The organism is Phytohabitans sp. LZ39 (genome assembly GCF_059359075.1).
In genome coordinates, this window is the sequence record NZ_JCADBM010000027.1 from 1 (window position 1) to 57671 (window position 57671).

The 57671-nt window shown below is 71.2% G+C and carries 45 protein-coding genes and 2 pseudogenes; 22 read left to right on the forward strand and 25 right to left on the reverse strand.

Annotation, left to right across the window (positions count from 1 at the left end; genetic code table 11):
* Positions 1-145: 145 nt before the first annotated feature.
* The 5 genes from valS to AC5L36_RS37820 form a co-directional block, all read right to left on the reverse strand.
* A complete protein-coding gene (valS, locus tag AC5L36_RS37800) occupies positions 146-2659 on the reverse strand; it encodes a valine--tRNA ligase (protein WP_441223463.1) in 2514 nt (837 codons plus the stop codon).
* 947 nt (positions 2660-3606) lie between these two features.
* Positions 3607-5439, reverse strand: coding sequence for an ABC transporter ATP-binding protein (locus tag AC5L36_RS37805; RefSeq protein WP_441223464.1), 1833 nt, complete (start codon positions 5437-5439; stop codon positions 3607-3609).
* Entirely contained in the window at positions 5423-7105 is a 1683-nt protein-coding gene (locus AC5L36_RS37810; RefSeq protein ID WP_441223465.1) for an ABC transporter ATP-binding protein, read from the reverse strand. The genes AC5L36_RS37805 and AC5L36_RS37810 overlap by 17 nt, the downstream gene beginning before the upstream one ends.
* A 110-nt stretch (positions 7106-7215) precedes the next feature.
* Positions 7216-7716 (reverse strand): methylated-DNA--[protein]-cysteine S-methyltransferase, encoded by a 501-nt coding sequence (locus tag AC5L36_RS37815; RefSeq protein WP_441223466.1) that lies wholly within the window; start codon positions 7714-7716, stop codon positions 7216-7218.
* A complete protein-coding gene (locus tag AC5L36_RS37820; protein ID WP_441223467.1) occupies positions 7713-9161 on the reverse strand; it encodes a DNA-3-methyladenine glycosylase 2 family protein in 1449 nt (482 codons plus the stop codon). The genes AC5L36_RS37815 and AC5L36_RS37820 overlap by 4 nt, the downstream gene beginning before the upstream one ends.
* A gap of 97 nt (positions 9162-9258) precedes the next feature.
* Here AC5L36_RS37820 and ychF point away from each other — a divergent pair, with 97 nt between their 5' ends.
* Positions 9259-10344, forward strand: a complete 1086-nt coding sequence (ychF, locus tag AC5L36_RS37825) for a redox-regulated ATPase YchF (RefSeq protein WP_441223468.1) — start codon at positions 9259-9261, stop codon at positions 10342-10344.
* A gap of 6 nt (positions 10345-10350) precedes the next feature.
* Here ychF and AC5L36_RS37830 read toward each other — a convergent pair whose 3' ends face one another.
* Entirely contained in the window at positions 10351-10671 is a 321-nt protein-coding gene (locus tag AC5L36_RS37830) for a 4a-hydroxytetrahydrobiopterin dehydratase (RefSeq protein WP_441223602.1), read from the reverse strand.
* A gap of 203 nt (positions 10672-10874) precedes the next feature.
* Here AC5L36_RS37830 and AC5L36_RS37835 point away from each other — a divergent pair, with 203 nt between their 5' ends.
* On the forward strand, positions 10875-11258 hold the full coding sequence (locus AC5L36_RS37835; protein ID WP_441223604.1) for a (deoxy)nucleoside triphosphate pyrophosphohydrolase: 384 nt from the start codon (positions 10875-10877) through the stop codon (positions 11256-11258).
* Between the two features lie 33 nt (positions 11259-11291).
* On the opposite strand, the pseudogene AC5L36_RS37840 reads toward AC5L36_RS37835, so the two are convergent.
* From AC5L36_RS37840 to AC5L36_RS37880, 9 genes and pseudogenes are all read right to left on the reverse strand, one after another.
* Positions 11292-11474, reverse strand: a pseudogene (locus AC5L36_RS37840) (succinate dehydrogenase/fumarate reductase iron-sulfur subunit); the annotation flags it as partial.
* A gap of 65 nt (positions 11475-11539) precedes the next feature.
* Positions 11540-12296: pseudogene (locus tag AC5L36_RS37845) on the reverse strand (succinate dehydrogenase/fumarate reductase iron-sulfur subunit); the annotation flags it as partial.
* Positions 12296-14206, reverse strand: coding sequence for a fumarate reductase/succinate dehydrogenase flavoprotein subunit (locus AC5L36_RS37850; protein WP_441223469.1), 1911 nt, complete (start codon positions 14204-14206; stop codon positions 12296-12298). The pseudogene AC5L36_RS37845 and the gene AC5L36_RS37850, both read right to left, overlap by 1 nt.
* Before the next feature lie 11 nt (positions 14207-14217).
* Positions 14218-15021, reverse strand: a complete 804-nt coding sequence (gene sdhC, locus AC5L36_RS37855; protein ID WP_441223470.1) for a succinate dehydrogenase subunit SdhC — start codon at positions 15019-15021, stop codon at positions 14218-14220.
* Positions 15022-15156: 135 nt separating this feature from the next.
* On the reverse strand, positions 15157-15738 hold the full coding sequence (locus tag AC5L36_RS37860) for a hypothetical protein (protein ID WP_441223471.1): 582 nt from the start codon (positions 15736-15738) through the stop codon (positions 15157-15159).
* Positions 15739-15792: 54 nt separating this feature from the next.
* Complete coding sequence (locus AC5L36_RS37865; RefSeq protein ID WP_441223472.1) at positions 15793-17157, reverse strand: TldD/PmbA family protein; 1365 nt, start codon at positions 17155-17157, stop codon at positions 15793-15795.
* Positions 17157-18593, reverse strand: coding sequence for a TldD/PmbA family protein (locus AC5L36_RS37870; RefSeq protein WP_441223473.1), 1437 nt, complete (start codon positions 18591-18593; stop codon positions 17157-17159). The genes AC5L36_RS37865 and AC5L36_RS37870 overlap by 1 nt, the downstream gene beginning before the upstream one ends.
* Positions 18594-18615: 22 nt before the next feature.
* The gene (locus tag AC5L36_RS37875; protein WP_441223606.1) at positions 18616-19161 is read right to left on the reverse strand and encodes a Uma2 family endonuclease; all 546 of its coding nucleotides are present in this window, start codon (positions 19159-19161) and stop codon (positions 18616-18618) included.
* Between the two features lie 72 nt (positions 19162-19233).
* Positions 19234-20283, reverse strand: a complete 1050-nt coding sequence (locus AC5L36_RS37880; RefSeq protein WP_441223474.1) for a carcinine hydrolase/isopenicillin-N N-acyltransferase family protein — start codon at positions 20281-20283, stop codon at positions 19234-19236.
* 61 nt (positions 20284-20344) lie between these two features.
* Between AC5L36_RS37880 and AC5L36_RS37885 the strand changes: the two genes are divergently transcribed.
* From AC5L36_RS37885 to AC5L36_RS37905, 5 genes are all read left to right on the forward strand, one after another.
* Positions 20345-21379: an ABC transporter ATP-binding protein gene (locus AC5L36_RS37885; protein WP_441223475.1), complete on the forward strand. Its 1035-nt coding sequence runs from the start codon at positions 20345-20347 to the stop codon at positions 21377-21379.
* The gene (locus tag AC5L36_RS37890; RefSeq protein WP_441223476.1) at positions 21369-22319 is read left to right on the forward strand and encodes an ABC transporter ATP-binding protein; all 951 of its coding nucleotides are present in this window, start codon (positions 21369-21371) and stop codon (positions 22317-22319) included. Before AC5L36_RS37885 ends, AC5L36_RS37890 begins: the two co-directional genes overlap by 11 nt.
* Positions 22316-23299 (forward strand): ABC transporter permease, encoded by a 984-nt coding sequence (locus tag AC5L36_RS37895; protein ID WP_441223477.1) that lies wholly within the window; start codon positions 22316-22318, stop codon positions 23297-23299. The genes AC5L36_RS37890 and AC5L36_RS37895 overlap by 4 nt, the downstream gene beginning before the upstream one ends.
* Before the next feature lie 9 nt (positions 23300-23308).
* Positions 23309-24295 carry an ABC transporter permease gene (locus tag AC5L36_RS37900; RefSeq protein WP_441223478.1) on the forward strand — a complete coding sequence of 329 codons (987 nt, stop codon included), beginning with the start codon at positions 23309-23311 and terminating at the stop codon, positions 24293-24295.
* A gap of 65 nt (positions 24296-24360) precedes the next feature.
* Positions 24361-26085 carry an ABC transporter substrate-binding protein gene (locus AC5L36_RS37905; RefSeq protein WP_441223479.1) on the forward strand — a complete coding sequence of 575 codons (1725 nt, stop codon included), beginning with the start codon at positions 24361-24363 and terminating at the stop codon, positions 26083-26085.
* A gap of 732 nt (positions 26086-26817) precedes the next feature.
* On the opposite strand, the gene AC5L36_RS37910 is transcribed toward AC5L36_RS37905, so the two are convergent.
* Positions 26818-28932: a S9 family peptidase gene (locus AC5L36_RS37910; protein ID WP_441223480.1), complete on the reverse strand. Its 2115-nt coding sequence runs from the start codon at positions 28930-28932 to the stop codon at positions 26818-26820.
* A 143-nt stretch (positions 28933-29075) separates the two neighbouring features.
* On the opposite strand from AC5L36_RS37910, the gene mshB reads away from it, so the two are divergent.
* The 3 genes from mshB (at position 29076) to AC5L36_RS37925 (ending at position 30978) form a co-directional block, all read left to right on the forward strand.
* Entirely contained in the window at positions 29076-29921 is an 846-nt protein-coding gene (gene mshB / locus AC5L36_RS37915; RefSeq protein ID WP_441223608.1) for an N-acetyl-1-D-myo-inositol-2-amino-2-deoxy-alpha-D-glucopyranoside deacetylase, read from the forward strand.
* A 7-nt stretch (positions 29922-29928) separates the two neighbouring features.
* Positions 29929-30435: a hypothetical protein gene (locus AC5L36_RS37920; protein WP_441223481.1), complete on the forward strand. Its 507-nt coding sequence runs from the start codon at positions 29929-29931 to the stop codon at positions 30433-30435.
* Between the two features lie 78 nt (positions 30436-30513).
* On the forward strand, positions 30514-30978 hold the full coding sequence (locus AC5L36_RS37925; protein ID WP_441223482.1) for a hypothetical protein: 465 nt from the start codon (positions 30514-30516) through the stop codon (positions 30976-30978).
* On the opposite strand, the gene AC5L36_RS37930 is transcribed toward AC5L36_RS37925, so the two are convergent.
* Positions 30975-31928 carry a GNAT family N-acetyltransferase gene (locus AC5L36_RS37930; protein ID WP_441223483.1) on the reverse strand — a complete coding sequence of 318 codons (954 nt, stop codon included), beginning with the start codon at positions 31926-31928 and terminating at the stop codon, positions 30975-30977. The two genes, AC5L36_RS37925 and AC5L36_RS37930, sit on opposite strands and share 4 nt — an antisense overlap.
* A gap of 101 nt (positions 31929-32029) precedes the next feature.
* On the opposite strand from AC5L36_RS37930, the gene fdxA reads away from it, so the two are divergent.
* The 4 genes from fdxA (at position 32030) to AC5L36_RS37950 (ending at position 40185) form a co-directional block, all read left to right on the forward strand.
* The gene (gene fdxA / locus AC5L36_RS37935; RefSeq protein WP_441223484.1) at positions 32030-32356 is read left to right on the forward strand and encodes a ferredoxin; all 327 of its coding nucleotides are present in this window, start codon (positions 32030-32032) and stop codon (positions 32354-32356) included.
* Between the two features lie 2 nt (positions 32357-32358).
* Entirely contained in the window at positions 32359-33459 is a 1101-nt protein-coding gene (dapC, locus tag AC5L36_RS37940; RefSeq protein ID WP_441223485.1) for a succinyldiaminopimelate transaminase, read from the forward strand.
* Between the two features lie 177 nt (positions 33460-33636).
* Positions 33637-36726 carry a putative bifunctional diguanylate cyclase/phosphodiesterase gene (locus tag AC5L36_RS37945; RefSeq protein ID WP_441223486.1) on the forward strand — a complete coding sequence of 1030 codons (3090 nt, stop codon included), beginning with the start codon at positions 33637-33639 and terminating at the stop codon, positions 36724-36726.
* Between the two features lie 123 nt (positions 36727-36849).
* On the forward strand, positions 36850-40185 hold the full coding sequence (locus tag AC5L36_RS37950; protein ID WP_441223487.1) for a S8 family serine peptidase: 3336 nt from the start codon (positions 36850-36852) through the stop codon (positions 40183-40185).
* An 848-nt stretch (positions 40186-41033) separates the two neighbouring features.
* On the opposite strand, the gene dapD is transcribed toward AC5L36_RS37950, so the two are convergent.
* Entirely contained in the window at positions 41034-41963 is a 930-nt protein-coding gene (gene dapD, locus AC5L36_RS37955) for a 2,3,4,5-tetrahydropyridine-2,6-dicarboxylate N-succinyltransferase (protein ID WP_441223488.1), read from the reverse strand.
* A gap of 23 nt (positions 41964-41986) precedes the next feature.
* On the opposite strand from dapD, the gene dapE reads away from it, so the two are divergent.
* Positions 41987-43054: a succinyl-diaminopimelate desuccinylase gene (dapE, locus tag AC5L36_RS37960; RefSeq protein WP_441223489.1), complete on the forward strand. Its 1068-nt coding sequence runs from the start codon at positions 41987-41989 to the stop codon at positions 43052-43054.
* Here dapE and AC5L36_RS37965 read toward each other — a convergent pair.
* Positions 43051-43191, reverse strand: coding sequence for a hypothetical protein (locus AC5L36_RS37965; protein ID WP_441223490.1), 141 nt, complete (start codon positions 43189-43191; stop codon positions 43051-43053). The genes dapE and AC5L36_RS37965 overlap by 4 nt on opposite strands.
* 113 nt (positions 43192-43304) lie before the next feature.
* Here AC5L36_RS37965 and AC5L36_RS37970 point away from each other — a divergent pair, with 113 nt between their 5' ends.
* Together AC5L36_RS37970 and AC5L36_RS37975 are read left to right on the forward strand one after the other, a co-directional pair.
* Entirely contained in the window at positions 43305-44117 is an 813-nt protein-coding gene (locus AC5L36_RS37970; RefSeq protein ID WP_441223491.1) for an LOG family protein, read from the forward strand.
* Between the two features lies 1 nt (position 44118).
* Positions 44119-44664, forward strand: coding sequence for an LOG family protein (locus AC5L36_RS37975; protein WP_441223492.1), 546 nt, complete (start codon positions 44119-44121; stop codon positions 44662-44664).
* Positions 44665-44725: 61 nt separating this feature from the next.
* Here AC5L36_RS37975 and AC5L36_RS37980 read toward each other — a convergent pair whose 3' ends face one another.
* From AC5L36_RS37980 to AC5L36_RS38000, 5 genes are read right to left on the reverse strand one after another with little or no spacing between them, the layout of a single operon-like run.
* The gene (locus tag AC5L36_RS37980) at positions 44726-45874 is read right to left on the reverse strand and encodes an ATP-binding protein (protein ID WP_441223493.1); all 1149 of its coding nucleotides are present in this window, start codon (positions 45872-45874) and stop codon (positions 44726-44728) included.
* Positions 45861-46145, reverse strand: coding sequence for a hypothetical protein (locus AC5L36_RS37985; protein ID WP_441223494.1), 285 nt, complete (start codon positions 46143-46145; stop codon positions 45861-45863). Before AC5L36_RS37985 ends, AC5L36_RS37980 begins: the two co-directional genes overlap by 14 nt.
* A gap of 31 nt (positions 46146-46176) precedes the next feature.
* Complete coding sequence (locus AC5L36_RS37990) at positions 46177-46533, reverse strand: hypothetical protein (RefSeq protein WP_441223495.1); 357 nt, start codon at positions 46531-46533, stop codon at positions 46177-46179.
* A gap of 34 nt (positions 46534-46567) precedes the next feature.
* Complete coding sequence (locus AC5L36_RS37995) at positions 46568-46714, reverse strand: hypothetical protein (RefSeq protein ID WP_441223496.1); 147 nt, start codon at positions 46712-46714, stop codon at positions 46568-46570.
* A 6-nt stretch (positions 46715-46720) separates the two neighbouring features.
* Positions 46721-47134, reverse strand: coding sequence for a hypothetical protein (locus AC5L36_RS38000; RefSeq protein WP_441223497.1), 414 nt, complete (start codon positions 47132-47134; stop codon positions 46721-46723).
* Positions 47135-47398: 264 nt separating this feature from the next.
* Between AC5L36_RS38000 and AC5L36_RS38005 the strand changes: the two genes are divergently transcribed.
* The 3 genes from AC5L36_RS38005 to AC5L36_RS38015 are packed head-to-tail and all read left to right on the forward strand — an operon-like array spanning position 47399 to position 55187.
* Positions 47399-50650, forward strand: a complete 3252-nt coding sequence (locus AC5L36_RS38005) for an ATP-dependent helicase (RefSeq protein WP_441223609.1) — start codon at positions 47399-47401, stop codon at positions 50648-50650.
* Positions 50647-53961 (forward strand): ATP-dependent helicase, encoded by a 3315-nt coding sequence (locus AC5L36_RS38010; RefSeq protein WP_441223498.1) that lies wholly within the window; start codon positions 50647-50649, stop codon positions 53959-53961. Before AC5L36_RS38005 ends, AC5L36_RS38010 begins: the two co-directional genes overlap by 4 nt.
* Positions 53958-55187 (forward strand): winged helix DNA-binding domain-containing protein, encoded by a 1230-nt coding sequence (locus AC5L36_RS38015; RefSeq protein ID WP_441223499.1) that lies wholly within the window; start codon positions 53958-53960, stop codon positions 55185-55187. The genes AC5L36_RS38010 and AC5L36_RS38015 overlap by 4 nt, the downstream gene beginning before the upstream one ends.
* Positions 55188-55280: 93 nt before the next feature.
* Here AC5L36_RS38015 and AC5L36_RS38020 read toward each other — a convergent pair whose 3' ends face one another.
* Positions 55281-55685, reverse strand: a complete 405-nt coding sequence (locus tag AC5L36_RS38020; protein ID WP_441223500.1) for a pilus assembly protein CpaE — start codon at positions 55683-55685, stop codon at positions 55281-55283.
* A gap of 73 nt (positions 55686-55758) precedes the next feature.
* Here AC5L36_RS38020 and AC5L36_RS38025 point away from each other — a divergent pair, with 73 nt between their 5' ends.
* Both AC5L36_RS38025 and AC5L36_RS38030 read left to right on the forward strand, forming a co-directional pair.
* Positions 55759-56346 carry an ArsR/SmtB family transcription factor gene (locus AC5L36_RS38025; RefSeq protein WP_441223501.1) on the forward strand — a complete coding sequence of 196 codons (588 nt, stop codon included), beginning with the start codon at positions 55759-55761 and terminating at the stop codon, positions 56344-56346.
* On the forward strand, positions 56343-57635 hold the full coding sequence (locus AC5L36_RS38030; protein WP_441223502.1) for an MFS transporter: 1293 nt from the start codon (positions 56343-56345) through the stop codon (positions 57633-57635). Before AC5L36_RS38025 ends, AC5L36_RS38030 begins: the two co-directional genes overlap by 4 nt.
* Positions 57636-57671 lie beyond the last annotated feature (36 nt).

Consider the following 57671-nt stretch of genomic DNA (forward strand, 5'->3'; position numbering starts at 1 on the left):
GCAGCGCGGGTCGGGGATCTCGGCGAGCGCCAGCTCGCCGCCGACCCGCGCGGTCTCCGGCGGGAGCAGCGGTCCGCGGCTGACACGGACTCGGGCAAACTCCAGCTTGAAGCACACCACGACGGCGTCATCCTGATCCCTCGGGTCAGAACGCGCAGGCGATGACCAGCTCAGGTGTGCGGTCGGGTAGCAGGTCGAGCCGCTCGATCCGCCCCGCCGCCCGAAAGTCGCCCGCTACCCGCGCCAGCCGGTCGAGCTGCTCAGCCGGGCCGAGCGCCTCGGCCAGCGGCACGTCCGCTCGCATCGACAGCCGTCGCTCCGACTTGGCACGGCGCACCTGGGTCAGCGCGGCACTCGCCACCTTCAGCAGCTCGGGGTCGCCGTCCGCGGTCAGCTCGTAGCGGGACGGCCAGGGCGCGCGGTGCACCGAGCCGTACCGCCACCACGACCACACCTCCTCGGTCGCGTACGGCAGGAACGGCGCGAACAGCCGCAACTGCACCGACAGTGCGGTCGCGAGGGCGGCGCGGGCGGAGTCGGCACCCTCGCCCGACCCGTACGCCCGCTCCTTGACCAGCTCGATGTAGTCGTCGCAGAACGTCCAGAAGAACGCCTCGGTCGCCTGGAGTGCGCCGGTGTGGTCGTACTCGTCGAAGGCGGCCGTGGCCGTGTGCAGCGCCGCGGAGAGGCCGGCCAGCATCGAGGCGTCGAGCGGCTCGGTCACCGGCGCACGGAGTGCCTCCGCCGCCCCCAGCCCGAGGGCGAACTTGGACGCGTTGAGCAGTTTCGTCGCCAGCCGCCGGCCCACCTTGATCTGGCGTGGCTCGTAGGCGAGGTCGGTGCCGGGGCGCCCGTTGGCCGCCCAGTAGCGCACCGCGTCGGCGCCGTGCTCCTCCAGCAGGGCCATGGGGGTGACGACGTTGCCCTTGGACTTGGACATCTTCTTGCGGTCGGGGTCGAGGATCCAGCCGGACTGCACGGTGGTGTGCCACGGCAGCACGCCGTGCTCGAGGTGTGCGCGCACCACCGACGTGAAGAGCCAGGTGCGGATGATCTCCTGCCCCTGCGGCCGCAGATCCATCGGAAAGACCCGCCCGAACAGGTCGGGATCGGCCTCCCAGCCGCCGATGATCTGGGGTGAAAGCGAGGAAGTCGCCCAGGTGTCCATGACGTCCGGATCGCCAATGAAACCGCCCGGTCGTCCCCGGTCCTCGGCGGTGAATCCGGCCGGAATGTCCGAAGATGGGTCGATCGGTAGCAGCGCCTCGCTGGGTGTGAGAGGGTGTTCGTGGTCCGGCTCGCCAGCGTCGTCGAGCCGGTACCAGACGGGGATCGGCACCCCGAAAAAGCGCTGGCGGCTGATCAGCCAGTCGCCGTTGAGCCCGCCCACCCAGTGTTCGTACCGGTGGCGCATGTGCTCCGGCACCCACCGCAGCTCCCGCCCCCACGCGAGCAGCGCGTCCCGCAGACCGGGGTCGCGGCCGCCGTTGCGGATGTACCACTGGCGGGTGCCCACGATCTCCAGCGGCTGCTCGCCGTTTTCGTAGAACTTGACCGGGTGGGTGATCGGCCGCGGCTCGCCCACGAGGTCTTCGCCGAGCAGCTCGACGATCGCCTTGCGCGCGGCGTTGACGGTGAGCCCGGCGAGCGGCGCGTACACCCCGGCCGGCACCCCCGCCGGCGCCTCGGGCAGCAGCCGCCCGTCGCGCCCGATCACCACGCGGGTGTCGAGCTGGAGCTCCCGCCACCAGGTCACGTCGGCCAGGTCGCCGAACGTGCACACCATCGCGATGCCGGTGCCCTTGGCCGGGTCGGCGAGCGCGTGCGCGCGCACCGGCACCTCGACGCCGAACAGCGGCGTCCGCACCGTGCGCCCCACCAGCGCCGCGTATCGCTCGTCGGAGGGATGGCACACCAGCGCCACGCACGCCGGCAGCAGCTCGGGTCGAGTCGTCTCGACGTAGACCGGCTCGTCGCCGTGGAAGCGCAGCTTGTGGTACGCGCCAGGACGCTCGCGATCCTCGAGCTCCGCCTGGGCCACCGCCGTGCGGTAGCCCACATCCCACAGCGTCGGCGCGTCGGCGGTGTATGCCTCGCCCCGCGCCAGGTTGCGCAGAAACGCCCGCTGCGACACCAGCCGGGCCTGGCGCCCGATCGTCGTATAGGTCAGCGACCAGTCGACCGACAGCCCCAGCCGCCGCCACAGCTCCTCGAACGCCCGCTCGTCTTCCACGGTGAGCCGCTCACACAGCTCGATGAAGTTACGCCGCGAGATGCTTTCCGGCTTGCCGCTGGGCGTCCACTCCGGGTCGTACGGGAGCGAGGGGTCGCAGCGCACCTTGAAGACGTTTTGCACGCGGCGCTCGGTGGGCAGGCCGTTGTCGTCCCACCCCATCGGGTAGAAGACCATCTTGCCGCGCATCCGCTGGAAGCGCGCGATGAGATCGGTGTGCGTGTACGAGAAGACGTGCCCCATGTGCAGCTCGCCCGATACGGTCGGCGGAGGCGTGTCGATCGCGTATACGTCCGAGCGGTCCTTCGACCGGTCGAACGCGTACGTGCCCTCCTCCTGCCAGCGGCGCGCCCACTTCTCCTCCAGCCCGTCCAGCGTGGGACGGTCCGGGAGACCGGGGCGCGCGGTGCGCACCGTATCAGTCATGCGTTAGAGCCTACGGACGTCCGCGCGAGCCGGCACCGCGATATCCCGCCCGCCCTTCACACATCGAGATTTTGCCCGCGTCCGCGTCACCTGCGGACCGTATGCTCCCGCGGGCACCGCTGCGGCCGGCGGCTCGCAGAGCGAGCCGAAATCCCCGACCTCCGCTGCCAGGTTCGCGGGACAAACCCAAAGCGTGCACCACGCGTCCGTCCACAGTAGATCAGCCGGACTGCCTTCTCCCGGCAGCGTTCGCCGACATCCTCGACCGTCGCTGCGGGCGCCTTCGCGGATCGGTGCGACTGGCTTGCTGTGAACGCTGTCGAGCTGCTCGCACGAATGCGGCCAACGCGATCGTCGCGTCCGGTCGGCGGCGGGGTGGTGACAGTGGCCTTGCCGCTCATAGGGCCGTGGTGGTTACGGAGCCTCCGCGGTGGTCTAGTGACCACAAACCTCGGCCGGGCACCCCGCGCAGGACGGGCCGGCCTCGCCGGCCATCGTCTGTGACACAGCGTCAGCAGGCTCAGCCGAGAAACGTCGAGATCTAGGAGATTTAGGGTTGCTAAAGCGCCCTAACTCTCCAAGATCTCGGATCTGGGCCACGCGTCCGGCGGCGGCGTTTACTCAGAGCGACGAAACCCTGTTTCAAATCTCCCGCCGCCTGTTCGGCAACAGGCATTGCGGACAAACATCGCGGGCCGCGCGTCCGCCGGAGGCAAAGGGAGCGACCGCGACCAAACGAGGGTGAGCGCGACCAGCAGCGGACGGGTGAGGCCGCGGGAGCAACGGTCCGGACCACGACGGACATCGCGGTAGCTCAAATCTCCGTCTTTGATGGGGGTTTGCGGCCGCGGTGACTAATCCATCCCCGACATAGAGATGACGCTAGTGCGTGACCACAAACCTTGGCCGGCTTCGCCGGCACCCGGTGAAGGTTTGCGGTCACCGCACTAGACCAGGGAGTCTCGCCATTGGCGGTGTAGGTCGGCGTAGCGGCCGCCATCGGCGATCAGTGCCGTCGGTGGGCCGTCTTCGACGATGCGGCCGGCTTCGAGCACCAGTACGCGGTCGGCGATTTCCACTGTGGACAGGCGGTGGGCGATGACCAGCGCGGTGCGTTCGCGGAGGATGGTGCGGAGGGCGCGTTGGACGAGGCGTTCGCTGGGCACGTCGAGTGAGGATGTGGCCTCGTCGAGGATGAGGACGGTGGGGTCGGCGAGGAAGGCGCGGGCGAACGCGACAAGCTGCCGCTGCCCCGCCGAAAGCCGCCCGCCACGGCGGTGTACGTCCGTGTCGTACCCCATGGGGAGGGCTTCGATGAAGGCGTGCGCGCCGATCGCGCGTGCGGCGTCGGCGACCTCGGCGTCGGTGGCGTTGGGGCGGCCGAAGCGGATGTTGTCGGCGATGGTGCCGGAGAAGAGGTGGTTTTCCTGGGTGACCATGACGACGGCGTGGCGTAGGTCGGTGTCGGTGACGTCGCGCAGGTCTACGCCGTCGAGGGTTACGGTGCCGCCGACCGGGTCGTAGAAGCGGGCGACGAGCTTGGCGATGGTGGACTTGCCGGCCCCGGTGGCGCCGACGAGGGCGACGGTCTGGCCGGCCGGGATGTCGAGGTCGAGCGCGGGGAGGATGGGTTTGTCGGGGCGGTAGTGGAAGGCGACGGAGCAGAAGTTGACGGCGCCGCCGGCGTCGGCGGGCAGGGCCACCGGCTTTGCCGGTGCGGGCACCGAGGGCTTCTCGTCGAGTACCCCGGCGAGCTTTTCCAGTGCGGCGGTGGCCGACTGGAGCGCGTTGTAGAACTGGCTGAGCTCCTGCATGGGTTCGAAGAAGCGGCGCAGGTAGAGCAGGAACGCGGCGAGTACGCCGATTTCGGTGTGGCCCTGCATGACCTGCCAGCCGCCGTAGGTCAGGACGACGGCGATGGCGATGTTGCCGATCACCTTGATGCCGGGGGAGTAGACGGCGATGAGCCGGAAGGCGTGCAGGTTGGCCCGGCGGTAGTCGTCGTTGAGGTCTTCGAAGATCTGCTGGTTTCGCGGCTCGCGGCGGAAGGCCTGCACGGCGCGGATGCCGCCGAGCGACTCCACGAAGTGGACGATGACGAGCGCGACGGCTTCGCGGGTGCGGCGGTACGCGCGGGCGGAGGCGCGGGCGAACCAGCGGGAGAGGAAGAGCAGGAAGGGGAAGGCGAGCAGGGTCACGGCGGCCAGTGGGGCGTCGAGCCAGAGCAGGATGCCCGCGACGGAGAGGACGGAGAGGCCGGCGAGCACCAGGTCGTCGATGCCGCCGTCGACGAGCTCGGCGATGGAGTCCATGTCGCTGGTGAGGCGGGCGACGACGCGGCCGGAAGTGTAGCGCTCGTGGAAGTCGACGGACAGGCGCTGGAAGTGGTCGTAGACCCGCTGGCGCAGGTCGAGCAGCACGGCCTGGCCGATGCGGGCGGAGAGGATGAGAAAGCCGCGCTTGCCGAGGTATTCACCGGCGGCCGCGGCCAGGAACGCGGTGGCGATCGCGGCGAGCACGGTGGCGTCGCCGTTGTCGCGCAGCGGTGGGATGCCCTTGTCGATGCCGAGCATCACCAGGAAGGGCCCGGCCATGCCGGCGGCGTTTTGCAACAGCAGCAGTCCGACGGCGAGCGCGAGCGCCCGGCGGTGCGGCCGGATCAGCGATGCGAGCAGCACCCGGCTGCGGGCGCGCAGCCGCACCACCGAGCCGGTCTCCGCGAGCGTCTGATCGGCGGCCTGATCGGCCGCCCGGCCGCGCCAACTATCGGCTGACGACATCGTCGGCTTCGGCGGAGAGGGCGGCGCGGTAGGCCGGCACGGTGTCGAGCAGCTCCGAGTGGGTGCCGATCGCGGCGATCTCGCCACCGGCGAGGAGCGCCACCCGGTCGGCGAGGGCCACTGTGGACGGTCGGTGCACGACGAGCAGTGCGGTGGTGCCGTGCAGCACGCGGGAGAGCGCCTCTTCGACGAGCGCCTCGGTGTGCACGTCGAGCGCGGAGAGCGGGTCGTCGAGCACCAGCACGCGCGGGCGGCCGATGACCGCGCGGGCCAGCGCGAGCCGCTGCCGCTGCCCGCCGGAGAGGGAGAGCCCCTGCTCGCCGATGCGGGTGTCGAGCGCCCACGGCAGCTCGTAGACGAACTCGGCCTGCGCCACCCGCAGCGCCTCGTAGATCTCGTCGTCGGTGGTCTCGCGGCGGCCGAGTGTGAGGTTTTCCCGCACGGACATCGAGAAGAGCGTCGGGTCTTCGAACGCCATACCCACAAGACGCCGCAGCGAGCCGAGCTGGATGTCACGGATGTCTCGCCCGTCGAGCGTGATGCGCCCGCCGGTGACGTCGTAGAGGCGGGGCATCAGCGAGACGAGGCTCGTCTTGCCACAGCCGGTGGCGCCGACGATCGCGAGCGTCTCGCCGGGCCGCACGTCGAGGTCGATCCGGCGGAGCACCGGCGTGTCGGTGCCCGGATAGGTGAACGTGACGGCCTCGAACCGCACGTGCCCGCGGGACTCGGTCACCGCGACGGCCCGTGGTCTGTCCACGATGGATGGACGGGTGTCGAGGACCTCGTAGATGCGGTCGGCGGCGGTCATCGCCTCCTGCGCGTTCGCGATGATCCAGCCGAGCGACTCGATCGGCCAGATCAGCATCAGCTGGAGCGAGACGAACGCGACGAGCTGGCCCAGCGTCATGTCGCCGGCGGCGACGGTGGCGGCACCGGCGACGAGCACGACCGCGAGCGTCAGGTTGGGCACCAGGTCAAAGCGGGCGGAGCTGAGCGCGAGCAGCCGGCCCTTGCCGATCGCGGTGTCGTGCAGCTGCCGCGCCTCCCGCCCGAAGCGGTCGGCCATGAACGGCCGCCGCCCGAACGCCTTGATCGTGCGCAGCCCCTGCGCCGACTCCTCGACGAGCGTGGCGACGTCGCCGAGCTCGTCCTGCATGCGCCGGGACGCCGCGATGTAGGCCCGGGAGAAGCGGCGGCTCATGATGAACAGCGGGATCGCGCTCGCCGCCACCAGCAGCCCCAGCGGCCAGCGCAGGTGGATGAGGAGCGCGACCACCGTGACGTAGGTGGCCGTGTTGACGATCAGGAAGACCAGCCCGAACGACAGGAACCGCCGGATCACCGAGAGGTCGGCGGTGACCCGCGAGAGCAGCTGCCCGGACTGCCACTGGTCGTGGAAGCCGATCTGGAGGCGCTGGAGGTGGGCGTAGATCTCGTTACGGATCGTGGCTTCCATCCCCAGCGCGGAAGCGGCCTGGGTCCACCGGCGGATGAAGATGAGTGCCGCCTCGATGAGCCCGAAGGCGGCCGCAAGCCCGCCGAGCCACCACAGGCCGGCCGGATCGCGGTCGGCGATCGGGCCGTCGACCACGCGCTGGACGACGAGGGGAACGGCGATGCTGGCGCCCGTGGCCGCGAAGGCCGCGAGCACCAGCCACACCATCAGAGCTAGATAAGGCCGGACATAACGGCGGATGCGCCACAAGTTGTGCACTGGATGGCGCCGGTCACCGTCGTAATGCACACAGTGACGGTAGCTGTTACGTCTGACGTTTACGAGCTTGTTGTCCCTTCGTGTGCCAGAAGCCACTTCTTGGTGTTCATTCCCCAGCGATAGCCGCGGAGCGTGCCATCGGTGCCCACGACGCGGTGGCACGGGACGAAAAGCGCGACCGCGTTGCGCGCGCAGGCGCTCGCGGCGGCCCGGATCGCCTCGGGGCGGCCGGACAGCTGGGCGAATCCGGTGTACGTCACGGGCTGCCCCGGCTTCACCTCGCGCAGCACCTCCCAGGCGTGCGCGAGGTACGGGCCGCCGGTGCGCTGCTCGACCGGCACCTCGTCGATCGCGGCCAGCTCCCCGTCCAAATAGGACAGCACCGCGCCGCTGACCGGTCCGAGGTCCGGTCGCGGCCGCGGTTCCTCCCGCAGAGCCGGGTGTACCAGCGCAAGCAGCCGCCCCACGTCGGTCGTGAAGCCAGCCGCGCGTACCGCGCCCGCGTCGCTCGCCAGGATCGTGAACGGGCCGACCGGTGTCTCGATGGTGGTGCTGTTCATGCTTGTCTCCAGAGTCGGATCAGGGCGTACGAGCGCCACGGCGCCCAGCGGGCCGCGTGCGCGTCGAGCGCCTTCGGGTCGTCGGGGAGGCCGAGCGCCTTCGCGCCCCGGCGCACCCCCAGGTCTGTCGGGAGGAACGAGTCGGGGTCGCCGACGCCCCGCATCGCGACGTAGCCGGCGGTCCACGAGCCGATGCCGGGGATCGCGGTCAGGCCGCGTACCGCCTCGTCGCGATCCGCGCCGGGGTCGAGGTCCAGCCCGCCGCCGGCCACGGCCGACGCGAGTGCCCGGATGGTGGCCCGCCGCGCGGCCGGCATCTTGAACGCCTCGTCCGGCAGGGAGAGCACCTGCTCCGGGCCGGGAAACAGGTTTTCCCCGGCGGGAACCAACTTCGACAGCACCTTGCGGGCGGCCGTCACCGAGATCTGCTGGCCGACGATCGCCCGGACCGCCATCTCGAAGCTGTCCACCGAACGCGGCACCCGTACACCCGGCTCCTTCGCCACCATCGGCGCGAGCGCCTCGTCTTCGGCCAGCGCGGCGTCCACCGCCACCGGGTCGGCGTCCAGGTCGAGCAGGCGGCGGCAGCGGGCCACCGCCGGCGCCAGGTCGCGCACGTCGGAGAGGCGGAGCAGGGCGGCCACGTAGCCCGGCGTGGGCGTCAGCTCGACCGTGGCCGTGCCGTGCGGCAGCCGCAGCGCCCGCCGGTATGTCGTGGTGTCCGCCTCCTCCACGCCCGGCACCGCCCGCAGCGCCAGAAACTCCAGCAGCGACTCGGCGTGCAGCGGCGGCCGGTACGCCAGTCGCAGGTGGATCGCGCCCGGCTCCGGCGCTCTGCTCAGTTGCTCGCTCCGCTCGCTTCGGCCCCGGCTGCCGGCCGGCCCGCGCTTCGGCTTGCGCAGCGCCGACGGCGCCATACCGAACACCTCGCGGATCGTGTCGTTGAACTGCCGCACGCTGCCGAACCCGGCCGCGAACGCGATCTCGGCCAGCCCCAGGTCGGTCGTCTCGATCAGGATGCGCGCGGTCTGCGCCCGCTGCGCCCGGGCCAGCGCGAGCGGCCCCGCGCCAAGCTCGGCCATGAGCATGCGGTGCAGGTGCCGCTCGGTGTAGCCGAGGCGGCAGGCCAGACCGGGCACGCCGTCGCGGTCGACCACGCCGTCCGCGATGAGCCGCATCGCGCGGCCGACCACGTCGGCGCGTACGTCCCACTCGGGCGAGCCGGGCGCCGCGTCCGGCCGGCACCGCCGGCAGGCCCGGAACCCGGCCCGCTGCGCGGCGGCCGCGGACGGGTAGAAGCGCACGTTTTCCGGCTTGGGCGTGACGGCCGGGCAGGACGGCCGGCAGTAGATGCCGGTCGAGGTGACGCCGGTGTAGAACCAGCCGTCGAACCGCCCGTCACGGCTGTCGACGGCCCGGTAGCAGCGCTCGAAGTCCAACTCCACCCATCGATCGTGCCCGGCCGCCGGGCCAATTGCTCGCGGTTTTCAGACATGACCGTGGCGGCGGGGCCCGGCCGGCCGGCGCGTAGACTGGCCGCCCGTGAGTCTTACCATCGGCATCGTCGGGCTGCCCAACGTCGGCAAAAGCACGCTCTTCAACGCGCTGACCAAAAACGACGTGCTCGCCGCCAACTACCCGTTCGCCACGATCGAGCCGAACGTCGGCGTCGTGGGCCTGCCCGACTCGCGGCTGCCCAAGCTGGCCGAGCTCTACGACTCGCAGAAGGTGATCCCCGCGCCAGTGTCGTTCGTCGACATCGCCGGGCTCGTGCGCGGCGCGTCGAAGGGCCAGGGGCGGGGCAACGCGTTCCTCGCCAACATCCGCGACGCGAGCGCGATCTGCCAGGTCGTCCGCGCGTTCTCCGACCCCAACGTGGTGCACGTCGACGGCAAGATCTCGCCTGGTGACGACATCGAGACGATCAATACCGAGCTGATGCTCGCCGACCTCCAGACGCTCGAGAAGGCGCTACCGCGGCTGGAGAAGGAGGCGAAGCTCCGCAAGGACCGGGCGCCGATCGCCGCCGCCGCGGCCGCCGCCGCGAAGGTGCTCAACGAGGGCACGACGCTCTACGCCGGCGCCGCCGCGGCCGGCATCGACCTGGCCGAGCTGCGCGAGCTGCACCTGCTCACCACCAAGCCGTTCCTCTACGTCTTCAACGTCGACGAGGAGGAGCTGGCCAACGCGGAGTTCCTCGACGAGCTGCGCGCGCTCGTCGCGCCCGCCGAGGCCGTCTTCATGGACGCCAAGGTCGAGTCCGAGCTGATCGACCTGCCCGAGGAGGAGGCGCGCGAGCTGCTGGAGTCGATCGGCCAACCGGAGCCGGGTCTCCACCAGCTGATCCGGGTCGGCTTCCGCACGCTGGGCCTCCAGACGTACCTGACGGCGGGGCCGAAGGAGGCGCGGGCCTGGACCATCCCGGTCGGCGCGACCGCGCCGGAGGCCGCCGGCGTGATCCACTCCGACTTCCAGCGCGGCTTCATCAAGGCCGAGATCGTCTCCTACGACGACCTCATGGACGCGGGGACGATGGCGGCGGCCAAGGCGGCCGGCAAGGTGCGCATGGAAGGCAAGGACTACGTGATGCGAGACGGCGACGTCGTGGAGTTTCGCTTCAACGTGTAGGCGGTCTCAGGCGCCGCTGGTCACGGTGCGGTACGCGTCTTCGATGCGGGCGGCGAGGGTGACCTCGCCCTCGGTGATGGTCTCGCCGTCGCGCGGCGTCAGGCGGATCTGGGTGTGCCCGTCGAGGCGGCGGACCTCCGGCTGGAGGTGTAACGCATCGGCGACCACCTTGATACGCTCGGTGAGTGCCGCGTGTTGTGAATCATCGATTACCAGCGTGCGCTTGATCTGCCGACCCTCCCGGGTCCAGCCAGGCAGCAGGGTCAGGGCGTCGCTGAGGTAGTCACGGCCAGCCCTGCTTCCCCACAGAGCACGCATATGCCACACCTCCCAGGCGTCGTTGCCGGCTTGTGGCCAAATCGTCGCCATCTCGTCATCGTTCGGTGCCCCCCAGTCTTGCCGCTAAGCGGCTGGTGTGTCCACGCCCACATTTCCGTCTTCTAGTGCCCTACAGGACGGCTCAGGCACCCGAATTTCGTATTGATCTGGAAGGCTGGTCGGCCGTGCAGTCCGAACGGATTAACCAAAGGATCATCGTCGGCGCCGCGATCATCGTAGACGGGAGGGTTTTGGCGTGCGCTCGATCCGATCCTCCCGAAATGGCCGGTATGTGGGAGTTCCCGGGTGGCAAGGTCGAGCCGGGCGAGTCAGACGTCGAAGCGCTGGTGCGCGAGTGTGAGGAAGAGCTTGGCGTACGCGTCGCGGTCGGCGAGCGCGTGGGGGAAGACGTGCTCCTCGGGCACGGACGCGCCCTGCTGCGGGTCTTCACCGCGAAGCTGCTCGACGGCGGCGTGCCGCAGGCGCTGGAGCACGAGGAGCTGCGCTGGCTCGGCGCCGAGGAGCTGCTCTCCGTGCAGTGGCTGCCGGCCGACGCGCCGATCGTGGCGGCGTTGCCGCCGTTCCTGAAACGCTGAGGGCGCCCCGAAGGGCGCCCTCGACGTTCACGCTCAGTCCCGCTCGGGGTGGGCGTAGTTGAGGCCCTCCGTCGGCAGTGGGAACGTCACGTCGTCGCCGAACGGCGATGGGCCACCCGGCCGGTCGAACGCGACCTCGGAGATCGGCAGCTTGCCGTCTTCGCCCACCGGGGCGGTCTGCGGCCGCGGCACCTCGCGGTGCCAGTTGACCCCTTGCTCCACTTCGGACCCCTCTGTGCGCGCACCGGTGAGCGCGGCGGTCGGCACCTGCTCACCCTGGTCGAGCTGGTCGCGCCGGAAGATCTTCCGGCCCAGCCACACCAGCGGGTCGTACCGGCGGTCGACCACCCGCTCCTTCATGGGAATGATCGCATTGTCGGTGATCTTGATGTGCTCGGGGCACACCTCGGTGCAGCACTTGGTGATGTTGCAATACCCCATGCCCATCGAAGCCTGGGCGTACTCCTTGCGGTCTTCCCGGTCGTCGAGCGGGTGCATGTCGAGCTCGGCGGCGCGGATGAAGTATCGCGGCCCGGCGAACGCCTTCTTGTTTTCCTCGTGGTCACGTACCACGTGGCAGGTGTTCTGGCACAGGAAGCACTCGATGCACTTGCGAAACTCCTGCGAGCGCTCGACGTCGACCTGCTGCATCCGGTACTCGCCGGGCGCCAGCTGGGGCGGCGGCGCGAACGCGGGCGTCTGGCGGGCCTTCTCGTAGTTGAAGGAGACGTCGGTGACCAGGTCGCGGATCACCGGGAACGTCCGCAGTGGAGTGACCGTGACGGTCTCGTCCTCGCCGAACGTGGACATCCGGGTCATGCACCCCAGCTTCGGCGTGCCGTTGATCTCCATCGAGCAGGAGCCGCACTTGCCGGCCTTGCAGTTCCAGCGGCAGGCCAGGTCGGGCGTCTGCGTGGCCTGGAGCCGGTGGATGACGTCGAGGACCACCTCGCCCTCGTTGACCTCGACCTCGTAGTCCTTCAGGTCACCGCCGGTCTCGTCACCCCGCCAGACCTTGAAACGACGCTTCGCGCCCATTACTTGGCAGCCTCCTCAGCGAGCGCGTCGAACTCGGCGAGCTCCTCGTCGGTCAGGTACTTGGAAAGCTCGGTGCGGTCGAAGAGCTGGATCAGCTCCGGCCGCATCTTCGGCAGCGGCTTGTGCTCCAGCCGCACCTTGTCGCCATCGAGCGAGCAGACCAGGTTGACCTGCCGCCACTCCGGTCGCATCGACGGGAAGTCTTCGCGGGTGTGTCCGCCGCGCGACTCCTCCCGCTCCAGCGCCGCCTTCGCGGTGCACTCCGAGACGATCAGCATGTTGCGCAGGTCGAGCGCGAGGTGCCAGCCCGGGTTGTACCGGCGTCCGCCGGCCGCGCTGACCTTGCCGACCCGCTCGCGCAGCTCGGCGAGGCGGACCAGCGACTCCTCCAGCTCGCCCTTGCGGCGGATGATGCCGACCAGGTCGCCCATCACGGCCTGGAGATCCTGCTGGAGCGTGTACGGGTTTTCCCCGCCGTCGCGCTCTAGCGGCGCCAGCGCCGTCTCCAGCGCGGTGTCCAGGTCGGCCTGTGCCACCCGCGGCCGGGCCGGCAGCGCGTCCGTGTACGCGGCGGCGTGTTCGCCCGCCCGCTTGCCGAAGACGAGCAGGTCGCTCAGCGAGTTTCCGCCCAGCCGGTTGGAGCCGTGCATGCCACCGGAGACCTCGCCAGCCGCGAAGAGGCCCTGCACGTGGCCGGCCGCCGCCGCGGTGTCCGGGTCGACCTCGACGCCGCCCATCACGTAGTGGCAGGTCGGCCCGACCTCCATCGGCTCCTTCGTGATGTCGACGCCGGCCAGCTCCTTGAACTGGTGGTGCATCGACGGCAGTCGCCGCTTGACCTCCTCGGCCGGCAGGCGGCTGGCGATGTCGAGGAAGACGCCGCCGGCCGGTGAGCCGCGACCCTCCTTGACCTCGCTGTTGATGGCCCGCGCCACCTCGTCACGGGGCAGCAGCTCCGGTGGGCGCCGGTTATTGTCCGGGTCGGTGTACCAGCGGTCCGCCTCCTCCGGCGTCTCCGCGTACTGCTTGCGGAAGACGTCCGGCACGTAGTCGAACATGAACCGCTTGCCGGCGGAGTTTTTCAGCACGCCGCCGTCGCCGCGCACCGACTCGGTGACCAGGATGCCCTTGACCGAGGGCGGCCAGACCATGCCGGTCGGGTGGAACTGGAGGAACTCCATGTTGATCAGAGTGGCGCCGGCGCGCAGGGCCAGCGCGTGGCCGTCGCCGGTGTACTCCCACGAGTTCGACGTCACCTTGTACGAGCGGCCCACGCCACCCGTGGCGAGCACGATCGCGGGCGCCTCGAAGAGCACGAACTCGCCGCTCTCCCGGTAGTAGCCGAACGCGCCGGCCACCTTGTCGCCGTCGAGCAGCAGCTCGGTGATGGTCGTCTCGGCGAAGACCCGGATGCGTGAGTCGTAGCTGCCGGTCTCGGCCTTGTCTTCCTGCTGGAGGGAGACGATCTTCTGCTGGAGCGTGCGGATCAGCTCCAGGCCGGTGCGGTCGCCGACGTGCGCCAGCCGCGGGTACTCGTGGCCGCCGAAGTTGCGCTGCGAGATCTTGCCGTCCTTCGTACGGTCGAACAGCGCGCCGTACGTCTCCAGCTCCCAGATCCGGCTCGGCGACTCCTTGGCGTGCAGCTCGGCCATCCGGAAGTTGTTGAGGAACTTGCCGCCGCGCATGGTGTCGCGGAAGTGCACCATCCAGTTGTCGCGGCTGTTGACGTTGCCCATCGCGGCCGCCGCGCCGCCTTCGGCCATGACCGTGTGTGCCTTGCCGAACAGCGACTTGGAGATGATCGCCGTCTTCTTGCCCGCCAGCCGGGCCTCGATCGCCGCACGCAGGCCGGCGCCACCGGCCCCGATCACGACGACGTCGTAGTGGTGTCGTTCGATTCGCGTAGTCATATCTGGCGCCCTCAGTTGATGAACCGGAGGTCCGAGAACCAGCCCGCGGACACGGCCATGATGTAGAAGTCGGTCAGCGCGAGCGTGCCCAGCGTGATCCAGGCGAGCGCCATGTGCCGCACGTTCAGCTTGGAGACGAACGTCCAGAAGCGGTAGCGCATCGGGTGCTTGGAGAAGTGCTTGAGCCGACCACCGGCGATGTGCCGGCACGAGTGGCAGGACAGCGTGTACGCCCAGAGCATCACCACGTTGCCGACAAGGATCACGTTGCCCAGGCCGAAGCCGAAGCCGTCCGGGCTGTGGAACGCCAGGATCGCGTCGTACGTGTTGATCAGCGAGATGACGCCGGCGGCGTAGAACGCGTACCGGTGGGCGTTCTGGAAGATCAGCGGGAAGCGGGTCTCGCCGCTGTACGTCTTGTGGCCGTCCGGCACGGCGCAGGCCGGCGGCGACATCCAGAAGGCGCGGTAGTAGGCCTTCCGGTAGTAGTAGCAGGTGAGCCGGAAGAGCAGCAGGAACGGGAGGCTGAAGGCGGCCTCCGGGATGATCCACCAGCCCGGCAGGTAGGTGCCGAAGTGCGCGGCCTCGGGTATGCAGCGGTCGGTGATGCACGGCGAGTAGAACGGGGTGAGGTAGTGGTAGTCCTCGACCCAGTAGAAGTCGTGCATGAAGACGCGCACCGTGGCGTACGCAACCCAACCGCCGAGCCCGACAACGGTGATGAGCGGGGCGAGCCACCACCGGTCCGTGCGCAGGGTCTTCGCCGCGATGGCGGCACGCGCCCGCGCACCCGGCCTCGTTGCCGTAGTCGTCATTCTTTATGTCTCCCTAACGGCGCATCCGCGCGGTTTCGGTGCTACACGTTACGCCGCGTGTTGACGGGCACGTGCATGGGAGTCTTGCGTGTGTCAGGGCGGTTACGTAAGTCCAGGACGTTGTGTAGTAGTTCACTACAGGTCGGGCGCCGCGAGGCGGCGCACCGAGCCGTCGCAGGAGTCGGGGCCGGCGTCGATCAGCCGCTCGACCACCGGCTTGCCACGCCGGCCCTGCGGGGGCACGAAGAAGGCCGGCTCGCCGCCGGTGGCCTGGCGGTCGAGCGCGCCGGCGTAGGCCGCCCGCGCCTCGACGAGCTGGCTCCACGCGTCGACCCAGTCCTGGCGGTGCTCCCGGCGGTCGCCGGGTAGCTGGTCGATCTCGGCCACGAAGGGGCGGACGGCCGCGTTCTCGTTGCGGATGGCGACGGCCCGGTCGCGCGGGTCTTCCGTGGCGCCGGGCGGGGCCAGGCGGTTGAGCCGCCGCTCAAGCTCGACGCACGCGGCGTCGGTGCGGGCGACGCTCCGCTCGTTTTCCTCGGCGCGGTCGGCGATGCCGTCGATCGCGCTGATGATGGCGATGCCCCCGCCACAGACGGCGATGACGAGCGCGGCGAAGATGCCGCCGCCGATCGCGATCCACCGGCGGCGGCGCCGCGTGGTCGCGTCGGCGGGAGGCACGACCGGCTTTTCCGCGGTGGTGGCGTCGTCGTCCGTCACGGCGCCAAGTCAAGCACTGCCGCGCTATGTGATCTACCCAGCCCGGATCACGGTTTAGCCCGATGCGCCTCCGGTGAAGTTCCACGACGCGAGGTGGAGGGCGGGCGCGGTGCGCCAGGCCGCGCCCCAGCCGTCCGGCACCGTCGTCACGTCAGGGCCCACGCCGAGTACCGCGCCGGGCGCGAGCGCCTGCGGGTAGGACTGGGTGAACCGGAAGTTTCGCACCGGCGTGGTGATCTCGCCGTTTTCGATCAGCCACACTCCGTTGCGGGTCAGCCCGGTCACCACGAGGCTCTTCGGGTCGAGCACCCGGGTGTACCAGAGGTCGGTCACCAGCAGGCCGCGCTCGACACCGGCCACGAGCGGGGCGGCCGCCGGATCCACGACGGCGCCCGCCTCCACCGCCGCGCCGCTCGCCGGGCCGGGTTCGAGCCGCATGCTCGCCGGCACCGCGCCGAACGCGCCGCCGCCCGGCATCGCGTGCCCGGTCGACTCGGCGGCACCCGCCTCGGCCGCGGTGCGGCGGTCGTGTGCCACCGCCTCGGTCGCGCCCGACGACACGAACGTCACCCGCCGCTTCGGCGTACCCTCCGCGTCGAACGGCAGGCCGAGCCCGGTGGCGCCGAGCGTGTCGTCGGCCAGCGTGATCGCCTTGTCGAACTGCTCCGCGCCCGGCTCGGCGAACGACCGGCGCTCGTTGTAGGACTTGCCGTTGAAGCCGTACAGGGCGAAGTTTTGCAGCAGGTCGGCCACCGCCGGTGCCTCGAGCACCACCTCGTACCGGCCGGGCGGCAGCTCGACCGCGCCGGCGCTGGCCCGTGCCTTGGCGGCGGCCCGGGCGCCGAGCACCGCACCGTCCACCTCGGACAGCCGCCAGCTCGCGAGGCGGGCCAGGCCGTCGGCCCCGCCGGCCCGCGCGATGGCGTCCATCGCCACCTCGGCCGTGCGGCCGCTGACCGACTGGCCGGCCGAGTTGGCGAACGCGCCGGCCGCGTACATGGTGCGGCAGTAGCCGGCCGTCTCCAGCCCGCCGGCGGCGTCCACGAACGCGCGTACCCGGTCGGCTCGGGCGTCGGGCGCGGCCCGCGCGGTGGCCTCGTCCCAGTTGCCCGCACCGGCGAGCGGGGTGGGCGGGGCGAGGCCCGGCCAGCCCGGGTCGGGTGGCAGCAGCCGGGCCGCTTCCCGGGTCCGCCGCACGAGGCCGGTCAGGCCCTCGTCGGTGGTGACGGTGGTCGAGCCGCTCGCCGTCCGCCCGTCGGCGTGCAGACGCAGGCGGACCGACGTGGTGGCGTCGGCGACGTTCTGGTGGATGAACGAGTTGGCGAAGCGGGTCAGCGCCAGCGCGGTGTGGCCGACGAAGACCTCCGCCTCGACCCCCGGTCCGACCATCTCCAGGACGCGGCGCGCGATGTCCTCCATCAGCCCCGCACCCCCACCCGCACGTTCTGGAAGCGGGCCGGCGCGGCGGGATGGCCGGTGTGGCCGACCTGGCCGGGCTGACCCTTGCCGCAGTTGGGCGTGCCCCACGCGACGCTCTCCGAGGAGAGCATGTCCATCGACCGCCAGAAGACCGGCCCGATCCCGGTGTACGTGGGGTTGCGCAGCATCCGCCCCTGCCGCCCGTTCTTGACCTCGTACGCGATCTCGGTGCCGAACTGGAAGTTGAGCCGCCTGTCGTCGATCGACCAGGAGCGGTTGGTCTCCATGAAGATGCCGTCGTCGGTGGCCGCGATCATCTCCGCCAGAGTGTGCGGGCCTGGCTCGAGGCCCACGTTCGTCATGCGGACCATCGGCAGGCGCGACCACCCGTCGGCCCGGACGCTGCCCGCGTAGTCGAGGCCGGCGACCGTGGCCGAGTCGCGCCCGGCAAGCACGCCCACCCAGCGCCCTTCGCGCACGGCGTCGCGCCGGGCGGCCGGCGTGCCCTCGTCGTCGAAGCCGAAGCTGCCCAGCGCGCCCGGAATCGTCGGGTCGATGGTGATGTTCATCAGCTCGGATCCATAGTGGAGGCTGCCGAGCTGGTCGAGGTCGAGCCAGGACGTGCCGGCGAACGCGGCCTCCCAGCCCAGGATCCGGTCGAGCTCGATCGCGTGCCCGACCGACTCGTGGATCTGGAGCGCCATCTGCTCGCCGCCCAGGATCAGCGTGGTCTCGCCGGCCGGGCAGAGCGGCGCGGTGAGCAGTGCGCGCGACTCGTCGGCCACGCGGGCGGCGTGCGCGCCGATGTCAAGCTCCTGGACGAGCTCCCAGCCGCGCGTCCCGTACTGGCCGCGGTAGGCCGGGTAGCTGCGCCGCTGCACCTCGCCATCGCCGATCGCGGTGGACGAGATGCCCGCGCCGCACTCCCGGACGTGCTGGTCGATGCGGTGCCCCTCGCTGGAGACGAACCACTTCTCGGTGTCCCAGATCTGGTACAGCCCCTCGGCGACGTCCGCGCCGTGCTCGCGCATCGTCTTGGTCGCGTGCACCAGCAGGTCGCCCTTGTCGGAGAGCGGCACGGCGAGCGGGTCGATCTCGCACGCCGATGCCCACGACCCGGCCCCGGCACCGACCGGCACCAGGTCCGCGGCGGGGCCCGGCACCCGCGCGCTGGCCGCCGCGGTCTTCGCGGCCCGGCCACCGGCGGCGCGGGCGGCGGCGTCAGACAGGTCGGGTACGGCGTAGAAGCCCCAGCCGCTGCCGACGAGCGCGCGCACGCCGATGCCGGCGTCCTCGCTCTGGGAAAGCTCCTCGATGTCACCGTTTTTGGCGGACATCGCCTCGTAGCGCCGGTGCATCACCCGGGCGTCGGCGTAACGCGCCCCGGCGTCCAGCGCAGCCTGGACCGCGGCGGTGGCCGCGTCGAAGTGGGTCATGAAACATGACCTTATGCGCTGATCAGCGCGGTGGCAGCAACGACTCAGGCCGTATTTCGGCCGTTACCGGCTCGGACAACCGGAGCACCTCGCCCGGCGCTGCGGTGTCGCGCTCGATATAGGTGCCGTTGTGAAGGCGGAACAGCCGTAGCCGGATCGTTTCGTGCTCAACCAGGAGATACGACGGGATGCCGGCCTCGGCGTAATAGTGCATCTTCAGCACTTTGTCCGTCGCGGCGTTGCTGGGCGAGGTGACCTCGCAGACCAGCGCTGCACAGGCCCCAGGGACGATCCGCTCGTCGAAGTCGATAGCCGTGGTGATGGTCAGGTCCGGAATCACGATCCTGCTTGGCTTCAGCCATAGATTTATCGCCCAGTGCACATGCAGGCCACGGTCGTCGGCCCCTTCTTCCAGGGCAGATGCCAGCTTGCGGCAGACACGCTGGTGCCATGGGCTCGGGGAAGCGGTCACGCGGAGGTCGCCGTCGATGAGCTCGATCCGGTCGTTGTCCTCGCCGAGCGCAAGGTATTCCTCCTCGGTCCACGGCCCACCGTGGGCGGGGATCATCGCGGTCACAGTCACCTCCTGAGCGTCTCGACCCGCGTTCCTTGGCGCAATCCTCCCACGTAGTCATAACCACTACAGCGTGGTGTGGTGGACCGTTTCGTAACGTTGGCCGGTCGCTACGGCGGCGGTGCCGGCCTTGAGGTCGTAGACGACCGACCACTGCGTGTGCCCCTGCCGGAGCGTGCGCAGCAGGCTCATCGCGCCGCCCGGGTCGAGCTTGCCGCCCGCCGCGTCCAGCTCCTTCGAGCCGGCCGCGTAGCGCCAGTCGGCGGCCCGCTGCGCCGCGTCCGACGTGCTCAGGTTGAAGTTGGTCATCAGCTGCCACGTGCCGTCGCCCCGGGTGACCGTCATCTTCCCGGTGGCGAACTCGATGACCGCCGAGTCGCCCTTCGCGTCCGCGATCAGGTAGTGCATCGAGGGGCCGCCGCTCCAGTCGAGCGTGTACGTCTCGAAGACGCGCACGGCGTCGTCGACCGTGCGCGCGGTGTCGAGCGCCAGGCGGATGACCGCGAGCGAGCCGACCTCCCGGGCGCCCGGACGGACCTCGGCCTGGCCGTCGACCTGGGCCATGCCGACCGCGAGGCCGTGCTCGTTCATGCCGTCGAACGGGAGCGTCGAGGCGAGCAGCAGATCGCGTTTCGAGGCCGGGTGGTCCAGCTTGGCCAGGCGGGCGTGGTCGTAGCCCAGGTAGGAGAGGTCGACCAGCGAGATCGAGTCGTACGCGTCGGGCGGGCGGGAGACCAGCACGAGCGCCGGGTTGTGGTCCCAGTCGAAGTTGCGGCCGAGCACCGGGCGCGCGGGGTCGCCCGCGGCGAGGAAGACCGTGCACGCGAACGCGTCGCGGCCGCCAGCCAGCGCGATCGCCTTGGGCTTGGCACCGGGCGGGGCGAGCGTGGGCGCCGGCCCCTCGTACACCATCTCGTAGAGCGGGTGGTCGTCGAGCCGCCGGAAACTTGCCAGCGCGCGGTCGGACTGGTCGGCGCTGGGCGTGTACGTGAGCGTGTGGAAGGTCAACGCCTCCGGCCGAGCGGCCGGCGCGGCGGCTCCGCCGTGGCAGCCCGCCAGCGCGAGCAGCCCCGCCGTGAGGGCGCGCCCGAGAAGGGTAGAGCGTCGAGCCGCCATCTCATTACGGTAGCGGCTGCTGACAGAAGACCTCGTTGTAGCTTATTTTCATCTCCAGCGGATGGCTGCAAGTTCTCTACACGCGTGGAAGCGAGGTGCCGTGGGAGCGACCGCCGACCCGTACCTCCGAGTGCGCGATCTGCGCGTCCGGTTCGCCACCGAAGACGGGGTGGTTCGGGCGGTCGACGGGGTCTCGTTCGCGGTGGAGCGCGGGCGGACGCTCGGCATCGTCGGCGAGTCCGGCTCCGGCAAGAGCGTCACAAGCCTCGCCGTGCTCGGCCTGCACGACCCGAAGCGCGCGACCGTCACCGGCGAGATCCTCGTGGGCGGCCGCGACATCGTGGGCCGTCCGGACGAGGAGGTACGCCGGCTGCGTGGCCGTGACATGGCGATGATCTTCCAGGACCCGCTCTCCGCCCTGCACCCGTACTACCCGGTGGGCCGGCAGATCGCCGAGGCCTACCGGATCCACCACCCGCGGGCGAGTCGGGGCGAGGCGCGCCGGCGCACGGTCGAGATGCTCGACCGGGTAGGCATCCCGCAGCCGGACCGGCGGGCGGGGCAGTACCCGCACGAGTTCTCCGGCGGCATGCGGCAGCGCGCGATGATCGCGATGGCGCTCGTCAACGACCCCGACCTGCTCATCGCCGACGAGCCCACGACCGCGCTCGACGTGACCGTGCAGGCGCAGATCCTCGACCTGCTCGAAGACCTACAGAAGGAGTTCAACTCGGCGATCGTGCTGATCACCCACGACCTTGGCGTGGTCAGCCAGGTGGCCGACGACGTGCTCGTGATGTACGGCGGGCGGGCCGTCGAGCACGGCAGCGTCGAGCAGGTGCTGCGGCGGCCCCAGCACCCGTACACGTGGGGGCTGTTGGCCAGCGTGCCCTCGCTGCACGGCGACGCGGACGCGGACCTCGTGCCGATCACGGGCAGCCCGCCCAGCCTGATCAACCTTCCGCCGGGGTGCGCGTTCCACCCGCGCTGCGCGTACGCCGACGAGAGGTCCCGCACCGAGGTGCCCGAGCTGCGCGACGTCGCCGGCGGGCACCTCGTGGCCTGTCACCGGCCGGGGGTGGCCAATGCCGGGTGAGCTGCTCAAGGTCGAGGGCCTGACCAAACACTTCCCGGTACGCGGGCGCGGGCTCGTGCGCGCGGTCGACGGGATCGACTTCGAGGTGGCGCCCGGCGAGACGCTCGGGTTGGTGGGCGAGTCGGGCTGCGGCAAGACGACCACCGGGCGGATGCTCGTGCGCCTGCTGGAGCCGACCGGCGGCCGGATCGTCTTCGAGGGGCGGGACATCACCCACCTCCGGCGGCGCGGGCTGCGCCTGCTGCGGCAGGACCTCCAGATCATCTTCCAGGACCCGTACGCGTCGCTGAACCCCAGGCACACGGTCGGTCGCATCGTCGCGATGCCCATCGAGGTCAACGGGATCAGCCCGCCGGGCGGCGTCAAGCAGCGGGTACGCGAGCTGCTGGAGCTCGTCGGGCTCAACCCGGAGCACTACAACCGGTACCCGCACGAGTTTTCCGGTGGGCAGCGGCAGCGGATCGGCATCGCGCGGGCGCTGGCGCTGCGCCCCAAGCTGATCGTCGCGGACGAGCCGGTCTCCGCGCTCGACGTGTCGATCCAGGCCCAGGTGATCAACCTGCTCCGCGGCCTCCAGCGCGAGCTCGACCTGGCTTTCGTGTTCATCGCGCACGACCTCGCCGTGGTGCGGCACTTCTGCCAGCGCGTCGCGGTGATGTACCTCGGCCGGATCGTCGAGATCGGCGACCGCGAGCAGATCTACGAGCGGCCGCGCCATCCGTACACGCGGGCACTGCTCTCGGCCGTGCCCGACGTCACCACGCCCGCACGGTCGAACGGCCGGATCCGCCTGGCCGGGGACGTGCCGACGCCGCTCGACCCGCCGAGTGGGTGCCGGTTCCGCACCCGCTGCTGGAAGGCCCAAGAGGTGTGTGCCACTACCGAGCCGCCACTGGTAAACGGTGCGGCGTGCCACTTTCCTGAAGGAGGCGACGCATGAGCCTCTCCACGGAGATCGCGACCGTCGCGCCACAGCCCTCGACAGGTGTCGACGTGGCCGGCCGCTCGCCCGGCCAGCTCGCCTGGGTACGCCTGCGCCGCGACCGGGTCGCGATGGTCAGTGGCGGCGCGCTCGTGCTCTTCCTGCTGATCGCGATCCTCGCCCCGCTGATCGAGATGGCGTACGGGGTGGGGCCGTACGAGCAGTTCCAGGACCGGCTCAACCGGTACGGCATGCCCCTCGGGTACGCCGGCGGGATCTCCGGCGACCACTGGTTCGGCCTGGAGCCGGGCACCGGGCGCGACATCTTCATCCGCCTGGTCTACGGCATCCGCACGTCGCTCTTTATCGCGATCACGGCGGCGGTGCTCACCTCGGTGATCGGCATAACGCTCGGCATCCTCGCCGGCTACCTCGGTGGTTGGGTCGACTCGGTGATCGGCTGGATCACCGACTTCGCGCTCGCGCTGCCCTTCCTCATCTTCGCGCTCGCCGTGATGCCCACGTTCGAGCTGCGCTTCTACGGCCCGCGCGACGAGGTGCCGACCTGGTTCCGGGTGGTCGTGCTGATCGCGATCTTCGCGGCCTTCGGCTGGACGGGCATGACCCGCCTCGTCCGCGGGCAGGTGATCTCGTTGCGTGAGCGGGAGTTCGTGGAGGCGGCGCGGGCGAGCGGCGCCGGGCTCGGGCACATGCTCTTCCGCGAGCTGCTGCCCAACCTGTGGGCGCCGATCCTCGTCTCGTTCTCGCTGGCCGTGCCGGCGTACGTGACGGGCGAGGCGGCGCTGTCGTTCCTCAACATCGGAATCCGTGACCCCACGCCGGACTTCGGCGTGATGATCTTCCGGAGCATCGACTACCTTCAGGGCGACCCGGCGTACGTCTTCTTCCCGGGCATCACGATCTTCATCCTCGTGCTGGCCTTCAACCTCTTCGGCGACGCGCTGCGCGACGCGCTCGATCCCAAGTCCTCGCGATAGGAGGCGACCGTGGGACGCTTTCTGATCAAACGGTTGCTCTCCGCCGTGCTCACCCTCTTCGCGGTCAGCGTGCTGAGCTTCCTGATGTTCTTCGCGCTGCCGAGCGACCCGGTCACCGGCATGTGCCCGAAGAACTGCAACCCGGAGCGGCTGGAGCGGGTCCGCCAGGAGTTGGGCCTGCGCGACCCGAAGGTCGAGCAGTACGTCGCGTACATGAAGGGCATCTTCGTCGGGCGTGACCTCGGCAGCGCCCAGGGCGGGCGGTGCGACGCGCCCTGCCTCGGGTACTCGTACGTCAACAGCGAGGCGGTCACCGACACCCTGGCCCGCGTGCTCCCGGTGACGCTGAGCATCGTGATCCCGGCCGCGATCCTGTGGCTGGCGCTCGGTGTCGGGCTCGGCATGATCTCCGCGCTCAGACGGGGCACCTGGGTCGACCGGCTGGCGATCGGCTTCTCGCTGACCGGGGCATCACTCCAGCTGTACTTCACCGGTGCGGTGCTGCTGATCGTCTTCGTGTACCAGCTCAAGATCCTGCCGACCCCGCACTACACGTCCATACTCGACAATCCCGTCGACTGGGCGAAGGGCCTGGTACTCGCCTGGGTGGCGCTGGCGTTCCTCTTCTCGGCCATCTACGCGCGGCTGGCCCGGGCACAGATGCTGGAGACGCTGTCCGAAGACTTCGTGCGTACGGCGCGGGCCAAGGGGCTGGTCAAGAAGAAGGTGTACGGCCGGCACGCGCTCCGCGCCGCGATCACGCCACTTGTCACGATCGCCGGCCTGGACGTGGGCGCGGCGCTCGGCGGCACCGTGATCACCGAGACGACCTTCGGCATCCAGGGGCTCGGGCGCACCGCCGTGTACGCGGTCCGCGGCGGTGACCTACCCATGATCATGGCGACGGTCCTGATCTCCGCTGTTTTCGTCGTGCTGGCCAACGTCGTGGTCGACCTGCTCTACGCGGCCATCGACCCGCGCGTCCGCCTTGGATAAATTTACCGAACAGTGACGTGCGAGCTGTAGCTTTCCTTCAAGCTCACCCCCCTGGAGGGATCACTATGAGAACCCGAGTGGCTGCCGCCCTCGCATTGGTCCTGGTGGCCGGCGCATGCAGCGAGACCACCGACGACGGTCCCTCCGTGGACCAGGAGCGCACCGCGAAGGGCGTGATCGCGACCGACCCGAAGGACTCGCTCGGCCCGGCACCCGAGGTGCCCGGCGCGGCCAAGGGTGGCACCTTCACCGTCATCCGGGAAACCAAGATCTCGCACCTCGACCCGCAGCGGGTGTACTCGTTCGCCGGCCTCATGAACGCGCCGCTCTACGCCCGCACGCTCACCACGTGGAAGGACGACGGCAAGGGCAACCTCACGCTCGTCGGCGACCTCGCACAGACGCCCGGCACCAACGTCAACAACGACTGCAAGGTGTGGGAGTTCAAGGTCAAGGACGGCGTGAAGTTCGAGGACGGGCGCCCGATCACCGCCAAGGAGATCGCGTACGGCATCGCCCGCTCGTTCGACCCGGACCTCACCGGCGGCCCCACCTACGTGCAGGAGTGGCTGGCCGACACCGCCGACTACGACACCAAGTGGGACTTCAAGGCCAACAAGACCTCGCTGCCGCCCGGCCTGACCACGCCGGACGACAAGACCTTGCGGTTCGAGTTCGCCAAGGCGCACTGCGACCTGCCGTTCGCGCTGTCGCTGCCGGCGAGCGCGCCGCTGCCGCCGGACAAGGACACCGGCGTCAACCTCGACAACCAGCCGTTCTCCTCCGGGCCGTACAAGATCACGAAGCACACGCCCGGCGTCGAGATCGTGCTGGAGCGCAACCAGCACTGGGACCCGGCGACCGACCCGGTGCGCCACCAGTACCCGGACAAGTTCGTGTGGACGTTCGGCCCGGACCCGGACGCGGGCGCCAACCGCGTGATCGCCGACAGCGGCCCTGACCAGTCCGCCCTGGCCTGGAACGGCGTGCCGGCCGCACTGGTTTCCCAGGTCGCCGGCAACGCGGCGCTCAAGGATCGTTCGGTGATCTCGCCGACGCCGACCGAGTGGCGACTGACGATCAACACCCAGCGGGTCACCGACCTGGCGGTGCGGCAGGCGCTCAACTACGCCATCGACCGGGACGGCTTCATCAAGCTGCTCGGCGGCGAGACGGTCGCGTCGCCGATCACCACGCTCATGCCGCCGGCCACGATCGGCTACCAGAAGTACGACGCCTACCCGGCCGGCCCGAACGGCAACCTGGACAAGGCCAAGGAGCTGCTCGCCGGCAAGACCCCCGAGCTGGTGCTGGGAGTCGGCGACGACGTACCCGAGCGCGGCACGCAGCTCAAGACCAACCTGGAGAAGGCCGGCTTCAAGATCACGGTCAAGAACATCCCGGCCGACGCCAAGCTCGACGAGACCAAGAAGAAGGACAACCCGTGGGACCTCTACCTGGACTCGTGGGCCGCGGACTGGCCGAGCGGCGCCTCCATCCTGCCGGTGCTCTTCGACGGGCGCTCGATCAAGGCTGAGGGCAACAGCAACACGTCGTACATCAACAACGACGCCATCAACGCGGAGTTCGACCGGGTGCTCGCCATGGACCCGGCCGCACAGGCGCCGGAGTGGGCCAAGCTCGACGAGCGCATCATGAAGGAGCTCGCCCCGGCCGTCCCGATGTACGTCGAGGTCGCCTACTACCTGCACGGCTCCAAGGCCGGCGGCGTCTTCATCTCCAGCGTCTTCGGCTACCCCTCGTTCGTGAACGCCTTCGTCAAGCAGTAACCACCCCGACCCCGCCGGCCCGCCCCACGGGGCGGGCCGGCGCTTGCCCACAGCTCTCTACAGGCCTTTCGGGGTCGGGGTTGCTCCTGTCGTGACGCTTTACAGGCAGATTTGCCCGCGTCCGCGTCAGCTGTAGACCGCATGCTCCCGCGGGCACCGCTGCGGCCGGCGGCTCGCAGAGCGAGCCGAAACCCCCGGCCTCCGCTGCCGGGTCCGCGGTCCAAGGACACCGGTGGAGACCTTCGCGACCGGTGCGGCTGGTCTGTCGGGAAAGGCTGTCGAGCTGCTCGCACCAATGCGTCCACGCCGTCGTGCAGGTGCAGTGTGCGGTGTCGCCAGCTGGCCATTTCAGCTGGCCGATTTGGGGTTGCCCACTCCAGGGAAGCAGAGCAAATGCTCCCGCGGCCTCACCCGTCCGCCGCTGGTCACGCTCACCCCGCGCACGGTCCGTTTGTCCACAATGCCCCTTGCCGAGCGACGGGCCCCAGACCGGACAGAGGCACCGTCACCGCGAGTAACCGCCGCGGCGATGTGAACGGCGTCCGATGCCAGATCTTGTCCCGCGGAGCTGGCAGTGGACGGCCGGGGATTTCGGCTCGCCCTGGCGAGCCGCCGGCCGGGAGCGGTGCCCGCGGGAGCATACGGTCCGCAGCTGACGCGGACCTGGGAAATCTGTCTCGAGTCTGACCGTGCATCGTGGCCAAGCGCGCCAACCCCGACCGCGAAAGCTCTCTAGAGGTTGCGGCGGACGAAGTCGAGCTCCAGGCGGAGCAGTTTCTCGGCGATGCCGCCCGCGGCCATGTGTGTCGCGCCGGTCAGTGGGATCACCGAGTGCGGGCGGCCGGAGGCGAGCAGCGCCGCGGACAGGCGCAGCGTGTGCGCGGCGACCACGTTGTCGTCGGCCAGGCCGTGGATCAGCAGCAGCGGGCGGGCGTCGCGGGCCGGCTCGGCGGCGATCTCGATGAGCGAGTGGTGGGCGTACACGTCGGCGTTTTCGCTCGGCAGGCCCAGGTAGCGCTCGGTGTACGCGGTGTCGTACAGCCGCCAGTCGGCCACCGGCGCGCCGGCGACGCCGCAGCGGAAGATCTCCGGGCGGCGGAGCACCGCCAGGCCGGCCAGCCAGCCGCCAAACGACCAGCCGCGCACCGCCACGCGGTCGAGGTCGAGGTCGGGGTGCTTGCCGGCCAGCGCGCCGAGCGCGTCGACCTGGTCGGTGAGCACCACGTCCGCGACGCGGCGGTGGATCACCTTCTCGAACGAGGGGGCGACGCCCGGTGTACCCCTGTTGTCGACCGTGACCACCGCGAAGCCGGCGTCGGCCCACCACTGCCGCTCCAGCCATCGCGAGCGCGCGGCCAGCACCTCCTGGTGGCCCGGGCCGCCGTAGACGTCGAGCAGCACGGGCAGGCGGCGGCCGGTCACGTGGTTTCGGGGGTACAGCACCGCCGCGGGCAGGCGGCGGTCGGCGACCCGTTCCAGCATGGGGCGCGGCGCGTACGGCGGCTTGGCGGCGTGGGAGGTGATCTCGGCGATCTGCTTGCCCGCCCGCCACACCGTCCAGTGCGTGCCGGCGCGGTCGAGCGAGGCGGAGCCGACCACGAGCAAGTCGCCGCCGACGGCGCCCATGTGCCAGCCGGGAGCGGTGGTCAGCGGCCGGATCTCGGCACCGCCCGCGCCGATCGCCGTGCGTACCCGGAAAAGGTGCTGCTCGCTCGGCTCGCCCTCGCTGGCCTCCACGAGCAGGTCGGGCGAGCCCGCGCCGGCGCCGGCGGACATGCGGCCGACCACGCGGCGCACGTACAGCGAGGGTGGCGTGAGCAGCGTGCCGTCGGCGAAGAGGCAGCGCGCGTCGTATCCGTCGTGGGCCAGCTCGCCGCCGACCAGCACGCGGCCGTCCGGCAGGTGGCTGGGCGTGCCGGCGACCGGCTCCACCCACCGCGGGTCGGCGAGCTCGGCGTGCACCTGGGTCTCGCCGGTACGCGGGTCGACGGAGAGCACCAGCCCGTGCTGCTGGAGGCGGCGCAGCACGGTGATCAGTGGACCGCCTTCGGCCCAGTGCACCGAGACCAGGTAAGGGTAGGTCTCCCGGTCCCAGTGCACGTCGACCCAGCCGCCCTCCAGGTCGAGCAGGTGGAGGGTGACCTCGGCGTTGGCCGCGCCGGCGTAGGGGTAGGCGACGCTGGTCGGCGCCGCCTCCGGGCGGGATGGATCGTGCAGGTGCCAGCGAGGCACCCGGGACTCGTCGACGCGGGCGGCCAGGATCGAGCGCCCGTCGGGGGCCCACCAGTAGCCCCGGAAGCGCCCCAGCTCCTCCGCCGCGATGAACTCGGCGAGCCCCCAGGTGACGTCGCCGTCCTCGCCGGCCAGCATCGCGTCGGTGCCATCGGCGTGGATGACGTGGAGGTTGCCGGACGTCACGTACCCGATGCGGCGTCCGGTGGGGTCGGGCCGGGGGTCGACGACCGGGCCGGCGGTGGCGACCTCGACGACGTCGCCGGTGACCAGGTCGGCGCGGAAGAGGCGGCCGGCGAGCGGAAACGCGGCGACCCGCGCGGCCGGGTCCGTCGCGTACGACCCGATGCCGCTCGCGGAGAGCCGCAGCCGCTCGCGCAGCGCCCGCTCCTCGGCGGGCAGGTCGCCGCGGCCGTCGGTGAGCAGGGCGGCCGGCTCGGCGATCAGCTGCTCGGTCGCCGTCTCGGCGTCGAGCACCCAGAGCGCCTCGGCCGCGTCCTCCGGGCCGGGCGAGCGCAGGAAGACCACCCGCGAGCCGTCGCTCGCGACTGTCACGGCCCGCGGCGCTCCGCGGGTAAACCTCCGGGTACGGGCGGCTAGCTCCGGGTAGTCCACCCACGGATCGTAAATCCGCGTGATCCGTCCGCCCGACCATGCCCGGCGTGTCCGCACGTAAACGCCGTCTCCGCTGGCCGACGTGGCACGCGGCACCCCGGCAATCTCGCGCGCGTAGAGTGGCGCGCGTGGCACGACGACTCATGCTGGTGCACGCACACCCCGACGACGAGACGGTGAGCACCGGCGCGACGATGGCGCACTACGCCGCCCAGGGTGTGGAGATCACGCTCGTCACCTGCACGCTCGGTGAGGAAGGCGAGATCCACGTGCCCGAGCTGGCGCTGCTCGCCGCCGCGGAGGCCGACCAGCTGGGCGGCTACCGGCTGGCCGAGCTCGACGCCGCCTGTGCCGCCCTCGGCGTCACCGACCGCCGTTTCCTCGGCGGCGCGGGTCGCTACCGCGACTCCGGGATGATGGGCCTCGAGACCAACAAGCACCCCCGCTGCTTCTGGCAGGCCGACCTCGACGAGGCCGCCGGCCAGCTGTTGGAGATCATGCGCGAGGTGCGCCCGCAGGTCCTGATCACGTACGACGAAAACGGCTTCTACGGCCACCCCGACCACATCCAGGCGCACCGGGTGGCGATGCGGGCGGCCGGCCTGGCCACCGCCGAGGGCTTCGGGCCCGCCAAGATCTACTGGACCACCGTGCCGAAGAGCGTGCTCGAAGCGGGCATCAACGCGTTCGCGCAGTCGAGTGACAACCCGTTCGCCGGCATCGACAAGGTCGAAGACTTCCCGTTCGGCACGTCCGACGAGGAGGTCGCCGCCCGCATCGACGCCACCGACCAGCACGAGGCCAAGGTGGCCGCGATGCGCGCGCACGCCACGCAGATCCCGGACACTTCCTGGCTGTACTCGATCGCCGGCAACTTCGGCAGCGAGTTCATGGGCGTCGAGTACTACACGCTGGCCGCTGGCGAGCGGGGCCCCGGCGACGGCCCGCACGGCTGGGAGAGCGACATCTTCGCCGGCCTCCCGTCGTGAGTTTCCGATGACCGTGTCCACCCCGAGCCTGCCGGTCGACGGCGACGCGCAGAGTGAGACGCCACCACCACCTTCTCGCTTCGACGGCGCCTTCCAGACCGGCCTGCGGGTGGCCGGCGGCGTGATCGCCGTAGTGGCCGCGCTGGTCACCGCCGTGGCGGAGCTCATGATCGCGCCGCTGCGGCTGGGCGGCCACCTGATCGGCGCGGCCGTGGTCGCGACCGTGCTGGCCAATCTGGCGCTCGGCTGGTTCGCCTACACGACCGTCGGCCGCAAGTGGGCCATCGCCCTCCCGGCCGCCGCCTGGCTGGTGCTGATGGTGACCGCCTCCGGGCGCACGACCGAGGGCGACCTGCTGCTGGTCGGGCCGCAGGGCGACGCGGTGGTCGACCGCAACAGCTGGGTCGGTGTGGCCATGATCCTGGCCGGTTCGATCGCCTTCGCGGTGGTCGGCTTCCGCCTGGTGCTCGCCCAGCCGCCGTACTCAGCAAACAAGCAGCTACCACACAGCTGACGAGGGTGTGACGGCGGACACTCGAGCACTACTCTCTCTGACGAGGTTCTGTTCACCTGTCGTTGGGGAGGGTGTGCGATGAAAGACCGTTGGCTGCCGGTCGGCGTGCTCGCGGGTGTGCTGTTCGCGGTCAACGTGGCGGCGCGCCTGGTCGCCCGCCTCGGTTTCAACGACGACGGCGAGGCGCAAGACCGCATCTCGCTGGGCATGTTCGTGGTGCTCGGGCTGACCGTGGCCGTCATGGCGTTCCTCTGGGGTCGCCGCCACCCGGCCGGCCGGTGGATCGCCGACATCGGGGCGGCCGCGATCGTCGCCCTGCTGCTCACGGTCTTCGTGGGGCCGTTCGTCAGTGGAGACACCCCGTTCGAGGGCGGGGCGGGCGACTTCTTCGCACAGGTCTGGCTCTACAGCGCCTTCGCGATCGGCGGCTCGCTGGTCGGCTTCCTGATCCTCGTGGCGCTCGGCCTCGACTACCGTTCGCAGGGCCTCAAGCGCTTCGCCGAAGCCAAGCTGGCCAAGCCTCGCCGCGTCGTGCGCCGCTAGCCTGGGGCCTCGCGGGTCAGGTAGCTGTGGTGGGTGGTGAAGCCCAGCTTGGCGTAGAGCGCGACCGCCGCCGCGTTGCGCTCCTCGACCTGGAGAAACGCGCGGCTCGCGCCCGACTCGGCGGCCCAGCGGGCGAGCGCGCCGATCACCTCCTGGGCCAGGCCGCCGCGGCGTGCCTCGGGCACCACCTCGATGAGCGCGAGGCCGAGCCAACGGCCCTCCCCGGTGACCGTGCCGCGGCCGGTGGCGAGCAGGGTGCCGCTGTCGTCGTACACGTGGGCGAAGCGGACCTGGCGCACCGCGGTGAGGATGTGTCGCGCGGCGTCCGGGAGGCCACCCTTGCGGCCGGCGGCGACCTCCAGCCAGCCGTCTGACGGCGTGCGGGTGAGGTCGACCCGCGTGCGGGCCACCGTGGCATCCAGGATCGACCGCAGTGGCGCGGTCTGCACCAGCGTGAGGGGGCGCGCGGTCCAGCCGCGGGCGTCGAGCGCCGCACCGACCGGGGCGGCCAGTGGGAGTGGCGTGTTGACGAGGGGCTGCGCGCCGCGGGCCAGGTACCAGCGCTCGACCGCGTCGATCGCCGCCTCCAGGGGGCGGTCGGGGTCGCCGATGGGCAGCGCGGAGTTGCCCCGGCCGGTCCAGCCGCCGGCCGCGCGCAGCAGCCACCCACCCAGTCGCTCCTGCACCGGCGCCGGCCACGCTTCGTTGGCGGCGAGCTCGAGGGCGATGACGTCCGTGGCATTCGGCCGCCGCGTCGGGGGCACCCGTTTCGCGCGGTGGATCTCACTCAGTGGTACGCGGAGCGGGCCCTTCGACGTCGCGATCGTGAGATCGGTCTCCGTGATCTCCACGAGCTCGCCGAGCGCGTCCGAGTAGAGCGGACGATCGTTGCGAATCCCGACAACTCGCCGCACGACAACCCGGTGTCCCACATCCGCACGCCGGAGCACGCACCACTCCCTCCAGGGCGAGATACTAGGTCTCTAGGCCGAGATACTAGGCTCCTACTGCCGCAGGATAAGAGCGGCGTGGCTTGCGGAGAGGATGACCCGTGACCTACATCATCGCCGAGCCGTGCGTTGATCTGCTCGACAAGGCATGCATCGAGGAGTGCCCCGTCGACTGCATCTACGAGGGCAACCGGATGCTCTACATCCACCCCGATGAGTGCGTCGACTGCGGGGCGTGCGAGCCGGTCTGCCCGGTCGAGGCGATCTTCTACGAGGACGACGTGCCCGAGCAGTGGAAGGACTACACGGCGGCCAACTACGAGTTCTTCGAGGATCTCGGCTCTCCGGGCGGTGCCTCCAAGATCGGTAAGGTCGACAAGGACGCCACCTTCGTGGCCGCTCAGCCGCCGCGCGAGACCGAGCACTGAGCGTGGCCGAGGGGCGCCTGTCCGAGCGGCTGCCCGACTTCCCCTGGGATCTGCTGGCGCCGGCCAAGCGGGTCGCCGCCGAGCACCCGGACGGCCTCGTCGACCTGTCGATGGGCACCCCGGTCGATCCGGTGCCGCCCTTGGTGCGGGAGGCGCTCGCCGCAGCTTCGGACTCGCCTGGGTACCCGCCCACCGCCGGCACCCCCACGCTGCGGGCCGCGATCGCCGAGTGGGTGGCCCGCACCTGTGCCACACCGGTCGCGGGGCTTGGCGTGCTGCCCACCATCGGTTCCAAGGAGCTGGTGGCCTGGCTGCCGACGCTGCTCGGCATCGGCCCGGGTGACACGGTGGTCATCCCGACGGTGTGCTACCCGACGTACGAGGTGGGGGTGCGCCTGGCCGGCGCCACTCCGGTACGCACCGACTCGCTGACCTCGCTCGGCCCCGCACCGGTCAAGCTGATCTGGGTCAACTCCCCGTCCAACCCGACCGGCCAGGTGGTCCCCGCCGGCCACCTGCGCAAGGTCGTCGACTGGGCCCGCGAGCGGGGCGCGGTGGTGGCCAGCGACGAGTGTTACCTCACGCTCGGCTGGGAAGACGAGCCCGTGTCGGTGCTGTCGCCCGAGGTCGGCGGCGGCCGGCTCGATGGTGTGCTGGCCCTGCACTCGCTCTCCAAGCGGTCCAACCTCGCCGGTTACCGGGCGGGCTTCGTGGCCGGTGACCCCGCGATCGTGTCCGAGCTGCTGGCCGTCCGAAAGCACGGCGGCTTGATCGTCCCGGCTCCGGTTCAGGCCGCCATGGTGGCCGCGCTGGGCGACGACGAGCACGCGGCGACACAGCGCGCCGCCTACGCCGCCCGCCGAGACGTGCTGCGTGCCGCGCTGGTCAAGGCCGGCTTCGAGATCGAGCACTCCGGCGCCGGGCTCTACCTGTGGGCGACCCGGGGCGACGACTCATGGTCCACCGTGGATTGGTTCGCCGAGCGGGGCATCCTCGTCGCCCCCGGCGCCTTCTACGGCCCGGCGGGCGAGCGGCACGTGCGGGTGGCGCTGACCGCCACGGACGAGCGCGTGGCGGCCGCGGCCGAGCGCCTGGAAAACTGAGTCACTTTCGCGTCTTCCGGCTGTAACGGTCTCGTCCCCTCGTCCGGGGAGGATGTGTCCGTGATCGGCGCAAAAGCATAGTCCGCGGACTATGGCGAACCGCTTCACCGACTGGTACAACGTTCAACGGACCGGTCGGGGAGGTCCATCGCGCCGGTGGCCGCGAAGGGGAGGCTCGTGTCGGCTCGACGGGTCATGACCTACTACGGGCTGTGGATGACAGCCCTGGGCGTTGGCGCGTTCACACTTCCTTCCCTCCACCTGTACTTCTGGGCCGCCATCGGGGTCAGCAGCGTCGGGGCGATAGTGGCCGGCGCCGTGCGACACCAGCCGCGGCGGCGGCTGCCGTGGTGGTTTCTCGCCGGTGGGATGGCCCTTTTCGGGGCCGGCGACCTCGTTTTCAATATCGCCGCCGACCAGGACCAGGTGCCCCTTCTCGCCGACATTCTCTACCTGAGCGTCTTTCCGTTGATCGTCGCCGGCTATTACGGGTTCACCCGCGCGAGCCTGACGATTCGCGATCGGTCGAGGATGCTCGACCTGCTCGTGTTCGCGACCGTCGGCGCGATGGCCCTCTGGGTGTTCGGCGTCGGGCCCGACCTCAGGTCGCCGGCGGTGAGCTCCTTCGAAAAGTCGGCGCTGGCGGCGTACGCGCTGGGCAACCTGATCGTCTTCGCCATCACGGTGCGCCTGTTCGCCACCTACCAGCGCACCGTCTCGGTCGTGCTGCTCGCGGTCGGCTCGGCCGGCATACTCACCGCCGACATCCTCTACGGTCTGACCAGTTTGGACGGTGCCTACCAAAACGGTGGCCTGATCGACATCGGCTGGTGGGTCTTCTACAGCGCGTGGGGTGCGGCGGCACTCCACCCGTCGATGACCGGGCTGACCGCGCCGGTCGACGCCCGGCGGGGCGAGGTCAAGTCGCTCTGGCTGGCGTTGCTGGGCGCGGCCGCGCTGATGCCGCCTGCCGCGCTGCTGGTCCAGTCGGTCGCCGGTGAGATCCGCGACGCACCGCTGATCGCGATCACCTCCGGAGTGGTCTTCACGATCGTGCTGATCCGGCTCACCGACTCGATCTTCGCGCACCGGCACGCGGTCAGCCGCGAGCGGGGGATGCGCCAGTCGATGGCGGCGCTCGTCTCCGCGACCGACGCGGCCGAGGTCAACCGGGCGGTGCGCGCCGCGGTGGCCCGCCTGATCCCGCCGGAGACCGGATACCGGCTGGTCTTCGCCATGCACCACGCCGACGGCGTGCCGGCCACCGCGGTGAGCATTTGGGGCCCCACGGTCGTGCCGCCGGTGGTGCCGCACGGCGCGCGGGGCGCGGCCGCCGCCCGCCGCACCCGCGTCCTGCGGGTACGGATGCTGCACCCGGCCCTGGCCGAGCAGTTGGGTGGCTTCGAGAGCGCCGTGATGTGCCCGCTCGTGCTCGACTCACCGGCCGGTGGCGCGCCCCGCCTCGGCGCGCTCATCGTGTCCGCCGACGCGGACGTCCTCGACAGCCTGCGTGACGCGCTGGAGGTGCTGGCCGGGCAGGCCGCGCTCGCGCTGGAACGGATCTCGCTCAGCGACGAGGTCAACAGGCGGCACAGCGAGGCGTACTTCCGCACGCTCGTGCAGAGCACCGCCGACGTGATCCTGATCGTGGGCGACGACGACTTAATCCGGTACGCCAGCCCGTCCACCTCCGCCGTGCTCGGCGTCGAGCCGGGCGACTCCACCATGCTCTGGGATGTGATCCACCCGGACGACCGCGCGGCCGTGGAGCAGACGCTGGATCTCGCCCGCTCCGGCCAGGCGCCGCCGACCGAGTGGACACAGTGGAGCCTGCGACACCCGGGCGGGAGCCGGGTGCAGGTCGAGGTGAGCTGCCGTGACCTGCGCCGCGACCGCACCGTGCGCGGGCTGGTGATCACCATGCGCGATGTGACCACGCGCGACCGGCTGGAGCGCGAGCTGAGCCATCGGGCGCTGCACGACGCGCTGACCGGCCTGCCCAACAGGGTGCTCTTCCACGACCGGGTACGCGAGGCGGTCGCCGGCGGCACCGGTGTCGCGGTCCTCCTCGTCGATCTCGACGACTTCACGATGGTCAACGACACCTCGGGGCACGCCGCGGGCGACGAGCTGTTGACCGCGGTGGGCGAGCGGATCGCGGCCGCCCTGAGCGACCAACAGACCGTCGCGAGGGTCGGTGGCGACGAGTTCGCGGCCGTGATCGAGGGCGTCGCCGACGCGGCTGCCGCCGAGGAGATCGCCGCGGGCTTGCTGGCGGCGCTCGCCGAGCCGTTCCGGCTTGGTGAGGCGACGGTGAGCGGCTCGGCCAGCATCGGCCTCGCCACCACCGCCGACGCGTCCGACGCGGACGAGCTGCTGCGCCAAGCCGACCTCGCGCTGCGGCTGGCCAAGGGCGCGGGCAAGGGCCGGTGGCGGCGCTACCAGGCGGCCCTGCACACAGCCGTGCTCCAGCGGATCGAGATGCGGGTGGCGCTGGAGCAGGCGGTCGCCGACCTCAACTTCACGGTGGCCTACCAGCCGATCGTCGGCGTCGCCGATGGCGCCACGGTCGGCTTCGAAGCGCTGGTGCGGTGGCGGCACCCCACTCTCGGCCTTGTCTCGCCGGACGAGTTCATCGACGTGGCGGAGGAGACCGGCCTGATCGAGCCGATCGGCGACTGGGTGCTCCAGCAGGCCATCGCGACCGCGACCACCTGGCCCGGCACGCCGTACGTGAGCGTCAACGTCTCGGCCCGCCAGTTTCGGGTGCCGTGCTTCGTCGACAAGGTCCGCAAGGCACTGGCCGACGCCGGCCTGCCGCCGGAGCGCCTGATGCTGGAGATCACCGAGCGACTGCTGCTCCGCGACGACGAGCAGGTGTGGCTCGACCTCACCGGGCTGCGCGAGATGGGTGTGCGGATCGCGATCGACGACTTCGGCACCGGGTTCTCGTCGCTGAGCTACCTACAGCAGGTGCCGATCGACGTGCTGAAGATCGACAAGACCTTCACCGCCACCGTCGCCTCCTCCGCCCGGCAACAGGCCATTGTGGACGGCATCGTGCGGCTCGCGCAGACGCTCAGCCTGGAGGTCGTGGCCGAGGGCATCGAGACCGAGGCCGACCGCGACCTGCTCCGCGTCATCCACTGCCCGTACGGCCAGGGCTACCTCTACTCCCAGCCCCTCGCGCCGGACGAGGTGGTGAGCTGGCTCCGCTTCGAATGCGACACCGCGGACGCCGAGATCGCCGCGATCTCCAACCCGTAGCGAGGCTTCTCTTCACACTTTCTAGGGGTTTTCCCGGGCTGCGAGATACATACTCGGTATGCAACGATGGCCCCATCGAAACGGGGCCAGGCGTCTATATAGACGCCTCTGAAGGAGGTTGCGTTGCGACTCCGAGGAAAGTTCTTAGCCATCGCGCTCGCCACCGGGCTCGTGCTCGGTGCGGCGCCGGCAGGGTGGGCGGCGCCGCGGGGCGCCGCGGACGCGGCCGGGGTGGCCGCGCGGTCGGGCAAGGGCGTCACCGTGACGCTGATTACCGGTGACCGGATCACGCTCGCGTCGGCCGTCGCCAACGGCGTCGCGGTCCAGCCCGGCAAGGGCCGTGCGAAGGTGCGGTTCACGGTGCACCGCGACCGCGACTCGCTCTACGTGATCCCGAGCGACGCCGCGTCGCTCATCCGCTCCGGCAAGCTTGACCGCCGCCTGTTCGACGTGCGCGGGCTGGTGCGCGCCGGCTACCACGACGCCGTGCGTGACACGCTGCCGCTCCTCGTGCGCTACGGCGCGGTGAGCGCGCGTTCCGCCGCCGGCACACTCTCCGCCGCCGGTGCCACGGTGACCCGCCATCTGTCGGTTGTGGACGGTGCGGCCGTGGCGGCCAAAAAGGACAGTGCGCCGAAGTTGTGGTCGACGTTGACCGCTGGCCGGGGCTTCGACAAGATCTGGCTCGACGGCAAGCGCGAGATCTCGCTCGACCAGAGCGTGGCGCAGATCGGCGCGCCGGCGGCGTGGGCGGCCGGCTACACGGGCGAGGGCGTGACCGTCGCGGTGCTGGACACCGGCGTCGACACCGCCCACCCCGACCTCGCCGGCAAGGTGAGCGACTCGCGAAACTTCAGCGAGGCGGCCGAAGCGGGCGACACCATCGGGCACGGCACCCACGTCGCCTCCACCATCGCCGGCAGCGGCGCGGCCTCCGGCGGCAAGTACAAGGGTGTGGCGCCGGACGTCGACCTGATCTCGGGCAAGGTCTGCGAGACCAACTTCTGTAGCGACTCGGCGATGCTGGCCGGCCTGGAGTGGGCCGCGGCCGAAAAGGGTGCGAAGATCGTCAACTTCAGCATCGGCGGTGGCGACACCCCGGAGATCGACCCGCTCGAGGAAGCGATCAACACGCTGACCGCACAGCACGGCACGCTCTTCGTGGTCGCGGCCGGCAACAGCGGCGACGGCGACGGCTCGATCGAGTCGCCCGGCAGCGCGGAGGCGGCGCTCACGGTCGGCGCGGTCGACAAGTCGGAGGAACTGGCCGACTTCTCCAGCCGTGGGCCGCGGCTCGGCGACGAGGGCATGAAGCCCGACATCACCGCACCGGGCGTCGGCATCGTGGCCGCACGGGCTGCCGGCACGCTGCTGGACGAGCCGGTCGACGAGCACTACACAAGGGCCTCGGGCACCTCGATGGCCACCCCGCACGTCGTCGGCGCGGCCGCGCTCTTGGCGCAGCAGCACCCGGACTGGAAGGCGGGCAGCCTCAAGGCCACGCTCACGGCGTCGGCGAAGCCCAACCCGTCGCTCACCGGGTACCAGCAGGGTGCCGGCCGCGTCGACGTGGGCCGGGCGATCACCCAGGCGGTGACCACCGACCCGGTCAGCGTCTCCTATGGACGGCCGATCTGGCCGCACCACGACGACGAGCCGGTCGCCAAGACCGTCACCTACCGCAACGGCGGCACCGCCGACGTGACGCTCGACCTCGCCGTCACCGCCGTCGGTCCCGAGGGCGAGCCGGCTCCGGCCGGTCTGTTCACGGCGAGCGCCACCACGCTGACCGTGCCGGCCGGCGGGCAGGCACAGGTGACCGTCACCGCCGACACGCGGGTGCAGGGGCCGGACGGGCTCTACTCCGGACAGCTCGTCGCCACCGGCGGCAGCACCGTCGTGCGCACGTCGCTGGGCGTGCACAAGGAGGTGGAGAGCTACAACGTGACCGCGACGCTCATCGACCACGACGGCAAGCCGACCGGCTTCGGCTCGGCCACGCTGCTCGGGCTCGACGAGTTCAGCTGGCTCGACCTGGGCGACGAAGACGGCACGGCGACCGCCCGCGTGCCGAAGGGGCGCTACAACCTGTCGGCCACGATCTTCACCTCACGGGGTGAGGACGTGGAGGCGGCCTCGTCCGTGCAGGTGCAGCCGGTGTTCGAGGTGACGCGCGACGTCTCGGTCACCTTCGACGCGCGCAAGGGCAAGCCGGTCCGTACGACGGTGCCCGAGCGTACGGCGGTGCCCGCGCTGGTCGACGTCTCGTTCACCCAGGACCAGGGCGAGTTCGGCTACGGCGTCACGCTGTGGGCCAGCTCGTTCAAGGAGCTCAACACGCTCCACATCGGATCGCCGGGGCAGGGTTTCTTTGCGTCGATCGCGAGCCAGTGGGCGAAGGGCGAACCGGAGACCGGCTTCGCCGACTCCCCGTTCTTCTACGGCGTCGCGGAGGGCTTCGCCGGGCGCATGCCCAGCGGATACGTCAAGCACGTGCGCAAGGGCGACCTGGCGACCGTGCGGCAGGAGTTCGGCGGCGCCGCCGAGGGCCTGTCCGGTGAGCGGCTGATCTTCCCGGTGCTGGAGCCGGACAACGGCGCGTCGGCGATCGTCCTTCCCACCGACCTGCCGAGCCGCCGCACGGAGTACTTCTACACCAAGGGCGTCCGGTGGGCGCCGGAGCTCGACGTCAGCAAGCCGAGCGAAGACCCCGACGAGTTCCCGGAGATCCAGGAGGTCCTCTTCCAGGCCCCGGTCACGTACCGGCCGGGCCAGGTGTACCGGGACGTGTGGCACACCGGACCGTTCGGCCCGGCGCTGCCCGCGCCGCGGTGGCCGCACCAGTGGGCCAGCCGCACCGGCGACCTGATCGTCGTCGACCTGCCGCTCTACAGCGACCGGGCCGGCCACGCGGGATTCTCGCGCACCGACACCGCCCGCACCGCCCTGTACAGCGGCGGCGAGCTCGTCGGCGAGCTGGACTGCGCGGGCTGCGGTGAGTTCGAGGTGCCGCCGGCACGGGCCGGCTACCGCCTGGAGGTCGCCAGCACACGCGGCATCGGTGACCTGAACACCGAGACGCGCGGCGTGTGGACGTTCCGGTCGGCGCACGTGCCGGGCGAGGACGTCTTCGCCAAGCTGCCGCTGTCGGTGGTGCGGTTCGCGCCGCGGCTCGACGCCGACAACGCCGCGCCGGCGGGCCGGCCGTTCCAGATCCCGGTCACGGTGCAGCGCCAGCCCGGCGCCCCCGGTGGCGGGGTCAGGTCGCTGACCGTCGACGTGTCCTACGACGACGGCAAGACCTGGCACAAGGCGCAGCTGCGCCGCGAGGGCGGCGGATGGGTGGCCTCGGTGCGGCACCCGAGCGGCTCCGAGTTCGTCTCGCTGCGGGCCAGCTCGCGCGACGCGAGCGGCAACACCGTGACGCACACGGTCATCCACGCGTACCGGCTGAAGTGAGTTGAGCGCTTCCCTCGGGCCTCCGGGCCCGAGGGAAGCGTCCCGCGGGCCAATCCAGAGACCGTCAGCGGCGTGGCTTCGTGGCATTTTCATTGAGCTACCGCGACGTCCGCTGTGGTCCAGGCCGTTGCTCCCGCGGCCTCACCCGTCCGCCGTAGGTCGCGCCGACCCCTTTTTTGCGGTCGCGCTGTCCGTCTGCGCGTCCAGGTCGCCCGCCGTCCCCTGGGCCGGTGGCCCGGGGGGTAGGTCCGGTGGCCCGGGGGTAGGTGAGGTGCTCGTGGAGCCCTTTTGCTCTGCTCCCTTATAGGAGGCGGTCGGCGGGGCCATGGCTTTGGGCGGGTGCCCACTATGGGGAAGCAGAGCAAAGGGCTCCACGAGCACACCGTCCGGCCGGGCTCTGCGCGGCCGGGCGCGGCCGGGCGGGGTGAGCGTGACCAGCGGCGGACGGGCGAGGCCGCGGGAGCAGCCTCACCCGTCACGCACACCCCGGGTGGTGCCGTGCACGTCTCGTTTGTCCACAATGCCCCTTACCAAAGCGACGGCAACGGACCGGACAGCCACGCCGTCACCACGAGTAACCGCCGCAGCTGGTGTGGCCGCCGACGCTGGTAACGCTACGTCAGGATGCCGGCGGTAGGGGCCTGCGGCTGCCGCGAACGGATCTGGGGCTTGTCGCGCGGACCCGGCAGCGGACGGCCGGGGGTTTCGGCTCGCCCGCGAGCCGCCGGCCGGGAGCGGTGCCCGCGGGAGCATACGGTCTGCCGCTGACGCGGACCTGGGAAAATTCTGCCTCGAATGTGGCCGCGATCGGTCGTGGACAGGCTCGCGAACCTGGCCGCGAAAGCTCTCTAGTCGTTGGCGTGCAGGGCCGCGTTGAGCTCGATGCCGGTGCCCTTGCGCGCCCGGGCCTCCAGGGCGCCGGTGACCGAGTTGCGCAGGAAGAGCAGGCCAGACTGGCCGGAGAGCGTGGCCGCCTTGACGATCTCGCCGGTGGGCAGGGTCACCTTCGAGCCGGCGGTCACGTAGCAGCCGGCCTCCACGACGCAGTCGTCGCCGAGCGAGATGCCGATGCCGGCGTTGGCGCCGATGAGGCAGCGCTCGCCGATGCGGATGCGCTCCTTGCCGCCGCCGGAGAGGGTGCCCATGATGGACGACCCGCCGCCCACGTCGCTGCCGTCGCCGACCACGACGCCGGCGCTGATCCGGCCCTCCACCATCGAGTTGCCGAGGGTGCCGGCGTTGAAGTTGACGAAGCCCTCGTGCATGACTGTCGTGCCGGCGGCGAGGTGGGCACCGAGGCGCACCCGGTCGGCGTCGGCGATCCGCACGCCGGAGGGTACGACGTAGTCGATCATGCGGGGAAACTTGTCGATGCCGTAGATCGTCAGGTGGCGGCCGGCCGAGCGCTCGATCAGGCGGAGCTCGTCGACCCAGTCCGGTGGGCAGGGGCCGGCGGAGGTCCAGGCCACGTTGGGCAGCACGCCGAAGATGCCGTCCAGGTTGATCTCGTTGGGCCGCACGTGGCGGTGGGAGAGCAGGTGCAGCCGGAGGTACGCGTCGGCGGTGTCCTTCGGCGGGTCTTCGAGCGAGCCGATCTCCGTGCGCACGATCGCGGTGCGCAGGAGCGGGAGCGACCGCTCGCCGACGACCGTGACCGGTGTCTCGTCGGCCGGCGCGATGCCGAGGCCGAGCTTGCCAGCGGGGTACCAAGCGTCGAGCACCTGGTCATCGGTCGTAACGGTGGCAAGTCCGAGGCCCCAGGCCGGCAAACTCTGCATGACGAAAAGGTACCGTGCCTGGCATGGCGAACCCGCTGACCCCCGACGTCATGGCCGACCCGGTCGCGCTCACCCGCGCGCTGGTCGACATCGAGTCCGTCTCCCTCCACGAGAAGGAGATCGCCGACTGCGTGGAGGAGGTGCTGCGGGCGGCACCCCACCTTTCGGTGCGGCGGTTCGGCAACACGGTGATGGCCCGGACCGACATCGGGCGGCCGCAGCGGGTGGTGCTCGCCGGCCACCTCGACACCGTCCCGATCAACGACAACTTCCCGGCGACCATCCAGGGCGACCTCATCTACGGCTGCGGCACCTCGGACATGAAGGCGGGCGTGGCGTTCGCGCTGCACCTGGCGGTGAGCGTGCCCGAGCCGAGGTTCGACGTGACGTACTTCTTCTACGAGGCCGAAGAGGTCGACTCCCAGTACAACGGGCTCTATCTCGTCGCCAACGCGCACCCGGAGTGGCTGTCGGCCGACTTCGCGCTGCTGCTCGAGCCGACCTACGGCGTGGTCGAGGCCGGCTGCCAGGGCACGATGCGGGCGATCGTCCGCACGAAGGGCCGCCGCGCGCACTCGGCCCGCTCCTGGCGGGGGATCAACGCGATCCACGCGGCCGGCGAGGTGCTGCGCCGCCTGGATGCCTACGAGCCGCGGACCGTGCCGATCGACGGCTGCACCTACCGGGAAGGGCTCAACGCCGTGCGCGTCCGCGGCGGCGTGGCCGGCAACGTCGTGCCCGACCTGTGCGAGGTCGAGGTCAACTACCGGTTCGCGCCGGACCGGAGCGAGGCCGAGGCGCACGCGCACGTGCGCGAGGTCTTCGACGGGTTCGAGGTCGAGGTGATCGATTCGGCGAGTGGCGCGCTGCCCGGGCTCTCCGCGCCCCCCGCGCGGGAGTTTCTGGCCAGCGTCGGCGAGGCGCCGGTGGCGAAGCTGGGCTGGACCGACGTGGCGCGGTTTGCCGCGCTGGGGATACCGGCGCTCAACTTCGGCCCCGGTGACCCCAACCTGGCGCACGCGCCTGACGAGCACGTCGAGATCGGCAAGATCCGCGACGGTGCCGCCACGCTGCACCGCTGGCTGAGCTAGGCGGCCTTGACCTGCGAGGTCTCGCTCTCGGACGCGCCCGTGGCGCGCTGGTTGGCCATCAGGCGGCGCTCCTCGACGACGTCTCGGATCCGTCGCTGCATCTGCCGGCGAAGCCGGATCAGCTCATTGCGGGTCATCACGGTGTTCCCTCCCCCGTTCCGTGGATACCCAGTATGTGTTAGTAAGACGCCCGCCGCGCGGGTTTGGTTGCATCAGTTAGTACGAGTCAGAGACCACTACGGTTGATTCCATGAACCACATAAACCGTGGCCGCATTCCTGGCCCGGAGCGTCACCGAGGAGCTGTGACTTTGCGTCGTGAGGCGATTCCGGGGAGTACTGCCGACGAGCGCCTTCTCGACTCGCGCCAGCGTGCCGAATGGAAAACGAAGGACGCGTGGCGGGCGCTACGGATCCTGTCCGAGTTCGTGGAGGGCTTCGACACGCTCGCCGACCTCCCACCCGCGGTGAGCGTCTTCGGCTCGGCGCGGAGCAAGCCGGACAGCCCGGAGTGCGAGCTGGCCCAACGGCTGGGTGCCGCCCTGGCCCGCGCCGGGTACGCGGTCATCACCGGCGGCGGGCCGGGCGTGATGGAGGCGACCAACCGGGGCGCCAACGAGGCGGGCGGGCTCTCCGTGGGTCTGGGCATCGAGCTTCCGTTCGAGCAGGGCATCAACGAGTGGGTCGACGTGGGCATCGACTTCCGCTACTTCTTCGCCCGCAAGACGATGTTCGTGAAGTACGCGCAGGCCTTCGTCGTGCTGCCAGGCGGCTTCGGCACGCTGGACGAGCTGTTCGAGGCGCTCACACTTGTGCAGACCGGGAAGGTCACCCGCTTTCCCGTGGTGCTGATGGGCTCGGCGTACTGGAGCGGACTGCTGGAGTGGCTGCGCGGCACGATGGCCGCGGAGAGCAAGATCAGCCCGGCCGACCTCGACCTGATGTGCGTGACCGACGACGTCGAAGAGGCCGTGCGGTACATCGTCGACGCCGACGCCGCGCTGGCCGCGGAGCAGGAGGCCCTCAAGGAAGCGGCGACCGCGCAGCAAGAGGCGGGGTCCTGACGTGGCGGCGATCTGCGTCTTCTGCGCCTCTTCCCGGCAACTTGAGCAGCGTTGGCTCGATCTCGCCGACAACACCGGCCGGGAGATCGCCCGGCGCGGCCACACGCTCGTCTCCGGCGGCGGCTGCGTCGGCATGATGGGTGCCGTGGCCGACGGGGCCCGGGCCGGCGGTGCGTACACCCTCGGAGTGATCCCGCAGGCGCTTGTCGACCGCGAGATCGCGGACACGGCCGCGGACGAGCTCCTGATCACCGAAGACATGCTCAGCCGCAAGGCGCTGATGATCGAAAAGTCGGACGCGTTTCTCACTCTCCCCGGTGGACTCGGCACGCTCGACGAGCTCTTCGAGGTCTGGACCACCGCGATGCTCGGCATCCACCGCAAGCCGGTCGCGATCGTCGACCAGGACGGCTTCTACACCGGGCTCGTGGCGTGGCTGCGCGGCCTGGCGCAGACCTCGTTCGCCCGCGAGGACGCGCTCGACCTGCTGATCGTCGCCGACTCCGTCCCCGCCGCCCTGGACGCTATCGAGGCCCGGCTGGAGTAGCGGGTTCAGGTTTCGTCCACGCGGCGTTGGATGCCGTCGAGGCGCGGCTGGAGTCGCGGGCTCAGGCCGGCTCGGGCAACGGGTCAGCCCGGGCCGAGGGCTCGGCGGTGCGCGGCTCGTACCGGTGCACCGCCTCGATGATCCGTTGCCGGCTGGCGGGGTCGGCCGGACTGCTCGTGACGGGCGCCGCGGCCGGCTCCACCTGCCGGCGCTGCCGGTGGATGGCGTCCCGGAGCATCTCGCCGGTGATCCGCGCCGCGCCGCGCCGGGCCGCACCGATCGCCGCGGAGATGACCGCGAGCTTGATGTCGCGCCCGCTGACCCCGTCGATCTCCGCCAGCCGATCGACCGAGACGTCGTCGGCGATGGGGAGGCCGGCCGGCATGTGCGAGCGCCAGATCGACGTGCGGGCGGCCTGATCGGGCAGGGCGAAGTCGACGTGCAGCAGGCGCGACTCCACGGCCACGTCGTAGCTGTGCGGCAGGTTGCTCGCGAAGATCACCAGACCGTCGAACGAGTCGAGCGCCATGAGCAGCTCCGTCCGCATGGAGTTGATCGCGCTCTCGGCCGCTTGGTCCGGATGCGCGAAGCGCCGGGAGAGCAGCGACTCGGCCTCGTCGATGAACAGGACGGCATCCTGCTCCCGCGCCGACTCGAAGAGCGTGACGAGGTTTTTGGGGCCCTGTCCGTGAAACTTGCTCTCCAGGTCGGACAGGCGGCACAGCATGATCTTCTTCTTCAGGTGGTGGGCGGCGGCGTGCGCGGCGAGCGTCTTGCCGGTGCCGGGCGGGCCGCGGAAGTTGACCGCGATCGACGGGTGCGGCTCGATCGCGCGCAGCCCCCAGTCGCCGAAGACGAGCGGCACGAGCTCTACGAAGGAGATGCAGTCGAGCAGGCGCTCCCGGGTCGCGTCGGGCAATGCCAGCAGGTCGAGGGTGTGCAGCGGCTCGATCGCGGTGAACGTGGGGCGGTCACTGTCTCGCCGCGGCGCCGCCGGCTCGACGGCGCCGCCGACGCCTCCAGCCGCGGGGATCGCCTGCGGGGCCGCCGAGCCGACGCGAAGGTGGAACGGGCCCATCCGGTACTTCCGCGAGAGGTCCTGGATGAATCCGAGGATGCGGGTGCGGAGCAGGACGACCTCCTCGTTCGGTACGCCGGGCATGCTGCTTTCGAAGTACACCGGCGGCAGTCCGTTCCTACGTGTAGACAACTATTTCGCCCCCACCTTGGGTCAGCCGACGGTCGAGATCGGCGTCCAGCTGATCCACCTCCCACACGTTGTGCGCGCGCAGTTGATTGGACTGGTCGAAGACGCCGGCCACCACCCGGTACTTACCTGAAGCGATCCGTTCCCGGACGATTCGAGCCGTCCCTCCGGAAACCTTGTTGGAGTTGATCCAGTTTTCGATCACCGCCCACGAGACAACCGCCGCGGTCACGAGAGCGGCGATGCCGAGCGCGATGAGGGTGAACGGGTCCACGATGCCGCCCTACCTTCGGAGCCGAATTTATTCAGCGGTAGATGACCAGACCTTCGCCCTGGTCGTGCTGGGTCACGATTGCCTCGTCCTCCGGCGGCGACGAGCTCGCCATCGCGCGGGCGTCCACGATCGTTTCGGTGTTCAGGTCGTAAAAGCCCTGGACGATTCGGGTATTGGTCGGTTTGTTGTCGAATACGCCGGGCACTTCCACGTACTGCTTACCTTTGATCCGCTCGGCGAGAGTGAAGGCGATGACGTTGGCGTTTTCCTCTTTGATCTTTCCGCGTGCGCGAAACCATTGGAAGATTCGCTTGACGCTGATTGCCACGATCGCGACGGCGAGTGCGCCGAAAAAGGCGATGGCGAGGGAGATGGTGATCGGATCCACGGTGCTTTCCTCTCGACTGACCTGGGGCCGGGTGTCACGTCCGCCGCTTGAACCACGAACGCAGCGCCTCCTGCGAAATCTCCTGGCTCCGGCGTGACCGCAGCCGGCCGACCACCCACAGGAGAGCGATGGCCAGGCCGAGCCCGGTCACGGTGCCGATCAGGATTTTCAAGGCTGTCATGTCGTCCTACCTGAAGATGACGAGGTCAACGTCCGCGAACTTTTCGGCGAGCTCGTTGTCGAGGCTCCGCGCGACCATCAGCCGGCCGTACGGGCGTCCTCGCGAGTCGAGATGCATCTGGTTTCGCGCATCGAGGAAGATCTGGAATACGAGCTGCCCGGCGGGGTGCGGCCGGCGCAGCAGGGCGCCGGCCTGGATCGCGGGGTCGCCCGGATGTTGGGTGGTGAAATAGGTGACGACATCGGCAAACGTAAGTAATGGCACGGTGGGGGGCTTGCGACTCGGACTCGGATCGGGCACGAGCTGTTCGAGCCAGGGCAAAATAGCGGAGAGGAGCCTGGCCTCGGCTTCTCCGTCGCTGTGTGGAGGTGCTTGAGAAGTTTGTGTCTTACTGGCTTCGCGGTCGGGGTCATCGACCATGAAATGGCCTCCGTGCTGAGCAGTCGAGGGGGATTCCGCCAAAGATCGAAGCCTCCCCACGCGACAGCGTCGAGGTTTACCGGCGATGATCGCAATCGTGAGTCGCATAGCCGACCCACGGCGCGACACGAAAGTGGTGGCGCAATTTTAAAAGCACCCGAATAGCGGAATCGCGCCAGTACTTTCGACTCTGGCGGTCCGGCAGCGGGAGGTGGGGCTGTGGCGAGTGGGGCGCTGTCGTACGGCCGTGGTTCGATGGGCGTCGTGCAGGCGTACCGGTTGGTCCGCCGGCCGGCGGAGGCCGTGCCGGCGCGGCTCGATGATCCGTTGCAGGGGCACGTCGTCGGGCACACCGACGGCCCGCTGCTGGTGGTCGGCGGGCCCGGCACGGGCAAGACCGGCACGCTCGTCGAGGCGGTCGCGGCGCGGGTCGACGAGGGCACCGACCCCGAGCGCATCCTGGTCCTGACGTTCGGCCGCCGCTCGGCCACCGCCCTGCGCGAGCGGATCGAGGCCCGGATCGCCGGCGGAGACGGACGGGTCGTCCACGAGCCACTCGTGCGCACCTTCCACGCGTACGCGTTCGGCCTGCTCCGCCGCGCCGCCGCCGACCGCGGCGAGCCGCCGCCCCGGCTGCTCACCGGTCCGGAGCAAGACCTCGTCATCCGCGAGCTGCTCGCCGAGGCGGAGGAAAAGTGGCCACCCGGGTTGCGGCCGGCGCTGCCCACGCGGGCGTTCGCCCAGCAGCTGCGCGACCTGCTCCAGCGCGCCGCCGAGCGCGGCGTCACCCCGGCCCACCTGGCCGAGCTGGGCGAGCGGCTCGCGCGCCCCGACTGGCCGGCCGCCGCGGAGTTCCTCCGCGAGTACGTGGCGGTGCTGGCCCTCCGCGACGCCACCACCCGCGGTTCGGTCGGCTACGACCCCGCCGAGCTGATCCGCGCCGCGGCCGGGATGTTCGCCGACGACCCCGAGCTGCTGGAGGCCGAGCGCTCGCGCTTGGCGTACGTGTACGTCGACGAGCTCGCCGACACCGACCCGGCCCAGGTCGACCTGCTGTCCCTTGTGGCCGGTGGGGGCAAGCCGCTGGTCGCCTTCGCCGACCCCGACTCGTCCACGTTCGCCTTCCGCGGCGCCGACCCGGCCGGCGTGACCACGTTCACCCACCGCTTTCGCACGTCGTCCGGTGCGGTGGCGCCGACCGTCACCCTGCACACCAACTACCGCACGGGCGGCGAGCTGCTCGCGACGACCGGGCGCCTCGCCCGCCGGCTCCGCGGGCCGGCGGGCCACCGGCGGCAGACCCCGGCCACCGACATCGCGGCCGCCGTCGAGGTGCGGACCTTCCGGTCGGGCACCAGCGAGTCCGGATACGTGGCACACGCGCTCCGCCAGGCCCACCTGCTCGACGGGGTGCCGTGGTCGCGGATGGCGGTGCTGGTCCGCTCCACCCACCTCCAGCTCGCGCCGCTCCAGCGGGCCCTCCACGCGGCCGGCGTGCCGACCGTGACCCAGGCCGAAGACCTGCCGCTACACCTTCAGCCGGCGGTGGCGCCGTTCCTGCTGCTCCTGCGGTGCGCGCTGGAGCCGGAGCGGCTCGACGAGGAGGCGGCCGTCGCGCTGCTGCACTCGCCCCTCGGCGGCATCGACCCGCTCGGCGAGCGGCGGCTGCGGCAAGGGCTGCGGGCGCTCGCGCTGGCCGCCGACGACCCGCGTCCGTCGGGCGAGCTGCTTGTCGACGCGCTGCGCGAGCCGGCCGAGCTGGCCGCCGTCGACCGGCGGTGGGCCAGGCCGGCCAAGGCCATCGCGGCCCTGCTGGCCACCGCCCGCGACGCGGCGGCCGCGCCGGCGGCGACGGTCGAAGACGTGCTGTGGGCGGTCTGGCGGGCCAGTGGCATGGCCGAGCGGTGGTATGGGTTGACCGCCCGCAGCGGCCCGGTCGGCGACCCGGGCGAGGAGCGCGGCCTCCAGTGGCGCGGCGTCGCGGCCGACCGCGACCTCGACGCGATCGTGGCGCTCTTCGACACCGCCGCGCGCTTCGTCGACCGGCTGCCCGGCGCGCGCACCGAGGTCTTCCTCGACCACGTCTTCGGCCAGCAGCTGCCGGCCGACACGATCGCGCCGAGCGCCGACCGCGGCCAGGCGGTGCGCCTGCTCACCGCGCACGCGGCCAAGGGTCTGGAGTGGGACGTCGTGGTCGTCGCCGGTGTGCAGGAGGGGATCTGGCCCGACCTGCGCCTGCGTGGCAGCCTCCTCGGCTCCGAGCGGCTCGTCGACGTGCTGGCCGGCCGGGCCGACGGCACGGGCGTCGCCGCCTCGCTGGTCGGGCAGACCTCGGCGCTGCTCGACGAGGAGCGGCGGCTGTTCTACGTGGCGGCCACCCGGGCGCGGCGGCGGCTGCTGGTGACGGCCGTGGCCTCGGCGGCGGTCGGTGGCAGCGACCACGAGGAGCAGCCCAGCCGGTTCCTGGCGGAGCTGCTTCCGGGAGACGAGTCCCATGTGGACGAAGGTGACGCCGGGCCGATCGAGCTGCCGGTCGGGCGGCTGCCCCGGGCACTCACCCTGCCGGCTTTGGTGGCCGAGTTGCGCACCGCCGTGAGCGACCCGTCCGCTTCGGCGGCGCGCAAGGCCGCGGCGGCGAAGGAGCTGGCTCGCCTGGCCCTCGCCGGGGTGCCGGGCGCCCACCCGCACGACTGGTGGGGCCTGCGCGAGCTCTCCGACGACCGCCCGCTCGTCGACGAGGGCGAGCCGGTAAAGGTCACACCGTCCACGATGGAGAGTGCGCTGCGGTGCAGCCTGCGGTGGCTGCTGGAGCGGCACGGCGGCGGTGGGCCCGCCAGCGCGGCGCAGGGCGTGGGCAACCTCGTGCACGCGGCGGCGATGCTCGCCGAAGACGCGGCGGTCGACCGGGAGCGGCTGGTCGAGTACATCACCGGACGCTTCGACGCGATCGAGCTGGCCGCCCGGTGGCTGGCCGGATCGGAGCGGGCGCGGGCCGAGTCGATGGTCGACAAGCTGCTGCGCTGGCTGGCCACCAATCCGCGGCGGCTGCTCGCGATCGAGCAGGAGTTCGCGGTGCGGCTCGCCGACCCGTTGCGCCCGATCGACCTGACCGGCCGGGTCGACCGGCTGGAGGTCGACGAGAGCGGGCGGCTCGTGGTCGTCGACCTCAAGACCGGCAAGACCGCGTCGGTGACCGAGGCCGAGCTGGCCGAGCACCCGCAGCTCGCGGCCTACCAGGCCGCCGTGGAGGCGGGCGCGTTCGAGGAGCACGGCGACGAGACCGGCGGCGCGGCGCTCGTGCAGCTCGGCACCACCACCAAGGAGGCCAAGGAGCAGGGACAGGCCGCGCTCGGCGAGGGCGAGGAGCCGGGCTGGGCGGGCGCCCTGGTGCGCCGCACCGCCGAGACGATGGCCGCCTCCACGTTCCACGCGGTGGCCAACTCGCGGTGCCGGGTCTGCCCGGTGCGCACCAGCTGCCCGATCTCCGGCAAGGGCCGGCAGGTGGTCGAGCCATGACCTCGCTCGAGCTGTTTCCCGTGACGACCCACGCGGCCGCGGGCCCCCGATACACCCCGCACGAGCTGGCCACGATGCTGCGCCTGCACCCGCCGACCCCGGAGCAGGCCGCGATCATCTCCGCGCCGGTCGAGCCGTTGCTTGTCGTGGCCGGCGCCGGCTCGGGCAAGACGGAGACGATGGCCGCGCGCGTGCTGTGGCTGGTGGCAAACGGATACGCGAGTCCGGAGCAGGTGCTCGGCCTCACGTTCACCCGCAAGGCGGCCGGCGAGCTGGCCCACCGCGTGCGCACCCGGCTCGGTCAGCTCGTGCGCCGGCTCGGCCGCGAAGAGCTGCTGGCCGGCGAGCCGACGGTGGCCACCTACCATTCGTACGCGGCACGTGTCGTCGTGGAGCACGGCCTCCGTGCCGGGTTCGAGCCGTCGGCGCGGCTGCTCACCGAGGCGTCCCGCTGGCAGATCGTCGACCTGTTGGTGCGCAACTACAACGGCGACATGTCCGACGTCCCCTTCGCACCGTCCACTGTGACCGACGCGGTGCTCCAGCTGGCGAGCGAGCTGGCCGAGCACCTCGTCTCCACCGACGAGCTGGCCGGGTGGACCGGGCGCTTCTTCGCCGAGGTGCACGAGCGGCCGGGCAAAGTGGCCGCCGCCGTGCGCGACGCGCTCGCCCGGCAGCAGGTGCGGCTCAAGCTGCTGCCGCTCGTCCGGGCGTACGAGCAGCGCAAGCACGACTTCGAGGCGATGGACTTCGGCGACCAGATGGCCCGCGCGGCGCTCGTCGCCCGCGACCACCCGGAGGTCGGCGTCATCGAGCGCGAGCGCTACAAGGTGGTGCTGCTCGACGAGTACCAGGACACCAGCCACGCGCAGGTGGTGTTGCTGCGATCTCTCTTCGGACAGGGGCACCCGGTGACCGCGGTCGGTGACCCGTGCCAGTCCATCTACGGGTGGCGTGGGGCCAGCGCGGGCACGCTGGAGCGGTTTTCCACCGAGTTCGGCGGGGCGGAGCGGTCGCTCACCACGAGCTGGCGCAATAGGCCCGAGGTGCTGGGCGTGGCCAACGCCCTCTCCGCGCCGCTGCGCGCGGCCGGCGCCCGCGTGGCGGAGCTGACCGCGGCCGCCCGGGTCGGCGCGCGGATCGGTGGCGCGGCCGTCCACTGTGCACTGCTGGAGTCGTTCGACGCCGAGGCCGAGTGGATCGCCGAGAGCATGGTCAAGGCGTGGCGGTCGGCCGCCGGCCTGCCCGACGCGCTGCCCGAGCAGATCCCGGTCGAGGAGCGGCCGACGAGCGCGGTGCTCGTGCGCCTGCGCAGCCAGATTCCCGCGATCGAGGCGGCGCTGCGGGCGCGCGGCGTGCCGGTCGAGGTGGTCGGCCTCGGCGGGCTGCTCGACACCGCCGAGGTGCGCGACGTGGTGTGCACGCTGCGGGTGCTCGCCGATCCCACCGACGGCGCATCGCTGCTGCGGCTGCTCACCGGAGCACGCTGGCGGATCGGGCCGCGCGACCTCGTCGCCCTCTATCGCCGCTCGCGCGCGATCGCGGCCGCCCGCCGGGGCCTGGCGCCGGTGCCCGAGGAGCCGGAGATCGTGCCCGACCGCCTCGACGAGTCGAGCCTCGTCGAGGCGCTGGCCGACCTCGGCCCGCCGCAGTCGTACTCCGCCGAGGGGTACGCCCGGCTCCGCGCGTACGGCCGGGAGGTGGCCCTGCTCCGCCACCGGCTCGACCAGCCGCTGCCCGACCTGATCGCCGACGTGGAGCGCACCACCGGCCTCGACGTCGAGGTGGCCGTGCGTGCGGGCGCCGACGCCGGCCTGGCCCGTGGCCACCTCGACGCGCTCGGTGACGTGGCGGCCCGGTTTGCCCGCGACACCGAGGGCGGCACGCTCGGCGGCTTCCTCGCGTTTCTCGCCGCGGCCGAAGACGAAGAGCGCGGGCTGTCGCCGGGCGAGGTCGACGTGGTCGAGGGCGCGGTGCAGATCCTCACCGCGCACGCGGCCAAGGGCCTGGAGTGGGATGTGGTGTCGGTCGCCGGCCTGACCAAGGGCGTGTGGCCGGGGCCGGTGCGCGCCTCCGACCACTACCTCAAAGGGCTCGGCGTGCTCCCGTTTCCGCTGCGCGGCGACGCCGGCGGCCTGCCCCGGCTGGCGCTGGAGGAGACCGACGACCAGCGTGCGGTGGCGGCGGCGGTCGAGGCCTTCAACGACGAGTGGGCGGCGCACGACGAGCGCGAGGAGCGGCGCCTGGCGTACGTGGCGGTCACCCGACCGCGGCGGCTGCTGCTCTGCTCGGGCTACTGGTGGGGCGAGGGCGTGAAGAAGCCGCGCGGCCCGTCGGTCTTCCTCACCGAGATCCGCGACCAGTGCCTGGTGGGCAGCGGGGCGGTGGTGGCGTGGGAGCCGGAGCCGGCGCCCGACGCGGCCAACCCGACGTCCGAGGTGGTGGCCGCGGCGGAGTGGCCCTCCGATCCGCTCGGCCCACGGCGTCCGGCGATGACCGAGGCGGCGGCGACGGTGCGGCAGCTGATGACGGCCATCGTCGAAGAGCGGGAGCCGGGAGGCCACGGGCGGCGGCCAGGAGGGCAGGCGGGCGCCGAGCCCGAGCCGGATCTCGACGCCCAGGCCGCGGGGTGGGCCCACGAGGTCGACATGCTCCTGGCCGAGCGCGACCGGCTGGCCCGGCGCGACGAGCCCACCGCGATCACGCTGCCGGGCCACCTTTCGGTCTCGCAGCTGGTGACCCTGCGCCGTGATCCGCAAGGGCTGGCCCGGCAGCTGCGCCGGCCGATGCCCTCGCGTCCCGACCCGTACTCCCGCCGGGGCACCGCCTTCCACCTGTGGCTGGAGCAACGCTTCGGCGCGACCCGCCTGCTCGACGTCGACGAGCTGCCCGGCGCCGCCGACGAGGACGCGGCGCCGGACGAGGCGCTGGCCGAGCTGCAAGAGCAGTTTTTAGCGAGCGAGTGGGCCGACCGGACACCGATCGAGGTCGAAGCCCCATTCGCTACCGTTATCGCCGGCGTGGTCGTGCGCGGGCGGATGGACGCGGTCTTCGCCGAGCCGGGCGGGCGTTACGACGTGGTCGACTGGAAGACCGGCCGCCAACCGTCCGGTGTGGAGGCTCAGGCGGCGGCTGTGCAGCTTGCCGCGTATCGCCTGGCGTGGGCCGAGCTTGCCGGGGTGCCGGTCGAGCATGTGCGGGCCGCCTTTCACTACGTGCGCGAGGGCGTGACGGTGCGCCCCGCGGATCTGCTTGACGCGTCCGGGCTGGCCGCGCTGCTCACCTCCGTGCCGATGGGGGAGGCGTCGTGAGAAAGATCGGTGTCGTGGAGCGGCGGGCGCGGCTGGCCTTACGGCATCACCTCGCGCCCGGCGCGGCGGCCGCCGACCCGGCCGAGGCGGCCCGCGGTGTCGTCGCGCTCCACTCGACCGACCCCGCGTCGGTGTTTCTCTCCCTGCACGCACGCACCGCCCCGGCGCTGGCGACATCCGACCCGAGCAGCGCGGCGAAGCGAGCGCCCACCGGCAGGACGCCGTCGAGCGTCGCCGACATCGAGCACGCGCTCTACGAGGAGCGCTCGCTCGTGCGGATGCTCGGCATGCGGCGCACGATGTTTGTCGTGCCGGTGGAGCTGGCGCCGATCATCCAGGCGTCGACCACCAACGCGGTCGCGGCGGCGCAACGCCGCAGGTACACACAGATCATCACGGACGCCGGCGTGGGCGACGGCGCCTGGCTCAAGGAGGTGGAGGAGGGCGCGGTGCGGGCGCTGGCGGCGCGCGGCGAGGCGACCGGCGCGGAGCTGTCGGCCGACGAGCCTCGCCTGCGCACCCAGGTGCTGATGGCGCGGGGCAAGGCCTACGAGGGCAAGGTCAACATCACGACCTGGGTGCTCTTTCTGCTCGCCGCCGAGGGCCGGATCGTGCGCGGCCGGCCGCGGGGCTCGTGGGTCAGCAGCCAGTATCGCTGGTCGCCGATCGAGGTGTGGCTGCCCGGCGGGATGGCCGAGGTGCCCGTCGAGGAGGCCCGCGCCGAGCTGGTGCGCCGGTGGCTCGCCGCCTACGGCCCGGGCACCGCCGCCGACATCAAGTGGTGGACCGGCTGGACCGCCGGCCAGGTCAAGCAGGCGCTCGCCGCCATCCAGCCGGCGGAGGTCGACCTTGGCGGCACCACCGGTCTGGTGCTGCCCGACGACGCCGAGCCGGCCGCGGCTGCCGAGCCCGCGGTGTCGCTCCTGCCCGCGCTCGACCCGACGCCGATGGGCTGGCAGGAGCGCTCGTGGTATCTCGGTGGGCACGGGCCCGCCCTCTTCGACAGGTCGGGCAACGTGGGCCCGACCGTGTGGTGGGACGGCCGCATCGTGGGCGGGTGGGCGCAACGGTCGAGCGGCGAGGTCGTCTTCCGCCTGCTCGAAGACGTCGGTCGCGATGTGACCGTCGCGGTGGAGGCGAGCGCGGGCCGCCTCACCGAGTGGATCGGAAGCGTGCGGGTCACGCCCCGCTTTCGCACCCCACTGGAGCGTGAGCTGGTCGCCTGAGGTCCGTCGGTTCCAGTCGTGGTCCCCGTCTTTCGTACGCATGTTCGAATCATAGGGCGACCCTCTGACATTTGATCTTGCGGCTTGGGTCCCTCAGTGCGCGGCTTGGATCAGGTTGAGCAGCGCCTCGCCGTACGCGTCCGCGGCCTCGGCGGCCGTGAACTCGTGTCCCGCTCCCAGGATCTCGACCGTCACCCGGTAGCCCCCGGCGTCGCGCTCCAGCCGCCGGAACGTGCCACCCAGCAGCTCCCGCAGCTGGTCCTCGCGGGGCAGCCAGATCGCCTCGTCCTTCTCCACGTCGTCGAGCGCCCACTCGGTCGTGCCGTTGAAGCCGATGATCTGACCCTCGGGCAGCTCGTGCACCTCGATGGTCATGTTGCTGAGCACGAACACGTCGTCATCCAGGTCGCGGTCCGGGATCGCGAACCGGTCTCCGGCCGCCGGCTTCCAGGCCAGGCCGGCATCTCGCAGCCGGATGGCGAGATCGAGCGAAATCACCGTTCAATCGTGCCACCGACCCAATCGCAAAGAGAATTTTGCAAAAAAGCCTTTGCGGTCGTACGGTAGGGACATGGCGAAGCCGTACCACGAGCCGAACGTCCACGACACCGAGACGCTGCGCGCCGTCGCGCACCCCATCCGCTCGCGGATCCTGGGGCTGTTGCGCTACGAGGGGCCGGCCACCGCTTCCCAGCTCGGCCGGCGGCTCGACGAGTCGAGTGGATCGACCAGTTATCACCTGCGCCAGCTCGCCCGGTTCGGCTTCGTCGAGGAGGACCCCGACCAGCCCAACCGGCGCGACAAGCGCTGGCGGGCCACCCACCTCGTCACGGCCTGGCGACGTGTCGAGGGCGCCGACGACCCGGAGTGGCGGCAGATGAGCGACGCGCTGGAGCGGCGCCAGCTGCTCAAGGCGGTCGACCAGTTTCAGCGGTGGGCGGCCAGCGACAAGCGTTTCGACCCGCAGTGGGAGTCGGGCGGCGGCGCGTTCGACTACCTGCTGCGGCTCACACCCTCGCAGCTCCGCGCCCTCGACGGCGAGCTCATGGCGATCTTCGACCGCTACCGCACCGCGCCGCCGCCGGCCGAGCCCGGCGAGACGGTCCGCCACGTGGCCGTCTACCAGCAGCTGCTGCCGTTCGACGAGGTGCCGCTGTGATCACCGCGGCCCAGGCACAGCGCCGTTACCTCCTACTGACCGGCCTGCGCTGGTCTGCCACCGGCCTGGTCATCCCGGTGAGCGTGCTGCTCTACGCCGCCCGCGGCCTCGACCTTCCCACCATCGGCCTCCTCATGGCGCTCTACTCCGGCCTTGTCGTCGTACTGGAGCTGCCCACCGGTGGCCTGGCCGACCAGCTCGGGCGGCGGCGCACGATGCTCGTCGCGTCGGTGTTCCTCGTCACGACCCCGCTCGTCGCCGCGTTCGCCCAGGTGTGGTGGCACTTCGCGCTGGCCGCGGTCAGCAACGCGGTCGGTCGTGCGCTGGGCTCCGGCCCGGTCGAAGCCTGGTACGTCGACACCGTCCGCGCCGCCGACCCCGCCGCGCCGCTGCGCCGCGGCATCTCGTGGGGGTGGGCGGTCGAGTGCGTGGGGCTGGGCGGCGCGGCGATCGTCGGCGGCATCCTCCCGCAGTTCTTCCGCGGCCTCCCCGACGACGGCCTGATCACCCCCATCTCGGTACCCGCGCTGGCTGCCGCCGGTGTCGCGGTGGTGAGCCTGGCCGCGCACGCGGCGCTGATGAAAGAGCCGCCCCGGCCCGCGGTGGTCAAGCTCCGCGCGGCCGTCCGGGCCGTGCCCAGCCAGATCTCCCATGGGGTACGGCTGGCGGCGGGCGACCCGGTCATCAGGCTGCTCGTGGTCCGGGTGGCGGCGTTCGGGCTCGCGATCAACACGCTGGAGACGCTCGCGCCGCTCCAGTTCGCCGAGCTGCTGGGCGGGGCCGAGCGGGGTGCGGCGGCCTACGGGCTGCTCGCCGCCGGCGCCTTCCTCGGCACCGCGGCCGGTGCCGCCTCGGCGCCCGCGCTGTGCCGCATCGGTGCCGCCGCGCCGCTCTCCGTCGCCGCCGTCTGCACTGGACTGTCTACTGTGGCGCTGGGTGCGATCGCCGTTTCGGCGGCGGGGCTCGGCGGCTTCGCGGTGGCGGCGGTGGCCTACCTCGGCGCGTACGTCCTCTCCGGACCCGCCGGCCCGCTCGCCACCGAGGCGCTGCACGAACGGGTGACCGAGCGGGAGCGGGCAACGCTGGTGTCGATCACCTCGCTCGCGCTCCAGCTGGGCGGCTTCGCCGGCTCGCTGGCGATCTCCCGGCTGGCCGCCTCGGCCGGATTCGTGTACGGCTGGCTGGCCGCCGCCCTCGCGCTCGCCGGTGCGGTGATCGTCACGGTGGGTGCCGAGCGGCTCAGCCGAGTCGATCGGCCGGCCCTGGCGACCGTGAGCACGCTCCGTTAAACCGGGAGTTCACTGATTTGCGTCCGATGGGCGACT

Bases quoted from the DNA above. Each gene is read 5' to 3' on its own strand.
- AC5L36_RS37880 (WP_441223474.1), bottom strand. From the start codon at position 20,283: ATGGCGGCTCGACGCTCTACCCTTCTCGGGCGCGCCCTCACGGCGGGG.
- AC5L36_RS37865 (WP_441223472.1), bottom strand. From the start codon at position 17,157: ATGGAGGACATCGCGCGCCGCGTCCTGGAGATGGTCGGACCGGGGGTC.
- AC5L36_RS37905 (WP_441223479.1), top strand. From the start codon at position 24,361: ATGAGAACCCGAGTGGCTGCCGCCCTCGCATTGGTCCTGGTGGCCGGC.
- valS (WP_441223463.1), bottom strand. From the start codon at position 2,659: ATGACTGATACGGTGCGCACCGCGCGCCCCGGTCTCCCGGACCGTCCC.
- dapD (WP_441223488.1), bottom strand. From the start codon at position 41,963: ATGCAGAGTTTGCCGGCCTGGGGCCTCGGACTTGCCACCGTTACGACC.
- AC5L36_RS37965 (WP_441223490.1), bottom strand. From the start codon at position 43,191: ATGACCCGCAATGAGCTGATCCGGCTTCGCCGGCAGATGCAGCGACGG.
- AC5L36_RS37870 (WP_441223473.1), bottom strand. From the start codon at position 18,593: ATGACCCACTTCGACGCGGCCACCGCCGCGGTCCAGGCTGCGCTGGAC.
- AC5L36_RS38025 (WP_441223501.1), top strand. From the start codon at position 55,759: ATGGCGAAGCCGTACCACGAGCCGAACGTCCACGACACCGAGACGCTG.
- AC5L36_RS37970 (WP_441223491.1), top strand. From the start codon at position 43,305: ATGAACCACATAAACCGTGGCCGCATTCCTGGCCCGGAGCGTCACCGA.
- AC5L36_RS37895 (WP_441223477.1), top strand. From the start codon at position 22,316: ATGAGCCTCTCCACGGAGATCGCGACCGTCGCGCCACAGCCCTCGACA.
- AC5L36_RS37815 (WP_441223466.1), bottom strand. From the start codon at position 7,716: ATGAACAGCACCACCATCGAGACACCGGTCGGCCCGTTCACGATCCTG.
- AC5L36_RS38010 (WP_441223498.1), top strand. From the start codon at position 50,647: ATGACCTCGCTCGAGCTGTTTCCCGTGACGACCCACGCGGCCGCGGGC.
- AC5L36_RS37920 (WP_441223481.1), top strand. From the start codon at position 29,929: ATGACCGTGTCCACCCCGAGCCTGCCGGTCGACGGCGACGCGCAGAGT.
- dapE (WP_441223489.1), top strand. From the start codon at position 41,987: ATGGCGAACCCGCTGACCCCCGACGTCATGGCCGACCCGGTCGCGCTC.
- sdhC (WP_441223470.1), bottom strand. From the start codon at position 15,021: ATGACGACTACGGCAACGAGGCCGGGTGCGCGGGCGCGTGCCGCCATC.
- mshB (WP_441223608.1), top strand. From the start codon at position 29,076: ATGCTGGTGCACGCACACCCCGACGACGAGACGGTGAGCACCGGCGCG.
- AC5L36_RS37875 (WP_441223606.1), bottom strand. From the start codon at position 19,161: ATGATCCCCGCCCACGGTGGGCCGTGGACCGAGGAGGAATACCTTGCG.
- AC5L36_RS37805 (WP_441223464.1), bottom strand. From the start codon at position 5,439: ATGTCGTCAGCCGATAGTTGGCGCGGCCGGGCGGCCGATCAGGCCGCC.
- AC5L36_RS37995 (WP_441223496.1), bottom strand. From the start codon at position 46,714: ATGACAGCCTTGAAAATCCTGATCGGCACCGTGACCGGGCTCGGCCTG.
- AC5L36_RS37885 (WP_441223475.1), top strand. From the start codon at position 20,345: ATGGCTGCAAGTTCTCTACACGCGTGGAAGCGAGGTGCCGTGGGAGCG.
- AC5L36_RS38000 (WP_441223497.1), bottom strand. From the start codon at position 47,134: ATGGTCGATGACCCCGACCGCGAAGCCAGTAAGACACAAACTTCTCAA.
- AC5L36_RS37810 (WP_441223465.1), bottom strand. From the start codon at position 7,105: ATGGTGTGGCTGGTGCTCGCGGCCTTCGCGGCCACGGGCGCCAGCATC.
- AC5L36_RS37890 (WP_441223476.1), top strand. From the start codon at position 21,369: ATGCCGGGTGAGCTGCTCAAGGTCGAGGGCCTGACCAAACACTTCCCG.
- AC5L36_RS37850 (WP_441223469.1), bottom strand. From the start codon at position 14,206: ATGACTACGCGAATCGAACGACACCACTACGACGTCGTCGTGATCGGG.
- AC5L36_RS37925 (WP_441223482.1), top strand. From the start codon at position 30,514: ATGAAAGACCGTTGGCTGCCGGTCGGCGTGCTCGCGGGTGTGCTGTTC.